Raw genomic sequence first — 57,671 nt, 5'->3', positions numbered from 1 at the left:
CAGGTGCCCATCGGTCCCGGGCCGCGTGTCGCCGACGCCCGTGCCGCCGCCGTGAAGGCACCTCCTCCGGAGGCGGGACTCGCCGCCTCCTGGTCCCGCCCGCGCGTCGGCGTCAACGGCGCCGACCCCGTGCCGACGGTCGCTCCGCCGCCCGCCCCGGACTCCCCGTCCGGCTGGCGGCCCTGGCGCTTCCGTATGTCGAACGACGTATGGGGTACGCCCTCCGTCGCGGGCGACCTCGTCTACGTCACCTCCTTCGAGGTCCACGCCCTGGACGTCGCGACCGGCCGCCGCCGGTTCAAGACGCGGGACGTGGCCTGGTCCATGGCGGTCGCGGACGGCCGCATCCACGCCTCCGACGGCCCCACCCTCTTCGCCCTGAACGCGCGGGAGGGCGCGGACCTGTGGCGTCTGACCACGGACGCCTGGGTGTACTCCCTGAAGGCCGACCGCGGGACCGTCATCACCGGTACGCGCGGGGGCGGCGTCCAGGCCTGGGAGGCCTCGGGCGGCCAGAAACTCTGGGAGATCACCGGCGCCCAGACCGACTTCGAGTCCCCGGAGGCAGGGCCCGCCGTCCACGACGGCACGGTGTACGTCTGGAAGGACGCCCGACTGCGTGCCCTGGAGGCCCGTACGGGTGAGGAGCGGTGGTCGTACCCGATCGGCGACGCGGCGTCGTGCGGGGGCGTACCCGTACGGATCACCTCCGCCCCCGACGGCTACGTCTACATCTCCGCGGGCACCCGCGTCCTCGCCGTCGACGTCGCCGGCGGGCACGTGCGCTGGCACTTCGAGGCCCCCGCGGTCTTCCTCTCCGCGCCGACCTTCGTGCCGGGCCCCGCGGTCACGGGAGGCGGCGTGTACCTCGCCGACTACCTCGGCACGGTGTACGCCCTCGACGCGACGGACGGGCGCGACCGCTGGCGCATCGCGACCGAGGCCCGTTCCTCGATCGATCCCGTCCTGGTCGCGGCCGGCCACGTCCATGTCGGCAGCGGCAAGGGGTTGTACACCCTCGACGCGGTCACCGGCACCCCGAAGTGGCGCTTCCAGGCCGGGGGCGACCTCGTGGGCGCGCCCGCGGTCGCCGAGGGCCGCATCCACTTCGGCTCCACGGACCATCTCCTCTACACCCTGAAGGCGGACGACGGACGGCTTCGGTGGAAGCTGGCGACGGGTGGGGAGATCACCGGTGCGCCGGTGGTCAAGGACGGGGTGGTGTACGCGTGCAGCAAGGACCGGTGCGTGTACGCGTTGGACGCGGAAAAGGGCACGGGCACGGCCCGCACGACGTAGGGACGACCGGCCCTTCCTGTTCTTCGGCTGCGGGCCGGTGGGGGCTTGGCGCGCAGTTCCCCGCGCCCCTGGGGCACGGGGCTGCGCCCCGGTGCCCCATCAGCCTGACGGCCTCGCCCGCGGACGCGTCACCGCAGTCGGAACCCGTTCGGGCGGCGCGCGGAGAACAACTCCGTCTGTCGGGTCGGGGGCAGGTTGCCGAGGGAGATGAGGTGCGGGGCCTGGGCGAAGGCGTGGGCGCGGGCGGCCTCGTGGGCCGTCCACAGGGCGCGGACGGTGCCCTGGACTCCGTCGGAGGGGTAGGAGGCGATCACCGTGGCGCAGCGGACGGCGGCCTCCAACGCGCCTCCGCGCGCGGTGAGTTCGGACACCCATCCGATGTCGTACGCCCGCCGCGCGGACATCCGTTCGGCGTTCCCCATGAGTGCCATCCGCGCCGCCTCCCCGTACGGCATCCGGTGCGCCGCGTACACGGACTCGTACGCGCTGACCATGCCGTACGTCGTGTGCGGGTCGAAGAAGGTGGCGGTCTCGTCGGCGACGACGAACTCCGCCTCCCCGAGGAGGTAGAAGGCCCCTCCGCACGCCATCCCCCGCACGGCCGCGACGACCGGTTTCCACAGGTCGTTGGCCTTCGGGCCGATACGCAGGAGCGGGTCGTCGACCATGAAGGGCGAGGTGGGCTGGGGGGTCTGCGTCGCGCGGTCGAGGCCGGTGGAGAAGGCCCGTTCGCCCGCGCCGGTGAGGACGACGGCCCGTACCGAGTCGTCGAAGCGGAACGCCCGCCAGGCGGCGGAGAGTTCGGACGCCAGGGCCTCGTCGATGGCGTTCAGTTTCTCCGGGCGGTCCAGGGTGAGGACCGCGACGCCGGTGTCCTTGTCGGTCGCGATCCGCAGCGCGCCGCCGTTCACGACCGGCCGTCCACGACCCACTGCGGCAGCCCCTCCCCGCCGAACACCACCCGTACCCGCGCTCCGATCCGGATCCGGTCCGGGGGGAAGGAGCCGAGCGGGGCGCCCGGCGCCGTGACCAGGTTGCCGACCAGGCGGACGTGTGGGGCCTCGGCGAGTTCGACGACGATCGCGTTGTACGGGACCAGGGCCGCGTACGCCGGGAGCAGCGGCGGGTGCGGGACGACGTACGACCAGACGCGGCCCAGTCCGCTCATCCGCCGCCACTCGCTGCCGAAGGACTGGCAGTGGGGACAGCAGGGGCGGGGCGGGAAGCGCAGCTCGCCGCAGTCGGCGCACGCCTGGATCCGTAGCTCGCCTTGGGCGGCGTACCCCCAGAAGGGCGCGCCGTCGTCGTCGAGGACGGGCGTGAGAAGGGGCTCGGTCATCTCGGCTCCTCAGTTCCTCAGCAGGATCGCGGAGGTGGGGACGCCCTCCCCCGCCGTGACCAGGCAGGTGGCGGCGCCGGGGACCTGGGCGGTGCTCGTGCCCCGCAACTGCTTCACGCCCTCGTTGATGAGGTTGAAGCCGTGGACGTACGCCTCGCTGAGTCCGCCCCCGCCGGTGTTGAGGGGAAGCCGGCCCCCGATCTCCAGGGCGCCGCCCTCCGTGTAGGCCGCGCCCTCGCCGCGTCCGCAGAAGCCGTAGCCCTCCAGGGAGAGCGGGATCAGGGGGGTGAAGGCGTCGTAGATCTGGGCCACGTCGACGTCGTCCGGGGTGAAGTCGGCGTGTTTCCACAGGTGCCGGGCGGCGGTCCAGGCCGGGCCGGTGAGCGGGTCGTCGTTCCAGTAGTTGACCATGCCGTGATGCTGAGCGGGCAGGCCCTGGGCTGCGGAGTGGACGTACACGGGGCGCTGCCGGCAGTCCCGGGCGCGCTCCGCGGACACGATCACGCAGGCCAACGCGCCGTCCGTCTCGAGGCAGTTGTCGAAGAGGCAGAGGGGTTCGCTGATCCAGCGGGAGGTCATGTACATCTCGCGGGTCAGCGGGCGCTCGTACATCATCGCGGCGGGGTTCTGGTTGGCGCGGTTGCGGCAGGCGAGGGCGACGTTGAAGAGGTGGTCGCGGGTGGCGCCGTACTCGTGCATGTAGCGACGGGCCAGCATGCCTATCTCGTCGGCCGGTCTGAGCAGCCCGAAGGGGCGGGTCCACTGGGCGGGGGTGGGGAGTTGGACGGCGGTGTTCTTCCACGGCCTGGGCCCGCTGCCCCGCTTCCGCGACCGCCAGGCCACGCCCACCGTCGCCTGGCCGGTGGCGACGGCGGCGGCGAGGTGCGCGACGGTGGCGCAGGAGCCGCCGCCGCCGTAGCCCACCTTGCTGAAGAAGGTGAGATCGCCGAGGCCGACCGCCTTCGCGACCTCCACCTCGTCGGTCTCCTCCATGGTGTAGGAGGCGAGCCCGTCGACTTCGGAGGGCGCGATTCCGGCGTCGTCGAGGGCGGCGAGGATCGCGCGGCAGGCCAAGGTCTTCTCGGACTCGGGGAGTTGCTTGGCGAAGGGGGTCTGACCGATGCCGACGACGGCGGTGGCGTCCTTGATCCCCGGCATGGGTGCACCTCCACGGAAGGATCCGACTGCTGACAGGCCGTCAGGCTACAGCTAATCTGACGGGTAGTCAGCTAGTGGGTTCGCGGCTACGGGAGGCGTGAGATGCGCGGAGACCTGGAACGGGGCAGCATCCCGGGGCTGATGCGGTCGGCGGCGACGCGCTTCGCGGACCGCGAGGCCGTCGTCGAGGGCCGTACGCGGATCTCCTACGCCGAGCTGGGCGCCCGCGTCGAACGTGCGGCGGCCGCCTGCCTCGCGAACGGCGTACGGATCGGCGACCGGGTCGCCATCTGGGCGCCGAACACCCTGGACTGGATCGTCTGTGCCCTCGGCGCGGTGTCGGCGGGCGCGGTGCTCGTCCCGCTCAACACCCGCTTCAAGGGCACCGAGGCGGCGTACGTGCTGTCCCGGAGCCGCGCCCGGCTGCTGTTCGTGACGGGGACGTTCCTGGGGACGTCGTACGTGGCGTCGCTGCGGCGGGCGGCGGGGGAGGGGGCGGAGGCGGGGGAGGGCGCCGGAGACGGCCCCCTCCCCGGACTCCCGCACCTGGAGCAGGTCGTGGTGCTCGCCGACGACGCCCCCGCCGACTTCCGCACCTGGAAGGACTTCCTCGCGGCCGGGGAGGGTGTCGGGGCGGCGGAGGTGCGGGAGCGGGCGGCGGCCGTGCCGGGATCGGCGCCGTCGGACATCGTCTTCACCTCGGGCACGACGGGCCGGCCCAAGGGCGCCGTGATCACGCACGAGCAGAGCCTGCGGGCGTACGAGGTGTGGTGCGAGCTGGCCGGTCTGCGCCGGGAGGACCGCTATCTGATCGTGAACCCCTTCTTCCACACCTTCGGCTACAAGGCCGGGGTGCTCGCCTGCCTGATGCGGGGCGCGACGATGATCCCGCAGCCGGTGTTCGACGTGGACACGGTGCTGGCGAACATCGCGTCCGAGCGGGTCACGGTCCTGCCGGGCCCGCCGACCCTCCACCAGTCCCTCCTGGACCATCCGGCGCGGGCGTCGTACGACCTGTCGACGCTGCGGCTGGTGGTGACCGGAGCCGCCGTGGTCCCGCTGCGCCTGGTGGAACGCCTGCGCACCGAGCTGGGCGTGGAGACGGTCCTGACCGCGTACGGCCTCTCGGAGGCCAGCGGATTCGTGACGATGTGCCGCCGGGGCGACCCGTCGTCGGTGATCGCGTCGACCTCGGGCCGGGCCATCCCGGGCGTGGAGGTACGCGTGGAAGCGCCCACGGGTACCCCGGGTGAGGTGCTGGTCCGCGGCTTCAACGTGATGCGGGGCTACTTCGAGGATGCCGAGGAAACCGCCCGCGTCCTGACCCCCGACGGCTGGCTGCGCACCGGCGACGTGGGCGTCCTGGACCCGGCGGGCAACCTCCGCATCACCGACCGCATCAAGGACATGTTCATCGTCGGCGGCTTCAACGCCTACCCCGCCGAGATAGAACAACTCCTCGGCCTCCACCCGGAGGTGGCGGACGTCGCGGTGATCGGCATCCCGGACGGCCGCCTGGGCGAGGTCGGCAAGGCGTACGTCGTCCGACGCCCGGACTCCGTCCTCACCTCCGACGACCTGACCGCCTGGTCCCGCCGCGAGATGGCGAACTACAAGGTCCCCCGGGCGGTGGAATTCGTACGGCAACTCCCGCGGAACGCGAGCGGGAAGGTGGTGAAGGGGGAGCTGCGGGGACGGTGAGGCTCGCGCCGCCTGCCCAGGCGTGATCCGGCGACGAGGACGGCCGCGCGGGTCATTCCCGGACGAGGGACTGCCGGGCGACGGCGTGGACGGCGTGGATCTCGTCCAGGGCGGCACGCCAGACGGGGGCGTTGCGGTCGATGGTCCGAACCGCGTGCTCGGCAGCGCGCAATCGCGCTGCCAGCGCCGGGTTCCTGGCGATCTCCACTGCGACGGCCCACGTCTCGAGGAACTGGACGATCGGCCCGAGACGGTCCGTGGCCGCGGCGAGCGCGATCGCCTCGTCCTTGTCCCGCTCCATCTCGGCGAGTCGGTGGGGCGCGACCTGTGCCAGAGCGCACCGGAGGGCGGCCGGCGTTCGCCAGGGCCGTGCGATGCCGGGCCCGCCGGGCTGGGCGTGCTGTGCGGTCATCGTGATCCTCCCCCGGTGAATCCGGCCCTGGACACACATCGGCCGCGACGGCTCCCCCTCCGCGCCGCCGCGGCCGATCCCCGTCGTGATTGGTCAGTTGGACGGTTCGGTTGTTGCGTGCTGGTCCAGCGGCTTGATCTCGCCGCCGGTGGCGTGCTGGTCCAGGGCGATGAGCTCTTCGTCGGTGGCGTGCTGGTCCAGCGCGACGAGTTCCTCACCGGTCGCGTGCTGGTCCTGCGGCTTGACGATGGGCTCGCTCTTCTTGTCGCTCATAGCGGTCAACTCCCAGTTCCGTTCCAGGCAAGAGGCTTGGGGGCCCGCCCGGCAGCTCCCCCGATGGACGCCGGACGGGCACCAATGGGCCGTTCAGATTAACCTCACGGCCTCACTGCCGATCCGCCTGCCCCCCGACGCGACGGAACGACAGGAGCGAGCATGTCGGGCGGCGATAAACGTTCGATGAACGCCCCGACGGATGGCTAGGCAGCAGCGGCCGGGTTCAGCAGGCCGCGAACTTCGGCTGCTTCGGGAGAACCCAACTCCTCGTAGATTCCCAGGGCTTCATGCCAGCAGACTTGGGCGCGACCGGTCTGGCCGATGCCGTTGAGGGCGCGACCGAGCACCGTCAGCACGAGCCCACGTCGCCACTCCCCACCGATGCCCCGCAGCACGGTCAGAGCCATCTCCGCGTTGGACGCGGCCTGCGCCGGCCGTCGGGCGGCGAGGTCCACCTCGGCGAGCCGGAAGAGAGTCATCCCCTCCCAGAGTCGCTGGCGACTGTCACGGAAGGTCTCCAGGGCCGCCACGAGGCTCTCGGCCGCCGAGCCAAGGTCCCCGTTGCGGGTGAGCGCCAAGCCCAGCGCGTAGCGCCCGTTCGCGCCCCGGAGGGCGTTCCCCGTGGAGTCGTAGATGTCGATGCCTTGCTGAGCGAGAGTGACGGCGCTGTCGACACGTCCCGTGGCCAGGTGAATGCGGGACAGGTTGCACAGTGCGCTGGCCTCGCCCGGCCGGTTCTTGTTGCTGCGGAAATTCTCGATGGCTGAGGTCAGGTACTGCTCGCCCTCGGCGTGCCGACTCTGGTAGATGGCGATGATGCCGCGGGTGTTGGGGGCCCAGCAGCTGGCAACGGGGTCGTCCGCTTCCTGTGCCATGCGCATGGCTTCGACGGCGGCCGCGTCAGCCTGATCGAAGCGCCCCGCGACCAGGTGGACGTCGGTGAGCGTAGTCAGCGCCCGCCCGGCGGTATGCGCGTCGCCCATGTCACGAGCACGCTCGAGCGCCGCGTTCGCGGCGACCTCGTATTCGCGTGAATTGGCCCCCGACTCGGCAAGATCCTTGGCGGCCCACAGCAGGTCGACAGCCCTGCGAAGTCGGCTGTCCCCCACAGACTGGCGCACGCACGACAGGAGGGCGTTCGCCTCCGCGTACAACCAGTCCTGCGCCGGATGCCGATCCTCGAACACCAGCCCGGGGTACTCCGTGGCCTCCAGATGGTCCACCAACCGGTCCCCGGGTCGTTCGATCGCGTACACCCCGGCCGCCGTCGCCAGATAGAAGTCCAGCAACCGCGACATCGCCGCGTCCCGCTCGCTCGGAGGCTGTTCGTCGCGTTCCGCGCAGGCGCGGGCGTAGAGGCGTACGAGGTCGTGGTAGCGGTAGCGGCCGGGGGCGGCGGATTCCAGGAGGGAGGTGTCGACGAGGGATTCGAGGAGGTCCTCGGTGTCGTCGATCGGGAGGTCGAGAACGGCGGCCGCGGCGGCCAGGGAGATGTCGGGGCCGTCGGCCAGGCCCAGCAGGCGGAAGGCGCGGGCCTGGGCCGGCTCCAGCTGGCCGTAGCCGAGTTCGAAGGTGGCCTTGACCGCGAGGTCGCCGGCCTGGAGCTCGTCGAGGCGGCGGCGCTCGTCGCCGAGCTTCGCCGCCAGGACCGAGACGGTCCAGGTGCGGCGGGCGGCCAGCCGGGAGGCCGCGATGCGGATGGCGAGGGGGAGGAAGCCGCAGGCCGCGACGACGTCGAGGGCCGCCTCGCGCTCCGACGCCACCCGCTCCTCGCCGACGATCTTCGTGAAGAGCTGGAGGGCCTCCTCCGGGGACATCACGTCGAGGTCGACCAGGTGGGCGCCCGCCAGGTCCACCATCCGCACCCGGGACGTGACCAGGGCCGCGCAGCCCTCCGTGCCGGGCAGGAGCGGGCGGACCTGGGCCGCGTCGCGGGCGTTGTCCAGGAGGACCAGGACCCGGCGGCCGTCCAGGACCGAGCGGTAGAGCGCCGAGCGTTCCTCCAGGGAGTCGGGGATGGAGGAGTCCGCCGTGCCCAGGGCACGCAGGAACGCGCCGAGGACCGTCTCCGGCTCAGCCGCCCGCTGGCCCGCGCCCTGAAGGTCGACGTACAGCTGCCCGTCGGGGAACGACGCGCGCGCCTGGTGGGCCACGTGCACGGCGAGGGTCGTCTTGCCGACGCCGCCGATGCCCGCGAGCGCCGAGACGGCCATGACCTGGCCCTCGCCCTCGGCGGAGGAGGCGGAGGCCAGGACGTCGCTCAGTTCCTGGACGAAGGAGGCACGGCCGGTGAAGTCCGTGACCGTGGCCGGGAGCTGGGCCGGGCGGACCGGTGTCGCGGTGGGCTCGGCCGCGGGGGCCGAGGGTTCCGCGAGGCCCGGGTCGGCCTGGAGGATCCGCTGCTGGAGCTCCTTGAGGCCCGGGCGCGGGTCCACGCCGAGTTCGTCGGCGAGGAGGCGGCGCGTGTCGGCGTACACGGCGAGCGCCTCGGCCTGCCGCCCGCTGCGGTACAGGGCGAGCATCAGAAGCTCGCGCAGCCGCTCGCGCAGGGGGTGCGCCGCGGTCAGGGCGGTGAGTTCGGAGACCGCCTCCGCATGGCAGCCCTGTTCCAGGTCCATGTCGAGGCGGGATTCGAGGAGTTGGAGACGCCACTCCTCCAGGCGGGCCCGCTGGTTCTCCGCGTACGGCCCGGGCACGCTCGCCAGCGGCTCCCCGTCCCACAGGCCCAGTGCCCGGTTGAGCAGGTCGCGGGCGGAGCACAGGTCGCCGGAGTGCTTGGCCTTCTCGGCGTCGGCGGCGAGTTCCTGGGCCTCGGCGAGGTCGAGGGAGCCGTCGCTCGCGGCCAGCCGGATCGCGTAGCCGCCGGACTCGCTGATCAGGACGCCGGGGTCCAGGGCCTTGCGGAGCCGAGAGGCGTACGTCCGCACGGCGGCCAGCGCCTGGGGCGGGGACTCCTCGCCCCAGAGGGCGTCGATCAGCTCGCCGGATGTGGCCGTCCGGCCCTCCCGCAGCAGGAGCGCGGCCAGCAGGGCGCGTTGCTGCGGGGACCCCGTGGGCAGGGAATCCTCGCCGCGCCAGGCGCGCACCGGTCCGAGCACGCTGAAGCGCAACGCCGCCGATTCCCCGGCACGTCGCTGCTCCGGCACCCGCGGTACACCGTCCATCGCCGTCCCCCTGCCGAACCGTCAGTTCTACGAGGCCAGTTTGCCTTGTTCATGGCGGATGCGTCAGCCGTGCGAGACAGCGATCACAGGCCCGCACACCGTACAGGCACGGGGAATCACAGGGCTCTCACAACCTCTGCGTACATCTCCGCACAGAGTCGCCCATTCCAGAGGCGTGCGGGGGCGTGCGGCGGCGGAGCGGACGGCCGAGGGGTTGTCGACGGGCTGTCGACGGGTGGCCCACGGGTAGCTGACGGGTCGTCAGATCGGCGCTACCGTGAGCCGTATGGAGACCACGAGGACCACTGAGGCCGCCCAGGCGTCCACGACCCCGTTCCCGAAGATCATCTCCGTGGACGACCACACCGTGGAGCCCCCCGGCGTCTGGCGCGACCGCCTCCCCGCGAAGTACCAGGACACCGGACCCCGCATCGTCCGCGCGCCGCTGAAGGAGATGACCTTCCTCGGCGGCAGGTTCGCCCCGGTGATGGGCGGGCCCGGCGACGACGGACCCGTCGGCGACTGGTGGGTCTACGAGGACCTGCACCGGCCCCTCACCCGCCTCGACACCGCCGTCGGCTACGACAGGGACGAGATACGGCTGGAGATCATCACGTACGAGCAGATGCGCCCCGGCTCGTACGACGTTCCCCAGCGTCTCGCCGACATGGACGTCAACCACGTCCAGTCCGCGCTCTGCTTCCCCACCTTCCCGCGCTTCTGCGGCCAGACCTTCACCGAGGCCAAGGACCGTGAGCTGGGCCTGCTCGGAGTGCGGGCCTACAACGACTGGATGGTGGAGGAGTGGTGCGGCCCGGCGGCCCACGGCCGGCTCGTCCCGCTCACCCTCGTACCCCTCTGGGACCCGGAACTCGCCGCCGCGGAAGTGCGCCGCAACGCCGCCCGTGGCGTCCGCGCGGTCGCCTTCTCCGAGATCCCGCCCCACCTCGGACTCCCCTCCGTCCACACCGACGACTGGGACCCCTTCCTCGCCGCCTGTGACGAGACCGGCACGGTCATCGCCATGCACATCGGCTCCAGCAGCAAGATGCCGTCGACCTCGGCCGACGCACCGCCCGCCGTCGGCTCCACCATCACCTTCGCCAACTGCTGCTTCTCGATGGTCGACTGGCTGATGAGCGGCAAGTTCGAACGCTTCCCGAACCTCAAGGTCATGTACGCGGAGGGCCAGATCGGCTGGATCCCCTACATCCTGGAGCGCGCCGACGTGGTCTGGGAGGAGAACCGCGGCTGGGGCGGCGTCGCCGACAAGGTCCACCGCCCGCCGTCCGAACTCTTCGCCGACCACGTCTACGGCTGCTTCTTCGACGACGCGTTCGGACTGAGGAACCTCGACGCCATCGGGGTCCCGAACGTCCTCTACGAGACCGACTACCCCCACTCCGACTCCACCTGGCCCAAGTCCCGCGAGGTCGGCGAGGCCCAGATGGGGCACCTGGACGCGGACGTGGTGGAACGGATCGTCCGGGGCAACGCCATCGCGCTGCTGGGGCTGACGGAGGACGGGCTGTGGCCCGGACCGGGAGGCCCGCGTTGAACCAGTCCCCCGTGAACCAGTCCCCGTCGAACGAGCCTTCACCGAACCGGTCCCCGTCGAATCCGGCGCCGACGGACCCCTCGCTCCTGCTCTACGGGATGCAACTCCCGATCCAGTCCCAGAGCACCCTCTACGCCGAAGCCTGGGAGGCGGAGGCCGGTCCCGGCGAGCTCGTCGCGGTCGCCCGCGCCGCCGACCGTGCCGGCTTCGCCTACGTGGCGAGCTGCGACCACGTGGCCGTCCCGCGCCGTCTCGCGGACGCCATGAGCACGATCTGGTACGACCCCGTCGCCACCCTCGCCTACCTCGCGGGCGTGACCGAGCGCGTACGGCTGCTCAGTCATGTCGCGGTCGTCGGGCTGCGGCATCCGCTGGTCACGGCCAAGCAGTACGCGACCCTCGACCACCTCTGCGGCGGGCGGCTGATCCTCGGGGTCGGCGCCGGGCATGTGGAGGAGGAGTTCGCGGCGGTGGGCGCCGACTTCGCGCGGCGGGGGGTGGTGCTCGACGAGTCCATCGACGCGCTGCGCGCCGCCCTGGGGGCGGACGAGTTCCCCGTGCACCACGGGAAGCTGTACGACTTCGAAGGACTCGGGCAGCGGCCCCGGCCCGCGCAGGAGCGCGTACCCGTGTGGGTGGGCGGCTCCTCGCCCGCCGCCGTGCGCCGGGCCGCGCTGCGGGGTGACGGCTGGCTGCCGCAGGGCGATCCGCGCGAGCGGCTGCCGGAGCAGATCGCCCGTCTGTACCGGATCAGGGAGGAGGCGGGGATCTCCGCGCCTCTCGTCGTCGGGGCCATCACCGAGCCCCTGTACGTCGGCACGCCGGACTGGCAGGTCGGGCGGCGCACGGTGACCGGGGCCCCGGAGGCGGTCGCCGAGTCGTTGCGGGCGTACCGGGCGATGGGGGTGCACCAGATCCAGGTGCGGTTCCGGGCGCGGGGGCTGAGTGAGCTCGTCGACCAGATCACGGCGTTCGGCGCCGACGTCGCGCCCCACCTCAACTAGACGGCGCCCCATCTCCACCAGATCACGCCTCACCTCAATCAGATCGCGCCTCACCTCAATCAGGGAGTCAGGGCATGGGCAAGCTGGACGGACGCGTCGTCATCGTCACCGGGGCGGCGCGCGGGCAGGGCGAGCAGGAGGCGCGGCTGTTCGCCGCGGAGGGTGCCAGGGTCGTCGTCGCGGACGTGCTCGACGACCGGGGCGAGGACGTGGCCAAGGAGCTGGACGCGCTCTACGTCCACCTCGACGTGGGCCGGGAGGACGACTGGGCGGCCGCCGTCGCCGCCGTGAAGGGCGCGTACGGGCGGATCGACGGGCTGGTCAACAACGCGGGCATCCTGCGCTTCAACGCCCTCGTCGACACCCCGCTGGACGAGTTCCTCCAGGTCGTGCAGGTCAATCAGGTCGGCTGCTTCCTCGGCATCAAGACCGTCGCGGGGGAGATCGCCGCGGCCGGCGGGGGCACGATCGTCAACACCGCCTCGTACACGGCGATGACCGGGATGGCGGCCGTGGGCACGTACACGGCGACCAAGCACGCCATCCTCGGTCTCACCCGGGTCGCCGCGCTGGAGCTGGCGCACCAGCGGATACGGGTCAACGCCATCTGTCCGGGCGCCGTCGACACCCCCATGTCGAACCCGGCCCAGCTCGACCCGAGCGCCGATCCCCAGGAGATGACCAGGGCCCTGGACGAGCTGTACAGCAAGCTCGTGCCGCTCGGGCGGGTGGGCAGGCCCGAGGAGATCGCCCGGCTCGCCCTGTTCCTGACCTCCGAGGACTCCTCGTACATCACCGGGCAGCCGTTCGTGATCGACGGGGGGTGGCTGGCGGGGGTCAGCGTGATCTGACGGCCAGTCAGCTATTGACGGTGCAGGCCCGTGGTGCAACAGTCGGCGGCAAGCCAATCTGACGGATAGTCAGAAACTTACTGGGGACGGTGAACCTCCTTGGAATTCGGGCTCTTTGTACAGGGATACGTGGGCAAGCGCGCCGAGACCGACCCGCTCGCGGAGCACAAGGCGCTGATGGAGGAGACCGAGTACGTCATCCAGGCGGACAAGTCCGGCTTCAAGTACGCCTGGGCGTCCGAGCACCACTTCCTGGAGGAGTACTCGCACCTCTCGGCGAACGACGTCTACCTCGGCTATCTCGCCCACGCCACGGACCGCATCCACCTCGGCTCGGGCATCTTCAACCCGCTCGCCCAGGTCAACCACCCGGTGAAGGTCGCCGAGAAGGTCGCCATGCTCGACCACCTCAGCGAGAACCGCTTCGAGTTCGGCAGCGGGCGCGGCGCGGGCAGCCACGAGATCCTCGGCTTCCTCCCCGGCATCACCGACATGAACTACACCAAGGAGATCTGGGAAGAGACCATCGCCGAGTTCCCGAAGATGTGGCTCCAGGAGGAGTACGCCGGGTTCCAGGGCAAGCACTGGCAGCTCCCGCCCCGCAAGGTGCTCCCCAAGCCGTACGGGAAGGCGCACCCCGCGATGTGGTACGCCGCCGGGTCGCCGCCCTCGTACGCCATGGCCGCCCGCAAGGGCCTGGGCGTGCTCGGCTTCAGCGTGCAGAAGGTCTCCGACATGGAGTGGGTGCTCCAGCAGTACAAGACCGCCATCGTGGACGCCGAGCCCGTCGGGGCCTTCGTCAACGACAACGTGATGGTGACGACCACCGCCATCTGCGCCCCGACGCACGAGGAGGCGATACGGATCGCGGTCGCCGGCGAGCTGCACTACCTGCCCTCCCTCGTCTTCCGCTACCACGACACCTTCCCGCGCCCCGAAGGCTTCCCCGTCTGGCCGGAGACGCTCCCCGAGTACAACGCCGAGTTCGTCGAACTCCTCATCGAGGAGGAGCTGTTGATCTGCGGCGACCCGGACGAGGTGCTCACCCAGTGCAAGCGCTGGGAACAGGCGGGCGCCGACCAGCTCTCCTTCGGGCTGCCGGTCGGGGTCCCGAAGGAGGAGACCCTGCAGACGATCCGGCTGATCGGGGAGCACGTGATCCCGAAGATCGACACGGATCCGGTGCACCGGACGACCCGTTTCCGCCAAGCGGTCTGAGGAGGGTGCGGCCATGCTCGACCACGTCATCAAGGGCGCGACCGTCGTGGACGGCACGGGCGCGCCCGGCTACACCGCGGACGTCGGCATCCGCGACGGCCGTGTCGCCGCGATCGGCACGGTCACGGAGGCGTCCCGCACCAGCGAGGACGCCTCCGGTCTCGTCCTCGCGCCCGGGTTCGTCGACCCGCACACGCACTACGACGCCCAGCTCTTCTGGGACCCGTACGCCACCCCGTCCCTGAACCACGGGGTGACGACGGTCGCGGGCGGCAACTGCGGCTTCACCCTCGCCCCGCTGAACCCGGCGCGGCCCGAGGACGCCGACTACACCCGCCGCATGATGTCCAAGGTCGAGGGGATGTCCTTGGTCGCCCTGGAGGAAGGGGCGCCCTGGAACTGGCACGGCTTCGGCGACTACCTCGACGCCCTGGAGGGGCGGATCGCCGTCAACGCGGGCTTCATGGTGGGGCACTGCGCGCTGCGGCGGTACGTGATGGGCGCGGACGCGGTCGGCGGGCAGCCGACCGGGGAGCAGCTGGAGCAGATGCTCGCCCTCTTCCACGAGGCGATGGACGCCGGCGCCTGGGGCCTGTCCACCACCCAGTCCTCCACCCACTCCGACGGCGACGGGAAACCGGTCGCCTCCCGGCACGCGAAGCCCGCGGAGCTGCTGGCCCTGAGCAGGGCCGTCGGCGAGCACGAGGGCACCCAGATCGAGGCGATCGTCGCCGGCTGCCTCGACCAGTTCAGCGACGACGAGATCGACCTGTTCGTCGACATGAGCGCGGCGGCGGGCCGTCCGCTCAACTGGAACGTGCTGACCATCGACGCCGCCGTCCCCGAGCGCGTACCGAGGCAACTGGTCGCGAGCGAGCGGGCGCGGAAGGTGGGCGGCCGGGTGGTGGCCCTCACCATGCCGATCCTCACCCCCATGAACATGTCCCTGGGCACGTTCTGCGCGCTGAACCTGATCCCCGGGTGGGGCCCGATCCTCGCCCTGCCCGTCCCGGAGCGCATCGCACGGCTCAGGGACTCCTCCGTACGCGCCGAGATGCTGGCCCGCGCGAACAGCAAGGAGGCGGGCGTCTTCCGCCGCCTCGCCGACTTCGGCCGGTACGTCATCGGGGACACCTACAGCCCGGCGAACGACGGCCTCACCGGGCAGGTCGTGAAGGACATCGCGGCCCGGCGCCACCAGGAACCCTTCGAGTGCCTGGTCGAGATCTGCGCGCACGACGACCTGCGGACGGTGCTGTGGCCCATGCCCACCGACAACGACACCGACTCCTGGGCGCTGCGCGCCGAGACCTGGCAGCACCCGGACGTCATGCTCGGCGGCTCGGACGCGGGCGCCCATCTCGACCGCATGTGCGGAGCCCCGTACACGACCCGCTTCCTCGGGGACTGTCTGCGCGGGCGGAAGCTGACCACGCTGGAGGCGGCCGTGAAGATGCTCACGGACGACCCGGCGCGCCTCTTCGGACTGAGGGAACGCGGGCGGATCGCGGAGGGCTTCCATGCGGACCTCGTGCTGTTCGACCCGGAGCGCATCGACGCCGGCAAGGCCACCCTGGTGCACGACCTGCCGGGAGAAAGCCCCCGGCTCGACTCCAGGGCGATCGGCATCACGGCGGTCTGGGTCAACGGGGTCGAGTCGATCCGGGGGGACGTGGTGACGGGCGCCGTACCGGGGAAGGTGCTGCGCTCCGGCCGGGACACGGAGACGGTGAGTACGAGGTGACCGACGTGCGGGGAGCGGGCGAGGAGCAGCGGCTGTTCATCGGCGGCTCGTGGGTGGAGCCCGACGACGGGCACTACGCGGTGATCGACCCGGCGACGGAGGGTGTCGTCGGGAGGGCGCCGGAGGCCTCGCGGAAGCAGGTGCACGCGGCCGCCGCCGCGGCCCGGGAGGCCTTCGGACCGTGGTCGCGGACGCCCCCCGAGGAGCGTGCGGCGCTCCTCGGCAGAGCGGCGGACATCATCCGGCGCAACTTCCTCTCCTACGCCGATCTCGCCCAGGCCGAGAGCGGCGCCACGACCGGGACCGCGCGCGGGATGCAGGTGGGGGTGGGCGCCGCCCGCTTCCGGCGCTACGCGCGCGTGGAGCCCGTCGAGCAGCCGCTGCCGCCGCAGATCAACGAGGCCGGGCCGTTCGGGAAGGCGGCGGTCATGGGCGCCCTCGCCGTCCGCCAGCCGGTCGGCGTCGTCACCTGCGTCACGTCCTACAACAACCCCTGGGCCAATCCGGCAGGCAAGATCGCCCCCGCCCTGGCCATGGGCAACACGGTGGTCGTGAAGCCCGCCCCGCAGGACCCGCTCTCCGTGTACCGGATGGCTCAGGCCCTGGAGGCGGCGGGCGTACCGCCGGGTGTCGTGAACGTGGTGAGCGGCTCGCGTCCCGAGGTCGGCGAGGCGGCCGTGGACTGCGAGGACGTGGACATGGTCAGCTTCACCGGTTCGACGGCGGTGGGGCAGCGGATCGCCGAGGTGTGCGGGCGCGGGATGAAACGCCAGCTGATGGAGCTGGGCGGGAAGGGCGCGGCGGTCGTCTTCGACGACGCGGACGTCGAGGCGGCGGTGCGCGGCATCGGCACGACGTTCTCCTTCTACAGCGGCCAGATCTGCACGGCGCCGACGCGGGTGATCGCACAGCGGGGTGTCCACGACCGCCTGGTCGAGCAACTGGCCGCGTATGCGGGACGGTTGACGGTAGGGGACCCGCGGGAGCCCGGGACGGTCGTCGGTCCTGTCATCTCGGCGTCCCACCGGGACCGGGTCGAGGCCTACGTCGAACTCGGCCGCAAGGAGGGCGCGCGGATCGTCACGGGCGGCACGCGCCCCCCGTGCGACCGCGGCTTCTACGTCGCCCCGACCCTCCTCGCGGACTGCACCCCCGACATGCGGGTGGTCCGCGAGGAGATCTTCGGGCCCGTCGTCGTGGTCGTCCCCTTCGACGACGAGGAGGAGGGCATCGCCCTCGCCAACGACAGCGACTACGGGTTGATCGACTACGTCTGGTCGGGCGACGTCGCCCGCGCCTTCCGCGTCGCCCGCACGCTGCGTGCGGGCGGGGTGGGCGTCAACACGGTCGGCCGCAACATGGAGGCACCGTTCGGCGGCTTCAAGAAGAGCGGGGTGGGGCGGGACGTGGGGTCGTACGCCCTGCACGCGTACAGCGAGGTGCAGGCGATCGTGTGGCCGTCGGGTGACTAGGGCCTGATGCGGCCGGGCAGGCCCTGGGCCTGCCCGGACCGGCAGGGTGCGTCATCCGGGCGGGGGTGTCGAGACCGTCCGGCATGGCGCCGGGGACCGCGGCGCCACGCGGCGGATGCTGATGGCTCCCACCCCGCAGGAGAGGCCCGTGAACGACCTCAGCCCTCAAGCAACCCGAAGGCCCGCATCCACCGGAGCCGGATCCGACTCCGCCGGCCAGGCCGGGGTCATCGGCATCGGACTCGCCGCCGTGCTGACGTTCGCACTCGCGCAGGGTTCCTGGCAGTGGTTCTCCACGTACATCGGGGCGACGCTTCTTGCCGTGATCTTCGCCTTCCAGCGACGGCCGGCATGGACGCCCGGCATCCGATCGGCGTACATGCGCGGGCTCGTGGCGTATTCGCTGGTCGTCGGCCTGTGCGTGGCGATCGCACTGGCCCCCATGATGCAGCGCTGGGCCTGGCTGTTTCCGATGCCGGGCACGCGGAGCGGGTGCGAGGGGACGGGCAGGTACGAGGCCATCCGGTCGAGGGCCGCGCTGGCGAACCTGGCCGACAGCGACGTCGCCGCCCTGGCGTACGCACAAGTGACCCAGAGCGGCAAGGCCGTTGCCGACTGCCTGGCAGCCACGACGACCCTGTGGCTGCCCGTGTACGGAGCTGGGGCCGCCGTGCTGGTGGGCGCGTGCGCGTGGGCCCGCGACCGGGCTCGGGCGACGAAGGGGACCTAGGGACTGTCCGACCTCGGCTCGGTCACCCCGAGGCCGGCTTCCAAGCTCTTCCTCGGCTACGACCGGCCGTGGTGGGCCGTAGACCGCCGGGGGGACCTGTCGGCCGGCCGGGGTCTACAGGTCGAACACGGCCCGGAGGCCGATCTCGACGGTCTCCATGACCCGTTCGTCGACAGGGCCCAGCTCTTTGGTGAAGCGAGGGGCCGACAGGGTCCGGAACTCGCCGAGCACGACGGTGCCCGAGGAGGGGGCGTCGACCGGGATGTCGACGAGGGTCGCTTCGCGCACCTGCTGCGGGTAGACGAGTACGCAAGTGGCCGTCTTGTTCTGCGTGTTGAGGGCGTCGGAGGAGATCACCAGGGCGTGCGCGGGGCCTCCGGCGAACGACAGCTCGTAGACGTGGCCGCGCTTCACCTGCCCGCCACCCGCGCCCAGCGCTCCAGGGTGGCGTCCTCGCTTTCGGCGGGCTCCGCAGCGGTGATCACTATGCCTGCCTCGGCCCGCATCCGCGCGGACTTCTCCAACTCTTCGGCGAGCATTTGTCGGCGCAGTATCCGCGCGGTGTACGCAGAGGCATTCCCCTTGGCCTTCACGAAGGCAGCCACTTCGTCGGGGAGGCTCATCGTCATGTTGACCGTCATGTGGGCATCGTACGGTGCATGTGATGGCGAGTATGGCGAATGGGGAAACACCGGTCCCAATGGGGCGCTCAGGCCTCGTCCCTGAGGCGGGTGCGCTGGATCTGGCGGGCCAGGGTGCGGCGTGCGGAGGGGGATCCGGTGGGGGTGGCCGCCGAGGGGGCGGGAGTGTCGAGGGCGCGGCTGATCTCGTCGTAGGCGTGCCGGTGGCCGTCGGGCAGCGCGGTCCGGTGCAGCCGCAGGTCCGCCTCGACCAGGCGCCGGAGCTCGTCGACGTTCTGGGGCGTGAAGTGTTTCCGGCCCCGGGCGACGGCATTGACGTCACGCGTGCAGTGGGCGGCGTCGTGGAGGGTCTCGGAGATCTCCTCGGCGAGGCCCCAGAGGCGCCCCTCCAGCCAGGGGGTGTCGTGCTGGTCGAGGGAGAGGCGCGGCGGGGGCGACGGGTCGTCCCCCTTGTGCTTGGCGACCTGCTTGGACACCGCGGGCTGACTCATGCCGGTGAGGCGGGCGATCCTGTCCTGGGTCCAGCCGAGGTCGGCGAAGAGCCTGATCATCTCGGCGCGCAGCCGGCGCATCTCCTCGCCCGCGCGGATGACGTCGTTCATGTCGGCGAACATCCGCTCGACCTGCGCCTCGGTCAGGGGCCCGGCCGGGGGCTCGGGGGTGCGACGCGTGTCCTCTTCGACTGCCATAGCTCGGTTATATACCCAGGTCGAGTGTCTCCAGGTAGTCATAACCCGGTTGTATAACCCGGTTATGGCTGTCAGGATCCGCGTCATGCCCACCTTCACCGCACCTGACGGAACCCGCCTCGCCTACCGCCTGATGGGAGGCGGGAGCGGAGACGGCGGCGGCGACCCGGTCCTCTGCGTCCCCGGCGGCCCCACGGACTCCCGCTACCTCGGCGACCTCGGAGGTCTCTCCCTGCACCGTCGGCTGGCCGTCCTGGACCTGCCCGGTACCGGCCGGTCCACGCTCCCGCACGACACCGCCGGCTACCGCTGTGACCGCCTGGTCGACGACGTCGAGGCGCTGCGCGCGCACCTCGGCCTGGCCCGGCCCGACCTGCTCGGCCACTCCGCCGGAGCGAACGTCGCGACGCAGTACGCGGCCCGGTATCCGGAGCGCGTCGGCAGGCTCGCCCTGATCGGCCCCGGCACCCGAGCCGTCGGCATCGAGGTCACGGGGGAGGCGCGGCGCGCACTCGCGCGGCTCAGGGAGGGTGAGCCGTGGTTCCCGGCGGCGTTCGCCGCGCTGGAGGCGATCGGTGCCGGGACGGGCAGTGACTGGGAGGCCATCGCCCCCTTCTTCTGGGGCCGTTGGGACGCCGTGGCGCGGCAGCATCATGAGGCCGCCCGGCCGGACAACGAGGAGGCCGTGGCCTTCTTCGGGGCCGAGGGCGCCTTCGACCCGCCCGCCACCCGCGCGGCGCTCGCCGCCTGCCGAACCCCCGTCCTGCTGCTCACCGGGGAGTTCGACCTGAACAGCCCGCCCGGGGCGACGGTCGAGTTCGCGGGCCTGTTCCCCGACGCGCGGCTCGTCGTGCAGCCGGGCGCCGGTCATTACCCCTGGCTCGATGACGCGGGGCGGTTCGTGGCGACCGTAGCGGCGTTTCTGGGCTGAGCCCGGCTGCCCGTAGCGCTGATACCGCAATGGTGTTAGCGTTGATATCGTCGGGTGGCGAACGCCGCTACCCCGCCCTATCGAGGAGCATCGTCATGACCGAGCACTCCAGCACGTCGGAAACGTCCCGCCGAGTGGCCGTCGTCACCGGCGGATCCCGCGGAATCGGCCGGGAGACCGCCGAACGCCTCGCGGCCGACGGTTACGCCGTCGTCGTGAACTACGCGGGCAACGAGGCCGAGGCCGACAAGGCCGTCGGCGCGATCACCGAGGCGGGCGGAGAGGCGATGGCCGTCCGCGCCGACGTGGCCGACGAGACCGAGGTGGCCGCCCTCTTCGACGCCACCGAATCCACGTACGGCGGGGTGGACGTCGTCGTCCACGCGGCCGGTGTCCTGGCACTCGCGCCCCTGGTCGACCTCGACCTCGACGCGCTGGACCGCATGCACCGCACCAACATCCGCGGCACCTTCGTCGTCGACCAGCAGGCGGCACGACGGCTGCGCGCGGGCGGCGCGCTCATCAACTTCTCCAGCTCCGTGCTCGCGCTCGCGCTCCCCGGGTACAGCGCGTACGCCGCCACCAAGGGGGCCGTCGAGGCCATGACCCTGATCGTCGCGCGCGAGCTGCGCGGCCGGGACATCACCGTCAACGCCGTGGCCCCCGGCCCGACCGCCACCGCCCTCTTCCTGGACGGCAAGGACGAGGAGACCATCGCGCGGATGGCGGCCCAGCCGCCGCTGGAGCGCCTCGGCACCCCCCGGGACATCGCCGAGGTGGTGTCCTTCCTCGCCGGTCCCGCAGGCCGCTGGGTCAACGGCCAGGTGCTGCGGGCCAACGGCGGCATCGCGTAACTCGCCACGACTCAAGGGGAGTTCAGCCATGGATTCGGCCACGGAATCAGTCATGGAATCAGTCGCGCATTCGGCCATGGACGCCGCCGCGCGCAAGACGATCGTCATCACGGGGGCCGGATCCGGCTTCGGCGCGCTGTCCGCCCGTGCCCTCGCTCGCGCCGGGCACACGGTGTACGCCGCGATGCGGGACACCGGCGGGCGCAACGCGGCCCGGGTCGCGGAGGCCGAGGCGTACGCCGCCGAGCACGCGGTGGACCTCCGCACGGTCGAACTCGACGTCCTGTCCCAGGAGTCGGCGGACGCGGCGATCGCCACGGTGCTGGCGGGGACCCGCGGGCTGGACGTGCTCGTCCACAACGCCGGGCACATGGTGACCGGCCCGACGGAGGCCTTCACGCCCGCCGAACTGGCCGCGGTGTACGACACGAACGTGCTGGGCACCCAGCGGGTCAACCGGGCCGCGCTGCCGCATCTGCGGGCCCAGGGCCACGGTCTGCTGCTGTGGGTCGGCTCCACCTCCACGCGCGGCGGCACCCCGCCGTACCTGGCGCCGTACTTCGCCGCCAAGGCCGCGATGGACGCGCTCGCCGTGTCGTACGCCGCCGAACTGGCCCGCTTCGGCATCGAGACGACGATCGTGGTGCCCGGCGCGTTCACCTCGGGCACCAACCACTTCGCGAGCGGCGGCCACCCCTGCGAACAGGCCGTGCTCCCCGCCTACGAGGAGCACTACGCGGGCCTGATGGACCAGGTCGCGGGACGCCTGGCCGCCCTCACCCCGCCCGACGCGGACGTGTCGCTCGTCGCCGACGCGATCGTCGACGTGGTGGACACCCCGTACGGGAAGCGCCCCTTCCGGGTGCACGTCGACCCGGCGGACGACGGATCACAGGAGGTCAGCCTGGTCGCGGACCGTGTCCGCGCCGAGTTCCTGACCCGGATCGGCCTGGCGGACCTGTTGTCCCCCGTAGCGCGGAAGGGGACGGCGTGACCTCGGACGACTCGGATAGCGTCGCTCCCGTGAGCACGTCCGTGAGCAGTACGAAAGCGCGCATCCTCGAAGTGGCGGCCGAGCTGGTGGCGAACTCTCCCGACGGGGACGTCTCCACCCGGGCGGTCTGCGAGGCGGCGGGGGTCGGTGCCCCGGCCCTCTACCGCCACTTCGGGGACAAGGAGGGCCTGCTGTCGGCGGTGGTCGACCACGGATACGAGAAGTACCTGACGGCCAAGCGCAGCCGCAGGCCCGGCACGGACCCCATCCAGGACCTGCGCGACGGCTGGGACACCCACACCGACTTCGCCCTGCGCAACCCCAACCTCTACCGCCTCATGAACTCCCCGGCGATGCGTACGCCACCGGCCGCGGCCCTGGAGTCCCACCGCATCCTCACCGCGGACCTGCGGCGCGCGGCCGAACAGGGCAAGCTGCGCCTGGCCCCCGAACTCGCCGCCCAGATGATCATGTCCGCCAACGTCGGCGTGTCCCTGATGCTGGTCTCCCGCCCGACGACCTTCACGGACGAGACCCTGTCGCGCCGCATCCGGGACGCGGTGCACGCGGTGGTCTTCACCCCGGAGGCGATGGGGCCGCAGACCACGCCCGCCGGCGACGAGGAAGCGCGAGCGGAAGAAGCGGGAACGGAAGAAGCGGGAACGGAAGAAGCGGGAGCGGAAGCGGAAGAAGCCGGGGCGGAAGAAGCCGGAGCGGACGAAGTACTCCCCGCCACCGCCACCCACCTCGCCGCCCTCCTCCGCCGGACCCCGAGGCCGGACTTCACCCCGGGCGAGTCCGCCCTCCTGGGCGAGTGGCTGGACCGCCTCTCCAACACGACACCGGAGTAGCCGTACTCAGGCCACGGCCTCACGGTGACCTGAGTACGACGTCGGATGCCGACCGGTCGACACCCTCCGTAACGTCCGCCACATGGCGAACACCCACACCACCGAGTCCCGGCGCACTCCCCTCGACTGGGCCGGCCTGACCGCCCTCGCGATGCTGGTGCTCGTCACCGGAGGCCTGGTCGCCACCTACGGCCCGCTCCTCGCCATCGCCTGCGACACCTGCCAGGACGGCGTCCGCTCACCCGAGTTCGCGAACGCGCTCATCCTGGTCGCCCGGCTCGGCGTACCGCTCACCACGCTGCTGACGGTCGCCGGGATCTTCCTCCCCCGGGGCGGCGCGAAGGCGGGCGGAATCGGCCTGGCCGTACTGACGGTCCTCATGGTGACGCTGCTGGTCCTCGGCCAGTGAGCCGCTCGCCGGAAGGTGGTCCTCCGCCCACACGAGCAAGGCGGCCAGTGGGATGAGGAAGGCGTTGCCGTGCGGGGAGAGTGCGTAAGGGGTTCGCGAGGACGGGCCGGGCTGGACGTTTCGAGCGACGAGGCCGACCGCGGTCAGTTCCTGGAGGCGCTGGGCGAGCATGCGGTCGCTGATGCCGGGGACGCGCTCGCGAACCTGCGTGAAGTGGGCCGGGCCTTTGGCCAGGGCCACGAGGATCAGGCCGTTCCAGCGTCTGCCCAGCAGGGCGAAGGCCCGAGTGGCCGCCGGAGGGGGCCCGGCCGGCTGCGGGGGTTCGCACTGGAGTGCCGGCTGAGCGTGTCGTGGGGTGGTCATCGTGTGTCCGCTCCGGTCTGGCGCGAGGCGTCACGGTGCAGTGCCTCACGCCGTACGTCGTAGTCGTGGCTGTTTAGGGAGTCGGCCTGGGGGCGCGCGCGGACCGCACCCCCCAGGTGAGGGTGCGGCCCGCGTGGAAGGGGCCGCACCCTCAGTGAGGCCGGCTCAGGTGGACGGCCGCGGCCTCGGTGTGCTGCTGCTCAGCTGTGACCGTCGTTGCGGCGTGCGTGCGCGTGTGCGTGCGCGGGACGCCGGTCCAGCGAAGTGACGCCGGACCCCGGCAGGGCCGGGAGCAACTCCCCGGAAGCCGTCGCACCGGTCTTCGCGTTGCGGGCTCCCCGGGATTCCCGCATGACCCAGTGGCCGAACATGACCGCGGTGATCCCGATGACGCTCCACAGAACGAGGACGGCAAGGTGGCCGCCTCCGCTGTTGCCGTCGAAGTACGCGGTGTCGCGAAGCAGGCTGGCTCCGGCGCCGGGCGGCAGCCACTGGCCGATGTCGTTCACTCCCTTGGGGAGCATGTCCGGAGCGGAGGTGGCGCCGGAGAAGGCGTTCCCGACGAAGACCATGAGCGCGGCGCTGAGGCCGAGGCCCGCCGGCCCGAGGAGTCGGATCACCCCGGCAGCGGTGGCGCTGATGGAGAGCAGGTCGAGCGACAGGATCGCCCACGTGGCCACGTGATTGTGGGGCAGCGCCCCGAGGAAGCCCTGGGCCACGACGTAGATACCGAGGGCTGCGACGGCGCATGCCACGAGAAGTGTCAGCACTCGGTGCCGCGGGCGGGCCAGGCCGCGAGCCATCGTGACAAACGCCCCGATCATGATGCCGCAGATCGTGAGCGGGAAGACCGATGAGCTGAACACCACGCCCCGGGGGTCGTCCGTGGCGACGGGCACCACGTCGACTGCCTTCACGAGGATCTTTGCCGAGGAATCGGCACCGGCGGCTCCCTGCGGGGCGGCCCCCTGCGGGGCTGCTCCCTGCGGGGCGGCTGCCTGCTTGTGGGCCTTCGCCGAGGAATGAGTACCAGCGGCCTTCTGCTGGGCGGCCTTCTGGTCGGCCTTCTGGATGGCCTTCTGCTCGATGGCCTTCTGTTGGATGGCCTTCTGCTGGGCGATCTGCTCGGTGGCCTTGTCGGCCAGCTGCTGCCCGACCTGAGTCAGAAGCTGGGCCACGGAGGGGCTGGCGGCGGAGGCGCTCAGCACGGTGATGCTGTTGCCGGAGATGGCGAAGGCGCCGTAGACATCCCGGTTCTTGATCGCCGCACGTGCGGCCTTCTGGTCGGGATAGAGGTGGAAGTCGAACGCGCCGGGCCTGGCATGAGCCAGTCCCTCCACCGCGTTCTGGCTGGCGGGCCCGGTGCCCACGATCCCGACCGGGACGTCGCGTGGCGCGATCCGCCCCGCCGGCCAGGCGAACGCCATCACCGCCAGGGTGATCACTATGGGCAGCGCCACGGCAGCAATGGCCACTTCCCGCCATGCCGAGCGTCCTGACAACGGGCTCACGGTCAGCCCTCCCTAAAAAAAGAAATGATCGTTCTATTAGGTCCCCAGTCTGGCCTCCTGCGCGAGCAAACGTCAACACGAATGTTCGTTTTTCTTGATAGGATGAGGTCATGCCCAAGGTCACCCAGCAGTACATGGACGCCCGCCGCGAGCAGATCCTGGACGCGGCGCGCCGCTGTTTCCTCCGTGACGGATTCCACTCCGCGTCCATGCAGGACCTGTTCACGGAGGCGGGGCTGTCTGCGGGAGCGGTGTACCGGCACTTCACCAGCAAGGACGAGATGATCCTCGCGATCGCCGAGGAGAACATGCGCGAGGTCCTCGGCGTCACGCTCACCGTCGCCACGAACCGGCAGGACCGATCCATGGGGGCGGTCATGGCGGAACTTCTCGACGTGATTCGGGTCAAGTCCGCCGACGGGAACCTGGCCGGGCTCGCTGTTCTGGTCTGGGGAGAGGCCATGCGCAACCGCTCGGTGGCGCAGAAGCTCGACCAACTCATGGGCCGCATGCGCGCCGACCTGGTCATCATGGTCCGTGACCACCAGGACCACGGCGACTTGCCCACCAGTGTGACCGCCGAGGCGATCGCTTCGGCGATGCTCTCCGTCCTCCCGGGCTACATCCTCCAACTGGCCCTGCTCGACCCGGCTGTTGTGGCCGGGGTGCCTGAAGCGGTGCGGGCGTTGTGGCCGGAGCCGGCCGGCGAGAGCTGAGCGCTCTCCCGGCTTCTCGACCAGCAGCACCAGCCGGCCGACGGCCCCGTCGGGAATCATGGATCCCGCCCGGAACCCGTGCCGCGTGCGGCACGGCAACGGACGGGAAGGCCAGAAGCCCCGGGCTTCAGCAGCCCGAGGAGCACGTCACACCAGCCGACTCATGTCCCCAGGAAAATCGGGTTGGTGAACGCCGCCAACGCCCCCGGTACCGGGCCCACCGCCGTCTCATGGCGCAACTCCGCGCGCACGTAGGCCGCGTACTGCGCCGTCGTGTTCCACTCCACCGTGCCCGAGCCCGAGACCGGCAAGGGGTCGCTCGTGAAGAGGACGCCCTGGTCGGTGACGAGGCGGACCGTGCAGCGGGGGGCGCCGGTGGCCTCCAGGCGGACGGTGACCGGGGTGCCGGGGGCGACCCGCAGGCACTCGCCGATGCCCGCGTGCTCGCCCTTCGCACCGGCCGCCGAGAACGTCAGGGACACCAGCTTCGACTCCGCCACGTAGGAGCGGCCCGCACGCAGGCCCTCCTGGATGGCCTCGCGGGTCAGGTCGTCGGCGAGGACGACCGTCTGCGGGGTGCCGACCGGGTCGGGGTCGCGGTGGGCGTCGCTGTTGCCCATCGCCGGGAGCCAGGAGCGGTCGGCGGCGCCCGAACGGACGGCCGCCACCAGCGTGTTGTCCCAGTCCGCGAGGGTCACCTCGTCGTCGGGGGTGTAGGGGCCGTTCCACACCTCCACCGCGTCCGCCTCCCCGAAGCCGAACTTCCAGCCGCAGCCGACGCAGGTGGCGTGCGGGTGGGCGGGGACGACGAGGCCGCCCGCGCGGCGGATCTGGCGGGCGAAACGGCCGAAACGGTTGTCGCGGGCCCGGTAGCGCCAGTCGACGAACGTGCCGGGGTCCGTACCGAGGGCCACCACGTGACCGTTGCGGGTCGTGACCTCCTCGCCCAGCATGATCAGCAGGTCGTCACCGGCCTGGTCCGCCCAGTGGGCGTGCGAGCTGTGCGTGTTGTGGTCCGAGGTGTTGATGAAGTCCAGGCCCGCGGCGCGCGCCAGCGCGGCGATCTCCGCGGGGGTGCGGCGCCCGTCCGAGTACCAGGAGTGCAGATGGCAGTCGCCGCGGTACCAGGCGCGGCCCCGGCCCTTCGCACGGGACGGCGGGTATGTCGGGGCCGGGGTGGCGGCCTGCTCCCCGTACGTCAGCGTGATCGTGACCTCGTACGGCAGGCCCTGCGGCGCCACCGTGTAGGGGCCGAGCGCGATGTGCCAGGTGCCGGCGTGGATCCGGCCGGGGATGTAGCCCGGCGTCGCGTCGTCCGCGCGGACGAAGAACTCGGTGCGCGCGCCGCCCGACCAGCCGCGGAAGCCCTCGCCGCCCAGTGCCGTGCCGCGCTCGTCGAAGAGGCCGATGTCGAGCGCGTTGCCCGCGGTGCCGGCCGGGACGGACGGCTTCTCGTAGGTGTACGCGACGTGGATCTCCCGCACCCCGCGCGGGACCTCCACCGGGAGGTACACGAAGTCCGGTGAACCGGTGGGCAGGGTGCCGGACACCGTACGGGTCTGGGTACGGTCGGTCGCGTCGGAGCCGCTCGCGAAGGTCACGCTTCCCAACGTAAGGGCGGCCGCCGCCCCCGTCACGAACAGCGCGCGTCTGCCGATGCCGTCGAAGCTTTCGATGCCGTGCTCGTCCTCGCACATGCTGCTGCTCCCAGGGTGTCGTGAGAGTGACATGGGTGGTGCACGTTGGCACGTACAACCCTGGTAGTCGGCTGTGAACTGCGGGGCAAGGGAAGGAAATCGACAGCTTTCGGGGAGGCGGCGCGCCTGCCGGGCCCGACCCGCGCGGGGCGCCAGTGGCACCCTGTAACGATCTGTGGCCCCGGAGGAATACGGCCACGCCCTGTAGCGCCTGATCACCGCGATCGTATGCTCGAACGATGACGACCACCGCGACCTCCGGAACCGGCCCGACCGAGAACTCCATGCGTCGCGCCCTCAAACGCGCCCGTGACGGCGTCGCCCTCGACGTGACCGAGGCCGCCGTGCTGCTCCAGGCACGCGGCGAGGCCCTCGAGGACCTCGCCTCGTCCGCCGCCCGGGTACGGGACACAGGCCTGGAAGCGGCCGGCCGGCCCGGCGTCATCACGTACTCCAAGAGCGTCTTCATCCCGTTGACCCGGCTGTGCCGTGACAAGTGCCACTACTGCACCTTCGTCACCGTGCCGGGCAAACTGCGCCGCGCCGGGCACGGGATGTTCATGTCGCCGGACGAGGTCCTCGACGTCGCCCGGCGCGGCGCGGAACTCGGCTGCAAGGAAGCCCTCATCACGCTCGGCGACAAGCCCGAGGACCGCTGGCCCGAGGCCCGGGAGTGGCTGGACGCGCACGGGTACGACGACACGATCGCGTACGTCCGTGCCATCTCCATCCGGATCCTGGAGGAGACGGGACTGCTGCCCCACCTCAACCCGGGGGTGATGTCCTGGACCGACTTCCAGCGGCTCAAGCCCGTCGCGCCGAGCATGGGCATGATGCTGGAGACGACGGCGACGCGGCTGTGGAGCGAGCCCGGCGGTCCGCACCACGGCTCTCCGGACAAGGAGCCCGCCGTACGGCTCAGGGTCCTGGAGGACGCGGGGCGGTCGTCCGTGCCCTTCACCAGCGGGCTGCTGATCGGGATCGGGGAGACGTACGAGGAGCGCGCCGAGTCGCTGTTCGCGCTGCGGCGCGTGTCCCGGTCGTACCACGGCATCCAGGAACTGATCATCCAGAACTTCCGCGCCAAACCGGACACGGCGATGCGCGGGATGCCGGACGCCGAACTGGACGAACTGGTCGCCACGGTGGCCGTCGCCCGGCACATCATGGGACCGGCCGCCTGCCTCCAGGCCCCGCCGAACCTCGTCGACTCCGAGTACGGGCGGCTGATCGGCGCGGGGATCGACGACTGGGGCGGGGTCTCGCCGCTCACCATCGACCACGTCAACCCCGAGCGGCCCTGGCCGCAGATCGAGCAGCTGGCCGAGCAGTCGCGCGCCGTCGGCTTCGAACTGCGCGAGCGGCTGTGCGTGTACCCCGAGTTCGTGCGGCGCGGGGAGCCCTGGCTCGACCCACGGCTACTGCCGCACGTACGGGCGCTGGCCGACCCGGAGACGGGGCTCGCCCGCGAGGACGCCGTCGTCGAGGGGCACCCCTGGCAGGAGCCGGAGGAGGCCTTCACGGCGTCCGGGCGCACCGATCTGCACCACACCATCGACACCGAGGGGCGCACCGGCGACCGCCGGGACGACTTCGACCTCGTCTACGGCGACTGGGAGGCGCTGCGGGAGGCGGCGGCGCCCGGGATGCTGCCCTCCCGCATCGACACCGACGTCAGGGCGGCCCTCGCGACCGCCGCCGACGACCCGACGAAGCTCACCGACGACGAGGCGCTCGCGCTGCTGCACGCGGACGGTCCGGCGCTCGACGCCCTCTGCCGGATCGCGGACGACGTGCGCAGGTCCGCGGTCGGCGACGACGTCACGTACATCGTCACCCGGAACATCAACTTCACCAACGTCTGCTACACCGGCTGCCGCTTCTGCGCCTTCGCCCAGCGCCGCACGGACGCCGACGCGTACACGCTGTCGCTGGACCAGGTGGCCGACCGCGCCCAGCAGGCCTGGGAGCTCGGGGCCGTCGAGGTCTGCATGCAGGGCGGCATCCACCCGGACCTCCCCGGTACCGCCTATTTCGACATCGCGAAGGCGGTGAAGGAGCGCGTCCCCGGCATGCACGTGCACGCCTTCTCCCCGATGGAGGTCGTCAACGGCGCGACGCGTACGGGGATGTCCATCCGTGAGTGGCTGACCGCCGCCAAGGAGGCGGGCCTCGACACGATCCCCGGCACGGCGGCGGAGATCCTCGACGACGAGGTCCGCTGGGTCCTGACGAAGGGCAAGCTGCCCACGGCGACCTGGATCGACGTCGTCACGACCGCGCACGAGCTCGGCATCCGCTCCTCGTCCACGATGATGTACGGGCATGTGGACCAGCCCCGCCACTGGCTCGGCCACTTCCGCACGCTCTCCCGCATCCAGCAGCAGACCGGCGGCTTCACCGAGTTCGTCACGCTCCCGTTCATCCACACCAACGCGCCGGTGTACCTGGCGGGCATCTCCCGTCCGGGCCCGACCACCCGCGACAACCGCGCGGTGGTGGCCATGGCCCGTCTCCTGCTCCACCCGCACATCCCCAACATCCAGACCAGCTGGGTGAAGCTGGGCACCGAGGGCGCCGCGGAGATGCTCCGCTCCGGCGCCAACGACCTCGGCGGCACGCTGATGGAGGAGACCATCTCCCGGATGGCGGGCTCCTCGTACGGCTCGTACAAGTCCGTCAAGGACCTCATCGCCGTCGCGGAGGCGGCCGGGCGTCCGGCGAGGCCGCGGACGACCCTGTACGGGGAGGTCTCCGAGGAGCGGCAGCGGGCGGCGGAGGTGTCGGACGGGCACCTGCCGGAGCTGCTGCCGGTGCTGGAGTGACGGCCGAAGAGTGCGGTGGCCCCGGGCGCGTCGGAGTACGATGATCCGACCCTCGGTGGAGGGCCCAGAAGCCCGGTGAATCCGAGGAGTTGCGTGTCCGTGCCTGCCCGACGGCTTCCCTCCTGGATCTGGGTCACCGGTCTGACCGCGGCGGCGATCGTGGGCGTCACCGCCCTGGCCGCGCAGGCCGACCAAGGGGCGCACCCGACCGCCGCCCACGCCGCCGGGGCGAAGCCGTCCGCGTCGGCGAGCCCGGGGCCCTCCGCCTCGCCCAAGAAGACCGAGCCGGTCGCCGTGCCCGACGGCTCGGGCACCGGACGGCGGATCGTCTACTCGCTCGCCCAGCGGCGCGTGTGGCTCGTCGACACCGGCGAGGCCGTCCGCCGTACCTTCGCGGTGTGGCCGGGCACGGTGAGCCCGGCGCCGGGCCGGTACGCGGTGTCGACCACCGTCCCCTCCACCACGGGAACGGACGGCACGAAGGTCGAGAACATCGTCTACTTCACCGTCGCGTCCGGGGTGAACATCGCGTTCTCCAACGCCCAGGACGGCTCCTCGCCACAGCCCGCGGCGGGCGTGAAGACCGGCGGGATCCGTATGCACAGCGCGGACGGGGATGCGGTCTGGGCGTTCGGTACCAAGGGGACGAAGGTCTCCGTGGTGAAGTAGCGGCCGGAGAGTGCCGCCCGTCTTCGGCAGAAAACTCGCTACGGCGTTGTCGGTTGCCCCTGTTAGCCTCCAGCGGCCCGTGTGACCCACGGGCTCGGGGATCACAGGGGAGGAACAAATGGCCTACGAGACATGGGTAGTTGGAGGGAGACGGCTGGCGGTGGGGTGCTGCGTCGCGGCCGTCGTGGCGGGCGCGTCCGGCACGGCGCACGCCGCGGGCAACCTGCCGCCGAGGCAGCCGCTCGTGCAGGATCTGCAGACCGGGACCAAGCCGTGCGCGACGGGCGACGACACGGCGTACGTCGCGCAGTCGCCGAAGCTGAGCGCGGTGCTGTCCGACCCTGACGGCACCCAGGTCAGCGGTGAGTTCGAGGTCGGATGGACGGACACCGCGGGCGCCGAGCAGCGCAGGACGTACACGACCACCGCGAAAGCGTCGGGCAGCCCGTTCACTCTGCAACTGCCCTCGGACATCCCGTCGGACACCGTCGTCTCGTGGCGGGTTCGTGCCAACGACGGCAAGGTCACATCTCCTTGGAGCTCCGAGGGCGACAGCGGCTCGCTCTGCGCGTTCGTGTACGACGACGTGAATCCGGAGAAGGCGACGATGGCCTCCCCCGAATACCCGCGGCCGGAGGACGTGTTCTGGGTGGACGGGGTGGGCTTGTACGGCCACTTCACCATGGACTCGCCCTCCGACGACGTGGTGGCCTACACGTACGGTTTCATCGGCGGCCCCTACGGAACAGTCCGGACGGAACAGCCCGGTGGGGCCGTGACCATCCCCTACCTGCCGCTCAGCTCCGGCCCCCAGGTGCTGACGGTCCGCGCCATCGACCGCGCCGGACGCAGTAGCGGCCAGTCGACGTACGACTTCAACGTGAAGGAGGGGCACGCCCCTGTCGCCCAGTGGAAGCTCGCCGACGCGGCCGGCGCCACGAGTGCGGTCGCCGAGACGGGAACCGACGCTCGCGCCGGCTCCGGAGTGACCTTCGCGGGAGCCGCGCCGGAGGGCACCGGCCTCACCACCACGGCCCACCTCGACGGCGGTGACCAGGCGTTCCTGACCTCGGACGCACCGGCCGTGAACACGGGCGGGACCTTCGCGGTCGGCGCCTGGGTGCGCCCCGAGCGCACCGACCGCGACATGGCGGTCGCGAGCCAGGGCGCGAGCGGCTCCACGGGCCTCGCACTCGGGCTGCGCGCCGGGGACGCGGGTCCCGTCTGGTCGTTCACGGTCGGCGGCAAGGAGATCTCGGGCGGCGCACCGGAGACCGGCGAGTGGGCCCATGTCCTGGGCCTGTACGACGCCGAGACCGGTTTGGCGCAGCTCTACGTCAACGGCCATGAGACCGGTACGAAGTCCCGGGCCACGCCCGCGGCGACCACCGACGCCTTCCGTATCGGTCAGGGCCCCGGGGCGTCGGCCTGGCAGGGCGACATCGGCGACGTCCGTGCCTACGACCGGGTCGTGGTACCCGACGAGGCCACCGAACTCGCCCACCGCCGGGCGCGGTTGCTCGGACACTGGTCCCTGGAGACGGCGCCTGACGGTGTCAGCCCCGAACAGGGCGGCGGCGCGCCGCTGAAGCTCGGCCCGGGCGCGACGATCCACCGCGGTCCCGACGGCTCCTGCATCCCGGACATCGACCCGGACTGCCCCGACGTGCCCTACGCCCTCGTCGGTGACGGGCACCTCCAGCTTGACGGTGAGACGGCCTACGCGGCCACGGAGCAGCCGGTCGTGGACACCGGGGACAGCTTCACCATCGGCGCGGTCGTACGGTTGGCGGACTCCGAGCCCGCCCACCCGATGACCGTGCTCTCGCAGGCCGGCGAGCACACCGATGTCTTCAAGGTGCGCTACCAACCGTCGCAGCACGCGTGGCAACTGGTCATGCCGGTCGCGGACGAGGAGGGTGCGGCCGAGACCGTGGTCTCGCAGATCGAGGCGGCGGACGGCGGCGAGGGCCAAGGCCACCGGCTCGCGGTCGTCTATGACGACGCCACCGACACGATCAAGCTCTACCTGGACGGTTACACCAACGGGGCGGCCACCGCTGCCTTCCCGAACGGCCTCCACAGCTCCGGCCCGTTGCAGGTGGGCCGGGGGCACACGGCCGACGGCTGGGGCGAGTACCTGCATGGCGATGTCGACGAGGTGCAGGCGTACGCCGGGGCACTGAGGGACAGGGACATCATTGGGCTCGGCTTGGGAACGGACCCGTGCCTGTGCTGAACCCGGCGGTGCGCCGCGACTGAACCGCCGTCCCCGCCGTCTGCACGACGGCGAGGACGGCCGGGGGCGGCCACACTGGGGGAATGGGCGGACGGGATGGAGGGCACGGACGGATGGGACGCGCACGGCCGTCGATGCAGGAGCTGATCGCTCGGCGCAGACGGGCGGGATTCGTGGGGCGGAGCCACGAACGGGCTGCCTTCCGGCGGAACCTGGAGCTGCGGCCCGAGGACGAACGCCACCGCTTCCTCTTCCATGTGCACGGCAACGCGGGCGTCGGAAAGACCTTCCTGGTGCGGGAGTTCGAGCAGATCGCCCGGGACCGCGGGGCTTTGACGGCGTACGTCGACGAGAGCGTCGGTGGGGTGCCCGAGGCCATGGGCGCGATCAGTCGCCAACTCGGTGTACAGGGGCGGAGGTTCAAGGAGCTGGATCGGCTGCTCGCCCTTCATCGGGAGCGGCGGCACGAAGCCGAGGCGGTCGCCGTGGTCGACGCCGAGCCCGGTGAGCCCTCGGCGGCCGGTCTCGTGGTGGCCCGCGCCGGACTGGTCGGACTTGGCATGGTGCCGGGCGTGGGCGCCTTCGCGGGCGCCCTGGACGCGGGCCAACTCGCCCAGGCCGCCGACAGGTTGCGGGCAAGCCTCAGCGCCCGCTTCCGCAGCCAGGAGGACGTGCAGCTGGTCCTGACGCCCGAACGGGTGCTGACGCCGGTGCTGCTGGGCGAGTTGTCGCAGGCGGCGTCGGCGGCGCCCTGGGTCGTCCTGTTCTTCGACACCTACGAACGCACGGGGCCGTTCCTCGACGGCTGGCTGCACGAGGTGATGACCACCGACCGTTACGGCATGCTGCCCGCCGATGTCGTCATCGTCACCTCCGGCCAGCGCCCCTTCGACACCGCCCGCTGGGGCGGCTTCGCGGACTTCATGACGGACGTGCCGCTCGGACCGTTCACGGAGGCGGAGGCGCGGGGGCTGCTCGCCGGCCAGGGGGTGGTGGCCGAGCCGGTCGTCGACGAGGTGCTGCGGCTCACGGGCGGGCTGCCGGTGCTGGTGTCGACCCTCGCGCAGACCCGGCCCACCGATCCGGACGGCGTGGGAGACCCGAGCACGACGGCAGTGGAACGGTTCCTGAAATGGGAGCCGGATCCGGTGCGGCGCCAGGCCGCCCTGGCGTGCGCGCTGCCACGGCGCCTGGACGCGGACGTGTTCCGGGTGGTCGTGGACTGTGCGGACACCGAACTCGACGCCCTTTACGGCTGGTTGCGGGAACGACCGTTCGTCGACGAACGCGGCGACCGGATGCAGTACCACGACGTCGTACGGGCCCCGATGCTGCGCCTCCAGCGCAAGGGCTCGCCCAGGCGGTGGGCCGAGCGGCACGAGCGACTCGCGGCGGCCTTCGCCGGGTGGCGGGAGGAGACCGAGGCCGGACTGGAGGACGGCTACGGGTGGGCCGACGAGGACTGGCGGGAGCTGCGGCTCGCGGAGTCCTACCACCTGCTGTGCGCCGCACCCCGCTCCGCGCTTCCCGTCGTCCTCACCGACGTCGTGGATGCCTGCGGTCAGGCGGACGACCTGGTGAGGCGCTGGATGCGGCTGCTGGCCGACGCGGGCGAGGACGCGGACGCCCAGGCCGTACGGGCCTGCGGAAGCGACCTGACGCGGGCGCTCGACGAGGGAGGCAAGTCCGAGGTGCTCCGGCTGTTGCTCGGCCGGGCGCGGGGCGACGAGCCCTGGCGGGCGCGGGCGCGCGCGGAGCTGGCCGACTCCCTCGCGCGGGACGGTGCGTACGAGCGCGCCCTGGAGGAGTACGGCCGCGCCCTCGCCCTTGACCCGGACCTGGTGCGGGCCCACCGGGGGCGGGCCCTGACCCGCAGCGGCCTGGGCGACCACGAGGGGGCACTCGCCGACGTCGAGCGCGTGGTCGAGCTGGAGCCGGACAACCCCTACAACGTGGTCCTGCGCGGCGAGTACCACCGCCTCCTGCGCCATGACGACGAGGCGGTCCGGGACCTGAGCGAAGGTATTCGACGCGACCCGGCCAGCGCCTTCGCCTGGGCTTCCCGGGGCGCCACCCACGAGCGCGCCGGAGACCTCGACGCGGCCCTCGCCGACTTCGGCCGCGCGCTCGACCTCAAGCCGGACTACGCCTGGGCGCTGGGCCGCCGGGCCCGGGTCTGGCGCGGACTCGCGGAACACGACCGCCAGTTGGCCGACCTCGACCGGGCCCTCACCCTCTGGCCCGACTGGGGCTGGGGCCACTGCGAACGCGGCGACGCCCTCCGAGTGGCCGGCCGCCACGAGGAGGCCCTCGCCGACTACGACGAGGCCCTCACCATCGACCCCGAGTACGCCTCGGCCCACGCCAGCCGGGGCGCGGCGCTCGCCAACCTGGGCCGCCGCGAGGAGGCACTCGCCGCCCTGGACCGGGCGCTGGAGCTGCGCCCCTCCTACGAGTGGGCCGCCGCCCTGCGCGCCCGCCTCAGTGGCGGACCGAACTGACGAACTCCGTCCAGGAGACCGGGTCCCGTGCATCAAGGACCCGCAGGACAGCGAGGCGGAAACCGGGCGGGGATCACGGATCGTGGCGGCGTACGCGCACCGATGGGGCGTCGACGAGGCACCGGCCCGCGCGAAGAGGGTCTGGGCCGAGTTGGCGCCGGGACGCGGGGAAACGTGATCCGGTGGCTCCCGACGTCAAAGACCAAAGAACCGGGGAAAGAACCGAACCCACCCCCACCGCCCCCGTCGATCACCCGCCGGAGTGAATATGCCCAACTCGACTGGCGCGGAGAGGCACTTGTGGTGCAGCGTCAGCCGCAACAGCCGCACCACCCCCTCCGCCGGTACCGTACGAGGACCGAGCCACCCGCACCGGAGGTCACCGTGAGTGCCCAGAGCTGGGTGAGGTGGGTGACCGAGCCGCGCTCGGACGTGACTCGACGAAGGTCGGCAGGACGTCTGCAAGGTGACCTGGTACGGCTGACCATCGGCCTCCCAGGAGGACCGAGTGGATCCCGGCCCGCATCAAGGCCACATCGCCGTGGGAGCTTTCGCAACCCGACCGGGCGGGTTCACTCGACCCGCACTCCGTATTCCGATCGGGTCCCTGAACGGACTGTTCCCAGTCGATTACAGTGCTGATCGTCGGACGTACGTACGATGTCTGGGGAGGTCTCGGTGGGTGCGACAGCCGGTGCCGTCTGGGGCCGTGCGGAGCAGCAGGACTTCCGTAGCCGGGTACGTGGGACCCTGCTGGGCGCGGCCGTCGGGGACGCCCTCGGGGCGCCGGTCGACGGGCTCACCCTGGAGCGGATCCGGGAGGCCCACGGCGCGGAGGGGCTGGTCGACCTCGCCTTCGGGCACGGCCGGCGCGGCTCCGTCACCCACCTCACCCAGCTGACCCTCTTCTCCCTCGACGGTCTGATACGCGCCCAGGTACGTCGTGACACCGGCGCCTGGCATCCGCCTACCGACCTCCACCGGGCGTACCGGCGCTGGGCGTCCACCCAGAGCGACTGGGGCCCCGACGAGCGCCGCAAGGACGACGGCTGGCTGGCCCGCGAGGAGTGGCTGTACGCCCGCCGCGACCCGGCCCGCGCCTGCCTGATCGGCTTCGGCGACGACATCATGGGCACGCTGGACGCGCCCAAGAGCCCCGGCGAGCTCGGGCCCGAGGCCGCCGCCCGCTCGGCGCCCTTCGGGCTGCTCGTCGGCTGGGAGCCGCAGCTCGTGATGCAGCTCGCCGTCGAGTGCGCCGCGCAGACGCACGGGCACCCCACGGCGTACCTCGCGGCGGGCGCGTACGCCGTCATCGTGCACGCGTTGGCCCGTGGCGAGAGTCTCGACGGGGCCGTCCAGCGGGCGCTCGCGATCCTCGCGGTGCGGCCGGGGCAGCAGCCCGTCGCGGACGCGCTCCAGCATGCGCTGGGGGCTGTGCGGCAGGGGATGCCGACGCCGGGGCGGGTCGAGGAACTCGCCGGGGAGGGTACGGCGGAAGGGCTGCTCGCGGTCGCGGTGTACTGCGCGTTGGTGGGGGACGACATCCGGCACGGTCTGTGCCTCGCGGTGAACCAGGGCGGGCCCTCTGGGGTGGCCGGCGCCCTCACCGGGGGACTGCTCGGGGCCCTGCACGGCGAGACGGCCCTGCCGCCCGCCTGGCTGGCCGAGCTGGAGGGCCGTCCCACGATGCTGGCCCTGGCGGACGACTTCGCGATGGAGATGACCCAGGGCCCGGCCCTGCACGGCCCGGGCGGCTCCGCACCGGGCTGGCTGGCCCGTTACCCCCGGGCGTAATGCGTCAGTTCCCCGAGCCCCTGAGGGGCATGGCCATACGCGTGCGGGGCGAAGCCCCGCCCCAGGGGCGCGGGGAACTGCGCGCCGAGCCCCACCGGCCCGCAGCCGGACGACTCGGGACGGGCGGGAATCCGGGGCCAAGCCCCGTCTGAGGGGCGCGGGGAACTGCGCGACCAGCCCCCACCGCCCCGCAGCCACACGACGGCCCCGGTTGAGGCGACCGGCGACCGGCGGCCGGCAGTCGTCTGACTGCCGGCCGCCGGCCGTTCTCAGACGCCGGACGGGCTGGCGGTGCCGGCCCCGTCCGCGGCTTCCGCCGGGGCGGGAACCGCCGCCGCCCCGGCCCCGCCCTCGTCGTCATCCGTGTTGATCTTCTCGATGATCGCGTCGCGCTCCGGCGTGTCCTCGGGCTTCAGGAAGCCGATGAGGATGTACAGGACGAGGGAGATGACCATCGGGACGGAGACCTGGTACTCCAGCTTCACATCGGTGCGCTGGGAGAAGTCCAGGTTGTAGTTGACGAAGAAGAACGCGAGCAGACCACAGGCCCAACTGGTGAGCGCCGCCGTCGGACCGGACTTACGGAACGGTCGCAGCAGCCCCAGGATGAACGGGATCGCGATCGGCCCCATGAGCCCCGCCACCCATTTGATGACGACCGTGATGATGTCCTTGAACGTGGCGGAGTTGACCTGCGTCGCCACCGCCATCGAGAACCCGAGGAAGGCGACGGTCGTGATCCGCCCCGCGATGAGACCGGTCCGGGTGTCCCAGGCACGCGCGGCCCTGGAGAGAACCGGCGCCACGTCCCGGGTGAACACCGCGGCGATCGCGTTCGCGTCCGACGAGCACATGGCCATCGTGTGCGAGAAGAAGCCGACCACGACCAGACCCAGCAGCCCGTGGGGGAGGAGCTGTTCGGTCATCAGACCGTACGCGTCCGAGCCGTCCGGCTTCTTCGCCGTGACGAGGAGCGGCGACAGCCACATCGGGATGAACAGGATCACCGGCCACACGAACCAGAGCGCGGCGGACAGGAAGGCCGACTTCGTGGCCTGCTTGGCGCTGCCCGTCGCCATGTAGCGCTGGGCCTGGTTCCACATCCCGCCGTTGTACTCGAACAGCTTGATGAACAGGTACGCGATGAAGAACACCGTCATATACGGCCCCGCGAATCCGTTCGCGTGACCGTGCAGCTTCGGCGAATCGAGGGCCTTGGACAGGCCACCCTGGTCGGAGATCTTGTTCAGCACGATGATCAGCATCGAGAGCCCCGCCAGCAACTGGATCACGAACTGACCCAGTTCCGTCAGCGCGTCCGCCCACAGACCGCCGATCGTGCAGTACACGGCCGTGATGCCACCGGTGATGAGGATGCCCTGGGTGATCGTGACCCCGGTGAAGACGCTCAGCAGGGTCGCGATCGCCGCCCACTTCGCACCGACGTCCACGATCTTCAGCAGAATGCCCGACCAGGCGAGCGCCTGCTGCGTCGGCACGTTGTAGCGGTCCTTGAGGTATTCGAGCGGTGAGGCCACGTGCAGCCGGGAGCGGAGCCGGTTGAGCCGGGGCGCGAACAGCTTCGCGCCGAGCAGCACGCCGATGGCGATGGGCAGCGCCCAGGTGACGTACGAGGTGATGCCGTACGTGTACGCGATACCGGCGTACCCGGTGAACATCACCGCGCTGTAGCCCGACATGTGGTGCGAGATGCCGGACAGCCACCAGGGCATCTTGCCGCCCGCGGTGAAGAAGTCGCTGACGTCGTCCACACGCTTGTGGGACCAGACACCGATCGCGGTCATGACGCCGAAGTACGCGACCAGGACGGCCCAGTCGAAGCCGTTCATGTGCCCCCTCCAGGGGTCCGCCTTGTGAACCTGCAGATACCGGACGGCACTTCGCCAGTACGCATGGGGTCCCCCCTGCTCGAGCAAAGCCGAGAGCTTGGGGGAGGGCGGCGCCCCCGTGCGGGAGCGGGGACTTTGGGGATTGAACCGCCGTTCGGAGGGGGCGGTCAAGACCTTTCCCGGTCACAGATATGAACGCAGATCAGAAAGCAGAACGATTTTGCCTCCACTTTACCCGTACGGCTGTTGTCGTGCTCGTGACGTGGACCACACCATGAGCGGGCACTTCGTCAGACCATGCAGGCAGGTTCACACCGACAAGTCGATCAGGCGTACGGGATGCGGGTCCCGCGCGGCTGGGAGGGGACGGCCGACTGGAATCCACCATCGGTTCCGCTAGCGCATGAGTTCGCCGGCGTTCACGAGCAGCGACTGCCCCGTGATCGCCCGCGCCCGGTCGGACGCCAGGAACACCGCGGCGTCCGCCACGTCCCCGTCCGTGGCCAGTTCGGGCAGCGCCATCCGCTCGGTGAGCCGCTGCAGGACGTCCGCCTCCGGTACGCCCTCGGTGTGCGCCGTGAACTGGACGTACGCCTCGACGGGCGGCCCCCACATCCACCCCGGCAGCACGGTGTTCACCCGGACGCGATGCGGACCCAGTTCCCTCGCCAGCGAGTACATCGCGCTCGTCAGCGCGCCCTTGGACGCCGCGTACGCCGCCTGCCGCACCTGGCTCGGCGCGGCCACCGACGACTGCGTCCCGATGATGACGACCGAGCCGCCGCACACCTTCAGCGCGGGCAGGCAGGCCCGGGTCATCCGCAGGGTGCCCAGCAGATTCACGTCGATGACCGACTGCCAGGTGGCGAAATCCGCGTCCTCCAGGCCGCCGAAGTAGCTGTCCCAGGCAGCCACGTGGACCACCGCGTCGATCCGCCCGAACCGCTCCGTCGCGAGCTCCGCGAGCGCCTCGCACTGCTTCTCGTCCGTGATGTCCGTGGCCCGGTACGCCGTGTGCGCGCCGTCCGGGTCGAGCTCGGCCGCGGACGAGGCGAGATTGGCCTCCGTACGCGCCCCCAGCACCGCGTTGCCCCCGTCCCGCACGACGGCCGCCGCGACCTGATGGCCGAGCCCGGCCCCGACCCCCGAGACGACGACCGTCTTCCCCGCGAGCAGTGACATCGAAAGCCTCCCCGGCTCTGGCGCATTGTCTGACGGGGCGTCAGAGTATGGGCGTCCGGCGGAGGAAGGAAGAGCGAGGAAGGGGATCGTCATGTCGGAGGAGACCCGTAGCGACGTGTACGCGGAACTGGCCGCCCTCGGTCCGTACGGCGTCCACCCGGGCCACGCCCTGATCACCATGGTCGAGCCGCACCCGGGCCACGAGTACGCGTACAACCGCTGGTACGAGGACGACCACTACTACGCCGGCGCGATGGCCATGCCCTGGATGTACGCGGGCCGCCGCTGGGTCGCCACCCGCGATCTCCAACTCCTGCGGTACCCCGAGAAGTCGGCGGTCGCCCAGCCGGTCACCGCCGGCTGCTACCTCTCGACGTACTGGGTCACCGAGGGCCGCTACGACGACCACATGAGGTGGACCGTCGGCATCAACAAACGGCTGAATCGCGACGGCCGCGTGTACCAGGACCGGACGCATGTCTTCACGGCCTTCCAGGACCACGCGGCCACGGTGTACCGCGACGGCGCCGCCGGCCCCCGCGACTTCCACGCCCTGGACCACCCCTACGCGGGCCTCGTCCTCCAGGTCGTCGACGCCGACTCCGCCGACCGGCGCGCCGAGCTGCTGGAGTGGCTGCGCGCCCGCCACCTCCCCCGGCGTCTGGCGGGCTCCCCGGCCGCGATGGTGACCGTCTTCCGCCCCACCCCGCTCCCCGGCGACCGCATGACGTACGTGAAGCAGGTCGAGGGCGTCGACACCCGGCTGACCCTCCTGTGGTTCCTGGAGACGGACCCGAGGGAGTGCTGGGAGGACCACTTCGGCGGACTGGAGGAAGCGGTGACGGAAGGGGGGCTGGGGAAGGTGGAGCTGGTGGCCCCGTTCATCCCGACGGTGCCGGGAACAGACCGCTACGTGGACACCTTGCGCTGAACGGGCGGCGCCCTACGGCGAGTGAGCCGAAGAGGCTCGGCACAGGCTTTTGCGCCCCGGAGGCGAACCGAGCCCCAAAAAAAGGGGGATAGCCCCCTCGGCCAGGACGGCGGGCCAGTCGAGAGGGCTATTTCGGTGGTGCGTATGCGGTTGGTCGGTGCAGTTGTGGTGGTGGATGCAAGTGTCGTCGCATCAGGCGAGGTCGAAAGCCCCCCGGCTGACCTCGGCCACGAAGGCGTTCCACGAGTCCGCGGGGAACGCCAGCGTGGGGCCCGCGGAGACCTTGGAGTCCCGTACGGCCATCGCCGCGAGAACCGGGGACTTGACCTCGACACATGCGCCGTTGCCGGTGGAGTAGGAGGACTTGGTCCACGTGTCCGTGGCGCCTTGCTGGATTGCCATGTTCGCTCCGGATAGCCAGTTGTTGAGAGTTGCTGTCACCGCACTGCGGGTTCGCTACGGAACTCGCCGTGCGGTTTGCGCCAACGTTGTTGCTCGATGGCGTGATCGACGCTACTCGCCAACATCGGCGGGCGAAGGGGTCGTTCACTCGACCGGGTGGCATATACCAGTGGAGTCTTCCGTCCGGACGTGGTGAGGGTGTACTCTGCGGCACTTTCCCGCCGGGAGCCCGTTCTCCGGGGTGCGCGTCAGCGCGCGTACTCCTTGGCGATGTCCGCGATGAACTGCCGCGACTGCTCCACGTTCAGAGCCTGTGCCCGCAGATGCTCGTACATCACGCTGTATTTCTGGACGTCGTTCGCCTTCTCCAGATACAGGTCACTGGTGACGCCCTCGATGTAGACCACGCTGGAGTCGGCCGCGTCGGGGAACTCCAGGATCGCGTACTGCCCGTTGAGCCCCGGGTGCGCGCCCATCTCGAAGGGGATCACCTGCACGGTGACGTGCGGCAGCTGGGACTGTTCGACGAGGTGTTCCAGCTGGTCGCGCATGAGGGAGCGGTTCCCGACGACGCGGCGCAGTGCGGCCTCGTCGAGGACGGTCCACAGCCGGAGCGGGATCTCCGGGGCGGAGATACGTTCCTGTCGGCGCAGCCGCACCTGGACGCGCTTGTCGATGTCGGCGGAAGCGGTCTCCGGCAGCGCGCCCGCGATCAATGCCTCGGCGTACGGCCGGGTCTGCAGGAGGCCGGGGACGACCTGAGGATCGTAGACACGAAGTGACGCGGCGTCGGTTTCCAGCCCGATGTAGACGCTGTACGGGATGTCGCCGAAGGAGTGCCACCAGCCCTGCTGGCGCGAGTCCTTGGCCATCTGCATCAGGGAGTCGACGATCCGGTGGTCCTCGACCTCGTAGACCCCGCACAGATCGCGGACGTCACGCTGGCTGATACTGCGCCGTCCGTTCTCCAGCCGGCTGATCTTCGACTGCGAGACCAGCAGCCGCTCGGCGACCTCTTCGGCCGTCATGCCCTTGAGCTCACGGAGCCGGCGCAGCTCCTGGCCCAGCCGGCGCCGCCGGACGGTGGGATTGACATTGGACGCCACGGGACGTGCACCTCCGGCTGCGGGCCTCTACTTTGCGTATCTGCTGTTGAGCAGACTGCCACCAAGGTGCGTTCTACCGCTAGAAAACACCGGATATGCACGGGGTACACGCCAGTTCGGAGATCTGGCGCGGATATCACGCGGATCGCGTACGCGTACGTCGCCTTCACTCGTACTGTCCGCATATGCGCGACACCCGCGAAATGCGGCCGCGGGGGGGGGGGGGGGGGGGGGGGGGGGGGGGGCGGGGGGCGCCCCCCCCCCCCCCCCCCCCCCCCGCGCGAGCCAGCGGCTCCCGGACCGGGCCTTGGGGACTGCGGTGCGGCGCTGAGGTCGTGCTTGCGGTGCGTGGCGGTGCTCTTTGTGGTGCGTGGCGGTGCTGTTGTGCGTGGTGATGCGTACGGTGCCTGGTGGCGCCGTGGGACTGCGGCTCAGTGGACCACGGCGCGCGCCATGGAACCGTGGAGCGGTTGCATCGGAACACCGCGGGCGGGTTCCGGTGCGGACCTGACGCCGGCGGTGGCCGGACGGCCTGCCGGTGCCGGGTTGCGGCGTGGCTGTGCACCCACACCGTTCTGAACGTCCATGACCGCGTGGGCCACGAGGCCGCCCATGGGGTCATGCCTGATCAGGTCCCGTAGCCGGGAGCGGGACGAGCGTCCCTCGTTGCCCGGATACAGGTGCTTGCCGAGTCCGACCGCATGGGCCAGCGCGGCGAGCGCCGCGGTCCGCGGGTCCGGCGGTACGCCGGTGCGGATCGCGCTGTCCAGCCGGGACCTGATCTCCCGGCTGATCTCCGTGTCCGTCGCTTGGTAGCGAGTCGTCGGAAGCACCCCGCACATCTGGCCGGCCACGGCATGGACCATGCCGCACCTCTCCAGATGCGAGAGGTAGGTCTGGCGCAGCCCCAGTCGGGGTCCGCCAATCCAGTTGACCGCGCGTACGGGTGCTCCGCGTCGGCGAAGCAGTTCCAACGCACAGTCCAGTGTTGGATCTCCAGTCGGCCGTGGCTGCACCACGGCGATACGATCCCCGTCTGGGGCTATCCGTCCGGCCAGCGCCAGCTCTACTAGCTGTGCTCCGGCCAGACCGAGGTCGAGCGACTGCGGCTGTGCGGTGGTACCCGTGGTCGGGTCCAACGCCAGCAGCAGAAGCTCTTCCGGAATAGTTCTGCGGCTCCTGCCCATCCATGCCTCCCCGCGTGGATGAATGACAGGGTGACCCCTCTCACATTGGTCTGTCGAGAGTGCCTGACCGGTTCGTGATGGAACCAGCAGGTATGTCGTTCTCGTCTACCGCAGAGGTTAAGCCCGCACACAGGACACTGGTAGATGGTTCGGACAGCGATGTCCGGGCGGCGGGTCAAGGGTTCACGGTTCGTTGGGCGCCCGGTGGGTGGCGCACGGAGGAGGCATCGGTGGCGGGCGAGTCCCCCGACAGGTCGAAGCAGCACGAGTCGTCGGCATCGTCGGCAGAAGCGACGCCGGGGACCCCGGCCGCGGTTCCGGGCTCGAACCGGGCCGCCGCGTCGGCGGCGGCCGACCCCCGTCTGGCGGTGGCCCGCGAACGGGCCGCCACGGTGAGGGTGGATCAGGCGACGGCGGTGTTCTCGACGCGGGCGTTGGCGGAAGGTTCCGCCGGGTCCGGAGGGAAGGGCCCCGTGGAGGACGCGCGACTGCGCGAGGCCGTGGCCGCCTGGGTCGCCGGGGCGGACGAGAAGGCCCCTGAGGGGGAGTCCGAGGTTCCGGAAGCCTCCAAGGGCCCGGAGGGCCCCGACAAGGCCTCCAAGGGCGCGGAGAAGGCCGGTACGGCGGCGGAGGCCGGGACCGGGGCTGACGCTGAAGCCGAGGCTGGGACCGAGGTTGAGACGGGGGCTGGGGCCGAGGTTGCGGCTGCGGCTGGAGTGGGGGGCGAGGCTGACGGGGAGTCGGATTCGGGGTCCGACGCCGGTGCTGACATCGATGCCGCCGCTGATGCCGATGCCGACGCCGACGCCGACGCGGGCTCTGACGCCAAGTCCGAGTCCGAGTCCGAGTCCGAGGGTGAAGTTGAGGCCGAGGGCGCGGCGGCGGATGACGCCGATGCCGATGCCGACGCCGAGCCGACGACGGACGCGAAGTCCACGGCGGACGCCGAGTCCGAGACGGCGTCCGAGCCCGAGACTGAGACCGAGGACGTGAAGCCGGCGGAGGCGAAGGACTCTCCGGAGGACGCGTCCGAGACGTCTGGGTCTTCGGAGAAGACTTCCGGGGACTCCGAGACTTCCGGGGACGCCGAGATCTCCGAGACCTCCGAGGACTCTGAGGACTCCGAAGGTCCCGAAGATTCCGCGAGCCCCGAGGCCCCTTCGGACGTCGAGGGCTCCAAGGAATCCAAGGAATCCAAGAACGCCGCGGCTCAGAAGGACTCCAAGGACACGCCGCCCGCCGACGGTTCGGCGTCCGCCGATGACTCGCCGTCCGCGAAGGACGCCCCGGACACCGACGACGCGCCCGAGCCCCCCGTCGACCAGCCCACCGCCATCTTCAAGGCGCCGAAGCGCCCGGTGGTGGACCAGCCCACCACCATGCTCAAGCTGGGCGGTGCCAAGCCGGCCACCGACAAGCCCGCGGACCAGTCGAAGGCCGACCAGCCCAAGGCCGACCAGCCCAAGGCCGGCGAGCCCAAGGCCGACCAGCCGAAGCCCGAGTCCCCGTCCGAGCGCACCAGCAAATTCGTAGCCCTCAAGTCCCTCGACGAACCCGGGGCGAGGCCGAGGCCGAAGACCACCGCGACCCCCTCCGCTTCCTCCGCTCCCACCTCGCCCTCGAGGACGGCTCCCGCCGACGCCACCGCCGCCCTCCCGCAGGTCGGCCCCGAGCGCACCACGCAGCAGCCGCTGCCGCCGAAGCCGCCGCTGGACCTGCTGGCCGAGCTGACGAACACGCCGCCGCCCGCGCAGACCCCGGTACGGACGCTCGCGCGCCGGGTGAAGATCTGGACGCCGCTGGTCCTGCTGCTCGCGGTCGTCTTTGCGGTCGCACAGTCACTCCGGCCGCTGCCGACCCCCACGCTCGACCTCACCGCCGAGTCCAGCTACACCTTCGGCGGCGGCGACGCCTCCATCCCGTGGCCGTCCTCCGGTCAGGGCGCGCTCGACGTCCAGGGCATCGGTTCGTTCGGCACGTCCGGCGCGCAGAAGGCGGCGCCGATCGCGAGCGTCGCCAAGGTGATGACGGCGTACCTGATCCTGCGCGGCCACCCGATCAAGTCCGGCGACGGCGCGACGATCAAGGTGGACCAGAAGGCCCAGGACCAGTCGGACGCCGGCGACGAGTCGACGGTCGACGTGCACGCGGGCGACACCATCACGCAGAAGGAGGCCCTGGAGGGCGTCCTGATCGCGTCGGCGAACAACGTGGCCCGGCTGCTGGCCCGCTGGGACGCCGGTTCCGAGACGGCCTTCGTCGCCAAGATGAACGCCGCCGCCAAGGACCTCGGGATGACGAACACGACGTACACCGACCCGTCCGGCCTCCAGAAGACGACCGTCAGCACGGCCGCGGACCAGGTGAAGCTGGCGAAGGCCGCGATGAAGGACGCCTCCTTCCGCGAGGTCGCCCGGATGATGGAGTACACCGACTACAAGGGCACCAAGCACAGCAACTGGAACCACCTCGTCGGCTCGAACAACGTCATCGGCATCAAGACCGGCACCACCACCGCGGCCGGCGGCAACCTCGTCTTCGCGGCGACCAAGGAGATCGGCGGCGAGGTGCGGACCATCGTCGGCGCGGTGATCAGCCAGGGCCCCGGCGGCAACGACAACACCATCCTCGGCGGCGCCCTGGCCGCGGGCGACAAGCTGATCCGCGCCGCGCAGGCCTCGCTCAAGTCCGCGACGATCCTGAAGAAGGGCGATGTCGTCGGTTACGTCGACGACGGGCTCGGCGGCCGTACGCCGGTCGTGATCACCAAGGACGTCACGGCGGTCGGCTGGGCCGGACTCAAGGTCAAGCTGTCCTTCGTCTCCTCGGAGCTGCCGCACTCCGCGAAGGCCGGCACCAAGGTGGGCTCGCTCACCGTGGGTGACGGCGGCAGCAGCAGTGCCGTGCAGGTTCCTGTCGAGCTCCAGAAGGATCTCGCCGAGCCGGGCTTCGGCGCCAAGCTGACCCGCGTGAGCTGAGCGGCCGTACACGGCGAGCCGAGCGGACGTACGCAGGAGGGTGCGGGCGTACGGGTACGGGTACGGGCGTACGAGTGGGGCGCGCTTCCGGCAGGGGACGTATCCCCCGTACGCCGGAAGCGCCCCGAACGCCATGTGAACGCGCCGTGAGCCCGCCGTGAGCGCGGCACGAACGCACCGCACCCCGTCGGGGCGCCCCACCCGGGAGCTCCCCGGCGGGGTGCGTGCTAGCGTCGCGAGATCGGGGCAGGTCGCGGGCCGCGGGTCCCGGGCCGAACACGAGAAAACGGGACACGGGAGCCTTGCAGTGGCGACAGCGGAGCCGACACACGCCGACGACGCCGATCCTGGACCAGGTCCTGGACCGGATCGCGGACCGGGCTCGCGAATACGGCTGCCCGCACACGCCCCCGACGGCCTCACGGACGACGAGCCGCGGGAGCCGGTGACGCGGGAGCCCGTGACACCTGAGTCCAAGACGTCGGAGTCCAAGACGTCGGAGTCCGAGACACAGGGCCGACGTACCCGCCTCAAGGCCTTCGCCCTGCGCCACCCCGTCGCCTTCGTCACCATCGTGGCCGGCCTCCTGCACGTCGTCTGGTTCTTCACCTTCGCGAACAGTGGCGGAGACCTCGCGGCGCAGGACGCGTGGGCGGAGTTCGTCGGACGGCACCCGGACTCGGCGTACAACCTCGCCTGGTACGGCGGTATGCACCCGGTGTCGTACAGCGTGGTGTCGCCGTATCTGATGTCGGTCCTCGGCGTCCGTACGACGATGATGATCGCCGGGACGATCTCGGCGGGCCTGCTGACGATGATCCTCATCCGCAGCCGGGCGATACGGCAGCCGCTGGCGCCGGCCTTCGCGGGTGTCTTCGCGCTCATCTGCAACGCGATTTCGGGGCGCGTCACGTACGGCCTCGGCATGGTCTTCGGGCTCGCCGCGGCGGCCGTGGTCTTCTGCTGGCCGTACCGCTGGCGCTACAAGCGTTGGGCGAAGGCCCTGTGCGCGGCGCCGCTCGCCGCGCTGGCGACCGCCGCCTCGCCGGTGGCCGGACTGTTCGTGGGCCTGGTCGCGGTCGCCCTTTTCCTTCAGAAACGCCGTCCCGGCGCGTACGCGCTCGGCGTCGCGCCGGCCGTCGTCGTCGCGCTCTCGGCCTGGCTGTTCCCCTTCTCCGGCACCCAGCCGATGTCCTTCGGCTCGGCCTCGCTGCCGCTGATCTCCGCCGGGCTGGTCTTCGCGCTCGTTCCCAAGGAGTGGAAGACGGTCCGGATCACGGCGGCGGTGTACGGACTCGCCGTGCTCCTCGTGTGGCTGATCAGCTCGCAGATCGGCTCGAACATCACCCGCCTCGCGATGCTCCTCGAGGGCGTCGTGCTGCTCGCCGCGCTCCCCTTCACCGTGCCGAAGTCACGCAAGTGGTACGTGACCGTCCTCGCCTTCACCGGATTCGTCGGGTGGATCGGCTTCAAGTCGGTCGACGACATCATCCATACGACACCGGCGGCGTCCTGGGCCCGCGAGCTCGCTCCGCTGGTGAACCAGCTCCAGGTCGTCGGTGCCGAGAAGGGCCGCGTGGAGGTGGTCCCCGCCCGCTCCCACCGCGAGGCGTCCGCGCTCGCGCCGTACGTGAACCTCGCCCGCGGCTGGAACCGCCAGGCCGACATGGAGCGCAACCCGCTCTTCTACGACGACACCCTCAACTCCGCGAACTACCACGAGTGGCTGCAGCGCTGGGCCGTCCACTACGTGGTGCTGCCCAAGGGCGAACCGGACGGGGACGGCGGCGAACGCGAGCGCAAGCTGGTCCAGCGCGGCATGCCCTACCTCCGCCAGATCTGGGGCGACGCGAACTGGCAGCTCTTCTCGGTCACGGATCCCACGCCGCTGGCCGATCCGCCGGCCGTCGTCGACCGGGCGGAGCAGGGCGAACTGACCATCGAGGTGAAGAAGGCGGGCCGGGTTCTCATCCGCATCCCGTACTCCCCGTGGCTCGGGCTCGTCGACGCCAAGGGCAAGAGCGTGAAGGCCCCGCAGGAGACGCAGAAGTCCAAGCACCGTGCGGAGGGCACGCCGAAGACGTACGACAACCTCAACGGCTGCCTCATGGAAACCGCGGAGAACGCCTCCGGCGACAAGTGGACCGAACTCCTGGCCCCCGCCCCCGGCACCTACCGCCTCGCGGCCCCCTACCAACTCCCCCGGGGAACCCCGTGCCCCGAGGAACTGCGCTGACCTGACGACTGCGCCGGTCGGCCCGGTGGGGGCTGGGGCGCAGCCCCGCCCCCCAGGGGCGCGGGGAACTGCGCGCCAAGCCCCCGTTCACCCGCAGCCGACAAGCCCACCCGGGGGTCTGGGGGCGGAGCCCCCAGGGAGGGGACGGGTAGGGGCGGCGGGGGCGAGGAAAGCCCTTGGTCCCGCCCCGGCGCCCGCGTCTGACCTCACTTCACTTCACTTCACTTCACCGGAAACGCCACGTCACACACCGCGTCCTCCGGCCCCGCCGCATCCCAGTCCGTGAAGTACACCTCCCGGCAGGGACCGTCGTACGACAACCCCCGCTCCCCGATCCACGCCTCGACGGCCTCGAACGCGGCGATGATCTGCGGATGAGCCACCTGAGCCTTGGTGATCCGCGCGTACGCGAGCCGTCGCGCCGGCTCCACCCGCACCCCGATCCCCGACGCCCGCCCCCGCTTCTCGGCCCACGCCCGCGCAGCGTCCTCGTCGGCGACCGGCACACACGACTCGGCGGGCCCGTCACTCTCCATGGTGACCTCGGCGTAATAGACGACGAAGGGCGAGCCGGTCGTCCCGCCGCACTCCCGCGCCCCGTCCTCCAGCCGCGTCAGCGAGGCCGGAATCCAGACCGGCAGCTCATCCGCCAGCGTGTGCCGCTTCTCCGTCAGCACCACCCGCTCCGGCACATCCACCGTCTCGACCACGAACTTCCCGTACATGTCGGTACTCCTCCCGGACAGCTTTCCACGGAGGTACTCGGCGAGCGTCCGCTGCGAAGCGAACCGGGCCTCGGCATCCGCCCAGTACGTGGCGAGGAGCACGGCGCCCTGCGCCGCCCCGGCCTCCACCACCTCGGCGATCCGCGCGAGCGGCATGTCGAGCTGCCGCAGCAGCGCGACCAGCCGGGCGCGCTCGACCTGGTCGGCGCGGTAGTAGCGGTATCCGCTGACCTCGTCGACATGGGCCGGAGCGAGCAGTCCGAGCCGGTCGTACAGCCGAAGCGCCTTCGGCGAGAGCCGCGCGCGGGCGGCGAACGCGCCGATCGTGAGCAGTTCCTGTCGCACGAGCCCATCCTCCGTCACCGGGCGCCTTCCGCCCGGTGACAAAGGACGCTGCTCCCTGTCCCAGGGGCAAGGTCAACCAACGGCTTTCACCAGGTCGGCCAACGGCTTTCAAGGGCGGAACCCGGAGTTACGCGAGCGCCTTCTCCACCGCCGCCACGACCTCCGCCGACTCCGGCTCGGTCTGCGGCGAGAACCGCGCCACCACGTCTCCGCCCGGCCCGATCAGGAACTTCTCGAAGTTCCAGCGGATGTCACCGGTGTGGCCCTCGCCGTCGGCGGTGTTCACCAGCCGCTGGTAGAGCTCGTGCCGCGCGTCCCCGTTGACCTCGACCTTCTCGGTCATCGGGAAGGTGACGCCGTAGGTCGCGGAGCAGAACTCGGCGATCTCCTCGGAGGTGCCGGGCTCCTGCCCCATGAACTGGTTGCAGGGCACACCGAGCACGGTGAAGCCCTGTCCCGCGTACTGCTCGTGCAGCCGCTCCAGCCCCGCGTACTGCGGGGTCAGCCCGCACTTGGAGGCCACGTTCACGATGAGCACGGTCTTGCCGCGGTACTGCCCGAGGTCCGCGGTGCCGCCCTGGAGGGAGTCGATCTGGACGTCGAGCACGGAACTGCTTGAACTGTCAGTAGTCATAAACGGATGCTAACTCCGCCTGATGTCGCCCCCGCCGCCGCCCGGCCACGTCCCCGTCCGCTCGGTAAGGTCGCGAGCGTGACCACAGCGAACACGATCAAGGGCATCTACGAGGTACTCGACGACCGCTTCGTCACCGGCCGCTGCACGAACGGCGACGGCAGGTTCGAGGTCCTCCACGGCGGCTCCCGCTGGGCCGAGGGCCCGCTGTACGTGCCCGCCTGGCGCCAGCTCATCTGGAGCGACATCCCCAACGACCGCATCCTGCGCTGGGACGAGCCCACCGGCACGGTCGGCGTCCTGCGCACCCCCGCGGGCAACAGCAACGGCAACACCCTGGACCGCGAAGGCCGCCTGATCAGCTGCGAGCAGGGCAACCGCCGGGTGACCCGGACGGAGCACGACGGATCGGTCACCGTCCTCGCCGACCGCTATGACGGCAAGCGGCTCAACAGCCCGAACGACGCGGTCGTACGGTCGGACGGTTCGGTCTGGTTCTCCGACCCGGACTTCGGGATCCTGAGCGACTACGAGGGCCACCGGGCCGAGTCGGAGATCGGCGCGTGCCACGTCTACCGCCTCGACCCGGGGACCGGCGAGGTACGGCTCGCCGCGGACGGCTTCGACGGGCCGAACGGCGTCGTCTTCTCGCCCGACGAACGGCAGCTGTACGTCTCCGACTCCCGTGCCGCGCGCATCCGCGTCTTCGATGTCCGCGACGACGGCACCCTCACGGACGGGAAAACGTTCGCGGAAGCAAAGAATGGTGTCCACTTCGACAACATCCGCTTCGACGACGAGGGCAGGCTGTGGGCGGCCGCCCTGGACGACGGGGTGCACTGCTACGACCCCGACGGCACCCTCATCGGCCGGCTCCTGGTCCCCGAGAGGGTCTCCAACCTCACCTTCGGCGGCCCCAGGAACAACCGCCTCTTCATCACGGCGTCCACGTCCTTGTACTCGCTGATGATGTCGGTGACCGGCGCCCCGCGCATCCAGCGGCACCGGTAGACCGGCACACCGGTGACCCGGGACACCCGCTCCTCCCGGCCTACTCCCGCTGGGCCTTCACGAGTACCCCCCCGGCGGCCGTACGGGAGTACAGCACCGACCGCCCGGCCCGCCCCCTCCGTACCAGCCGGGCGTCCAGCAGCACCTTAAGGTGGCGTCCGACCGAGCCGAGACCCTGCCCGGTCAGGGCCACCAACTGGGTCGTGCTCATGGGGGAGTCGAGGAGGACGAGGACCCCGGCGCGGGCGGATCCGAGCAGCGCGCCCAGGCTCTCCGGCACGGCCTCGGGGCCGGTGTCGGCGAGCACGCCCGAGCAGGGGTAGACGACGGCGTACCGGTCCGGCTCCTCCCACGCCACCCAGCCGTGCCGCTGCGGTGTGATCGGTACGAACACCAGCTCGGCGCCGGAGATCTCGCGTGGCGGGTACTCGTGGAGATTGATCTGCAGCCGGTTGTCGCCGAGCCAGCGCGTGCCCGGCCGCAGCGTGTCGAGGGCCGCCGCCCAGCCTCCCTGGCTCACCTGCGCGGTCCGGGCGACGACATCGGCCTCCAGGACGCGCCGTCGCCGGTCCCAGTAGGGGCGTACGGCCTCGGTCCAGACGTGGGTGAGCAGGTCGGCGGCGCGCTCCGGGAGGTCGTCGCGGTGCAGGGCGGCGGGCAGCGGCCTTGCGAGGGAGACGGTGAGATGGGCCCGCGCGTCCACGGCCGACGCCTCCCGCACCCGGGCGACCTCCTCCTCGAAGTCGGCCTCGCCGCGCGGCGTCGGCGTCAGGAAGTCGGCGATCCAGTGCCGCCCGAGCCCGGACCGTATGAGCAGCGCGGTGACGGGGTCACCCGCCAGCCGCCTCTTGTACGCGGGCAGATGGGCGTCGAGCCAGGCCCGCTCTCCGGGGTGCGCGGCCGTCCCCGCGTGCAACAGCTTGACGGCGGCGAAGGTCTCGGCGAGCGGGGAGAGTACGAAACGGGTGCGGGCGAGGGTGTCGGCGTTGATCTGCCACCAGCCCATCCGTATCTCCCGCCGCTTGTCTCCCGCCGGCCATGGCCCTGCGTGGTTTCGCTTCTCCGCGAAACAATAACGACCACGCCGGGCGCCATCCGAGACTCCGCGCATGCGCAGCTACTCCGACCTGTTCCGCACCCGGGAGTTCACCCCTCTCTTCCTGTCCTCCGCGCTCAACTCGGCGGCCTCGACGATCGCCGGCCTTGCCGTCGGGACGCTGGTGTACAGGGCGACGGACTCGCCGCTGCTGTCGGCGGTGAGCATGTTCGGGCCGCAGCTCGCCCAGGTGATCGGCGCGACCACCCTGCTGTCGGCGGCGGACCGGCTGGCGCCGCGCGCCACGATGACGGGCATCGCCCTGTCGTTCGCCGTCGGTACGGCGGTGATGGCGACGCCGGGCCTTCCGGTCTGGGGGCTGTTCCTCGTGATCTCCGTCCTCGGTCTTGTCTCGTCCCTCGGCGGCGGCGTCCGCTGGGGTCTGCTGAACGAGATCCTGTCCAAGGACGGCTATCTGCTGGGCCGTTCGGTCTTCAACATGGCGAACGGCCTCACGCAGATCACGGGTTACGCGACGGGTGGCGTCCTGGTGGCGGTGCTCTCGCCGAGGATCACGCTGGCGGGCGCGGCGGCCCTGTATCTCGCGGCGGCCCTGATCACCCGCTTCGGCATGACCCGCCGGGCGCCGAGGGCCACCGGCCGCCCCTCGATCGCGCAGACCTGGCGTACCAACGCGCTGCTGTGGTCCTCGCGCCCGCGCCGGACGACGTACCTGCTCCTGTGGATCCCGAACGGTCTGATCGTCGGCTGCGAGTCCCTGTACGTGTCCTACGCGCCGGACCGGGCGGGTCTGCTCTTCGCCTTCGCGGCGTTCGGCATGTTCGTGGGCGACGTGACGACGGGCCGTTTCCTCCCGCCCGCGGTCCGCGGTCGCCTGGGCATCCCGTTCCTGCTGCTCCTGGCGACGCCCTATCTGCTGTTCGCGCTGCGGCCGGGGGTGGCGGTGGCGGCGGGTGCGGTCGCCCTCGCCTCGGTCGGCTTCGGGGCGAGTCTGATCCAGCAGGAACGTCTGATGGCCCTGACCCCGGACGAGCTGAGCGGGCACGCCCTGGGGCTGCACTCCTCCGGCATGCTCACGATGCAGGGGGTGAGCGCGGCGCTGGCGGGGTCGGTCGCGCAACTCACCTCGCCCGGAACGGCGATGACGGTGATGGCGATCACATCGGTCGCCGCGACGCTCCTGATTTCGGGCCCCCGCCAACACCCGGAAGTGTCCACACCACAACAGAAGCAACCAGAAGTGAACGCCCTCTGAACGCCGAAAAGTTGTACGGCCGGAGCCACAACTCCCCTGCGGAGAACGCCGTCGAACGGGATGACCACACGCGCACAGACTCACGCGCGGACCTCATCGGCCCCCAGGGCCCCGTTGGGCCCATCGGGCCCCGTGGAGGAGAACCAACCATGTTCCGTCGCCGCATCACCGCTCTGCCGAAGGCGCTGGCGCTCGCCACCGCCGCCGTGGCCGTCACCCTCGCCGCCCCCGCGGCGCACGCCGCGCCCGCCAGGAGTGCGACCGCGGTCGTCGTCGGCCAGAAGCTGTTCTACACGGCGGCCGCCGGTCAGACGAACCACCTGTCCATCTCCTGGGCGCTCGGCGCGTTCGACCCGGATTCCCAGCTGAGCGACTTCATCTACACCTTCGACGACACCGTCAAGATCTCCCTCGGTGCGGGCTGCGTCCGCCCGGCCGGCGGCGACGACACCAAGGCCGTCTGTACGGTGACCGAGCCCAACACCTCGGCGTCCGACCTCGACTCCCTGATCGTCGACCTCGGCGACGGCAACGACACCGCGACGACCAGCAACACCAGCGGCGGGTACACGAGGATCTACGGCGGGCCGGGCAACGACACCCTGACCGGCCACGGCGTCGACGTCCTCTACGGCCAGGGCGGCAACGACCGTCTCTCCGGCGGCGGCGGGGTCTACGACGAGGGCGCGAACGGCGGCGCGGGCAACGACACCCTCGTCAACTGCAGCGCCGAGTGCCACGGTGGTGCGGGCAACGACAGCCTGTCGGGCACGAGCGGCGACAACGCGCTGTTCGGCGACGACGGCAACGACAAGCTGTACGGCAACGCGGGCCGCGACCTGCTCCAGGGCGGCCGTGGCAACGACACCCTGTACGGCGGCGCGGGCGACGACAAGCTGTACGGCAACAGCGGCAACGACGTTCTGCACGGAGGCGCCGGCAAGGACTTCCTGTCCGGCGGCCCGGGCCGCAACAAGACGTACCAGAACTGACCCGTTCGCGGGGTGGTCGGGCGGGCGTGAGGAACGCCGGCCCGACCGGCTCTCGGTCTCCCTGGGGCCGAGAGCCTGATCGTCCCCCTGAGGTTCAGGCCTTGCCTGTCCCGGACCCCTCGACGGCGCGCAGGGCCTCGATGACGCTGGTCACATGGGCACGGGCGGCCGCCTCGGCGCGCTGCGGATCACGCGCGGCGATGGCCTCGACGAGGGCGAGGTGTTCGCCCAGGGAGACCTGGGGGCGCCCCGACTGCAGGGCCAGCCGGAACTGGTGGCGGACGATCTGCGCGTTCAGGCGGGTGAGGAGTTCGGCGGCGGTGTCCTGGCCGGAGATGTCCCGGACGAAGTCGTGCAGTTGGCGGTTGAGCTCGGAGTACTTCAGGGGCTCGGCGGCCAGGACGGCGGCGCGCAACTGCTCGCCGAGTGCGAGGAGTTGTGTGATCTGTGCATCGGTGACCCGTTCGGCGGCCTTGGCCGCGCACAGCCCCTCGAGCACCATGCGGCACTCGTAGATCTCCACCGCCTCGCTCACGGACACGGTCCGGACCCGGGCCCCGCGATTGCGGATCCGCTCCACGAGGCCGTCGGCGGCGAGATCGACCAGCGCGGCCCGCACGCTGGCCCGCGTGACGTCGAACTGCTCGGCCAGCTCGGCCTCGACCAGGCGCTGCCCTGGCACCATGTCACCGGCGAGGATGGCCCCGCGCAGCGCGACGAGGGCCTGCTCCTTGGCCGCGGCGCCGCTGCCTTTGGCACTGCCGGTAGCTGGGGACACGTACGTACTCCTTCGGTCTCGAACTCCTGGAGCGCCTCGGGCTTCCTCGGGCTTCCTTGAGCTCTCCGCTCTCCTGGGAGATGGTTACCGACCGTAGGATGGGTACACAAAATCGTCAACAATCTGGGCCCCGACCGTGGGGATCCGGGCCCGGTGGCTGCTGGCATTCTGGGGGTGTGGTCGTGGAGCGGATGCGGATCCGCCGGGGAGGGGAGCGCGCCATGGACGGGGCGGAACGGGAACGGGTCGGTACGGGGCCGATCGGTCCCGAGCAGATGATCGCGGAGGCGCGGAAGGCGTTCTTCGTGATGTTCGGGTTTCTCGCGCTGGTCTGGCTGGCGCAGCTCGCGAACTTCGCCGACCACTACGCACTCTCGCGGGACTACGGAGTGGTGTCCGGCGACATCGGCACGCTGCCCAACATCCTCACCGCACCCTTCCTGCACTGGAACTGGGCGCACATCGAGAGCAACTCGGGACCGCTGTTCGTCTTCGGATTCCTCGCCGCCTACCGAGGGGTGGTCCGTTTCCTCGGGCTGAGCCTGCTCATCGTGGTGACCAGCGGCCTCACGGTCTGGTTCCTCGAGCAGGGCAACGTCGACACGGTCGGCGCCAGCGGCCTGATCTTCGGGTATTTCGGCTATGTCGTGGTGCGCGGGCTCTTCGACCGGCATCTGATCGACACGCTGATCGGTGTCGTCATGGCGGCCTCCTTCGCCTACATGCTCACCGTGGCGGTGCCCGGGACGCCGGGGGTGAGCTGGCTGGGACACCTCGGCGGCCTGATCGGCGGCCTGGTCGGGGCCTGGCTCTTCCGGGACCGACGCCCCCGGCCCGCCAAGGACACCCACTCCGGCGGCGGCACCGGCCCGACCACCCGCGGCGCCCTTCAGCCCCGCGCCGACAACCCGCGCGCCGACCTCCACAAGGAACTCGGCGACCTGGGCCTGCTCTAGAAGGCCCGCTCCAGCACCCACCGTCCGCCGGTTCCCTCCCGACCCCCGACCCCCGACCCCCGACCCCCGACCCCCGACTCCCGGCCCGCGGAGCCCGCCCTCGTTCGCGGTGCGCGCGGGCGTCGTTTCGAGCGCGGTCTGGAGCGGAACGAAGCCGTGGAGATCGTCTACGTATGCGTGGACGACGGTCTCCCCGGCGGTTTCCCGATCGGCCACGTCATCCGGACCGGCGCGTCCGGCGCGGGGTCCTGGTCCGCGTACGCCCGGGTTCGACCCGGCCGCGTCGTCGCCAACGACCAGGCCGCCACGAGTCTGTTGACCGTCGGGGAAGTCCACCGGGACCACGCCACGCATCTCGCCGCGCTCGACGAGCCCGAAGGCGTCACTCATCTCGGCAACGGCACGGTCCGCTTCACCAGCCCCGCCGTCGCCTGTC

General features: G+C 71.3%; 48 protein-coding genes and 1 pseudogene (2 of these 49 running past the window's edge). 28 read left to right on the top strand and 21 right to left on the bottom strand.

Annotated elements, in window-relative coordinates:
- Positions 1-1,299, top strand: partial view of a PQQ-binding-like beta-propeller repeat protein gene (locus tag ACIRA5_RS10085; RefSeq protein WP_403689251.1) — the 3' portion only. It extends 1,029 nt beyond the left edge of the window; only the last 1,299 of its 2,328 coding nucleotides appear in the window; its start codon lies off the left edge, out of view; it ends in the stop codon at positions 1,297-1,299.
- Between the two features lie 128 nt (positions 1,300-1,427).
- Here ACIRA5_RS10085 and ACIRA5_RS10080 read toward each other — a convergent pair whose 3' ends face one another.
- Genes ACIRA5_RS10080 through ACIRA5_RS10070 form a run of 3 tightly spaced genes read right to left on the bottom strand, consistent with a single transcriptional unit; the run spans position 1,428 to position 3,796 of the window.
- Positions 1,428-2,231, bottom strand: coding sequence for an enoyl-CoA hydratase/isomerase family protein (locus tag ACIRA5_RS10080; protein ID WP_403689250.1), 804 nt, complete (start codon positions 2,229-2,231; stop codon positions 1,428-1,430).
- Positions 2,207-2,638, bottom strand: coding sequence for a Zn-ribbon domain-containing OB-fold protein (locus tag ACIRA5_RS10075; protein WP_403689248.1), 432 nt, complete (start codon positions 2,636-2,638; stop codon positions 2,207-2,209). Before ACIRA5_RS10075 ends, ACIRA5_RS10080 begins: the two co-directional genes overlap by 25 nt.
- A gap of 9 nt (positions 2,639-2,647) precedes the next feature.
- Entirely contained in the window at positions 2,648-3,796 is a 1,149-nt protein-coding gene (locus tag ACIRA5_RS10070; protein ID WP_054234401.1) for a lipid-transfer protein, read from the bottom strand.
- A 102-nt stretch (positions 3,797-3,898) separates the two neighbouring features.
- Between ACIRA5_RS10070 and ACIRA5_RS10065 the strand changes: the two genes are divergently transcribed.
- Positions 3,899-5,497: a FadD3 family acyl-CoA ligase gene (locus tag ACIRA5_RS10065; protein WP_403689245.1), complete on the top strand. Its 1,599-nt coding sequence runs from the start codon at positions 3,899-3,901 to the stop codon at positions 5,495-5,497.
- A gap of 52 nt (positions 5,498-5,549) precedes the next feature.
- On the opposite strand, the gene ACIRA5_RS10060 is transcribed toward ACIRA5_RS10065, so the two are convergent.
- From ACIRA5_RS10060 to ACIRA5_RS10050, 3 genes are all read right to left on the bottom strand, one after another.
- Positions 5,550-5,909: a hypothetical protein gene (locus tag ACIRA5_RS10060; protein ID WP_403689242.1), complete on the bottom strand. Its 360-nt coding sequence runs from the start codon at positions 5,907-5,909 to the stop codon at positions 5,550-5,552.
- A gap of 93 nt (positions 5,910-6,002) precedes the next feature.
- Positions 6,003-6,182: a hypothetical protein gene (locus tag ACIRA5_RS10055; protein WP_403689241.1), complete on the bottom strand. Its 180-nt coding sequence runs from the start codon at positions 6,180-6,182 to the stop codon at positions 6,003-6,005.
- 206 nt (positions 6,183-6,388) lie between these two features.
- Entirely contained in the window at positions 6,389-9,349 is a 2,961-nt protein-coding gene (locus ACIRA5_RS10050; RefSeq protein ID WP_403689240.1) for an AfsR/SARP family transcriptional regulator, read from the bottom strand.
- Between the two features lie 286 nt (positions 9,350-9,635).
- Here ACIRA5_RS10050 and ACIRA5_RS10045 point away from each other — a divergent pair, with 286 nt between their 5' ends.
- The 7 genes from ACIRA5_RS10045 (at position 9,636) to ACIRA5_RS10015 (ending at position 17,926) form a co-directional block, all read left to right on the top strand.
- On the top strand, positions 9,636-10,907 hold the full coding sequence (locus ACIRA5_RS10045; protein WP_403689238.1) for an amidohydrolase family protein: 1,272 nt from the start codon (positions 9,636-9,638) through the stop codon (positions 10,905-10,907).
- A 98-nt stretch (positions 10,908-11,005) separates the two neighbouring features.
- Positions 11,006-11,911, top strand: coding sequence for a TIGR03619 family F420-dependent LLM class oxidoreductase (locus tag ACIRA5_RS10040; protein WP_403689751.1), 906 nt, complete (start codon positions 11,006-11,008; stop codon positions 11,909-11,911).
- A 74-nt stretch (positions 11,912-11,985) separates the two neighbouring features.
- Positions 11,986-12,762, top strand: coding sequence for an SDR family NAD(P)-dependent oxidoreductase (locus tag ACIRA5_RS10035; RefSeq protein WP_403689235.1), 777 nt, complete (start codon positions 11,986-11,988; stop codon positions 12,760-12,762).
- A gap of 99 nt (positions 12,763-12,861) precedes the next feature.
- Positions 12,862-13,980: an LLM class flavin-dependent oxidoreductase gene (locus ACIRA5_RS10030; protein WP_099941962.1), complete on the top strand. Its 1,119-nt coding sequence runs from the start codon at positions 12,862-12,864 to the stop codon at positions 13,978-13,980.
- A gap of 13 nt (positions 13,981-13,993) precedes the next feature.
- On the top strand, positions 13,994-15,724 hold the full coding sequence (locus tag ACIRA5_RS10025) for an amidohydrolase family protein (protein ID WP_403689232.1): 1,731 nt from the start codon (positions 13,994-13,996) through the stop codon (positions 15,722-15,724).
- Positions 15,721-17,196: an aldehyde dehydrogenase family protein gene (locus ACIRA5_RS10020; protein ID WP_403689230.1), complete on the top strand. Its 1,476-nt coding sequence runs from the start codon at positions 15,721-15,723 to the stop codon at positions 17,194-17,196. The genes ACIRA5_RS10025 and ACIRA5_RS10020 overlap by 4 nt, the downstream gene beginning before the upstream one ends.
- Before the next feature lie 148 nt (positions 17,197-17,344).
- A complete protein-coding gene (locus ACIRA5_RS10015) occupies positions 17,345-17,926 on the top strand; it encodes a hypothetical protein (protein WP_403689228.1) in 582 nt (193 codons plus the stop codon).
- A 114-nt stretch (positions 17,927-18,040) separates the two neighbouring features.
- Here the strand turns inward: ACIRA5_RS10015 and ACIRA5_RS10010 are convergent, their stop codons facing one another.
- The 3 genes from ACIRA5_RS10010 to ACIRA5_RS10000 form a co-directional block, all read right to left on the bottom strand.
- Positions 18,041-18,340 carry a type II toxin-antitoxin system PemK/MazF family toxin gene (locus ACIRA5_RS10010; RefSeq protein ID WP_403689226.1) on the bottom strand — a complete coding sequence of 100 codons (300 nt, stop codon included), beginning with the start codon at positions 18,338-18,340 and terminating at the stop codon, positions 18,041-18,043.
- A complete protein-coding gene (locus ACIRA5_RS10005) occupies positions 18,337-18,567 on the bottom strand; it encodes a hypothetical protein (protein ID WP_099922080.1) in 231 nt (76 codons plus the stop codon). Before ACIRA5_RS10005 ends, ACIRA5_RS10010 begins: the two co-directional genes overlap by 4 nt.
- A gap of 68 nt (positions 18,568-18,635) precedes the next feature.
- Entirely contained in the window at positions 18,636-19,256 is a 621-nt protein-coding gene (locus tag ACIRA5_RS10000) for a helix-turn-helix domain-containing protein (RefSeq protein WP_403689223.1), read from the bottom strand.
- An 85-nt stretch (positions 19,257-19,341) separates the two neighbouring features.
- Here ACIRA5_RS10000 and ACIRA5_RS09995 point away from each other — a divergent pair, with 85 nt between their 5' ends.
- The 5 genes from ACIRA5_RS09995 (at position 19,342) to ACIRA5_RS09975 (ending at position 23,295) form a co-directional block, all read left to right on the top strand.
- On the top strand, positions 19,342-20,187 hold the full coding sequence (locus tag ACIRA5_RS09995; RefSeq protein ID WP_403689221.1) for an alpha/beta fold hydrolase: 846 nt from the start codon (positions 19,342-19,344) through the stop codon (positions 20,185-20,187).
- Positions 20,188-20,282: 95 nt separating this feature from the next.
- On the top strand, positions 20,283-21,041 hold the full coding sequence (locus ACIRA5_RS09990) for an SDR family oxidoreductase (protein WP_403689218.1): 759 nt from the start codon (positions 20,283-20,285) through the stop codon (positions 21,039-21,041).
- Positions 21,042-21,093: 52 nt separating this feature from the next.
- On the top strand, positions 21,094-22,035 hold the full coding sequence (locus ACIRA5_RS09985; protein WP_403689215.1) for an SDR family NAD(P)-dependent oxidoreductase: 942 nt from the start codon (positions 21,094-21,096) through the stop codon (positions 22,033-22,035).
- Between the two features lie 29 nt (positions 22,036-22,064).
- Positions 22,065-22,886 (top strand): TetR/AcrR family transcriptional regulator, encoded by an 822-nt coding sequence (locus tag ACIRA5_RS09980; RefSeq protein ID WP_403689212.1) that lies wholly within the window; start codon positions 22,065-22,067, stop codon positions 22,884-22,886.
- An 82-nt stretch (positions 22,887-22,968) separates the two neighbouring features.
- Entirely contained in the window at positions 22,969-23,295 is a 327-nt protein-coding gene (locus tag ACIRA5_RS09975; protein WP_403689773.1) for a hypothetical protein, read from the top strand.
- 18 nt (positions 23,296-23,313) lie between these two features.
- Here ACIRA5_RS09975 and ACIRA5_RS09970 read toward each other — a convergent pair.
- Positions 23,314-23,658: pseudogene (locus ACIRA5_RS09970) on the bottom strand (winged helix-turn-helix transcriptional regulator); the annotation flags it as partial.
- A 200-nt stretch (positions 23,659-23,858) separates the two neighbouring features.
- The gene (locus ACIRA5_RS09965; protein WP_403689210.1) at positions 23,859-25,169 is read right to left on the bottom strand and encodes an ABC transporter permease; all 1,311 of its coding nucleotides are present in this window, start codon (positions 25,167-25,169) and stop codon (positions 23,859-23,861) included.
- 110 nt (positions 25,170-25,279) lie between these two features.
- Between ACIRA5_RS09965 and ACIRA5_RS09960 the strand changes: the two genes are divergently transcribed.
- Entirely contained in the window at positions 25,280-25,885 is a 606-nt protein-coding gene (locus ACIRA5_RS09960) for a TetR/AcrR family transcriptional regulator (RefSeq protein ID WP_403689207.1), read from the top strand.
- A 161-nt stretch (positions 25,886-26,046) separates the two neighbouring features.
- On the opposite strand, the gene ACIRA5_RS09955 is transcribed toward ACIRA5_RS09960, so the two are convergent.
- A complete protein-coding gene (locus ACIRA5_RS09955) occupies positions 26,047-27,582 on the bottom strand; it encodes a CehA/McbA family metallohydrolase (RefSeq protein ID WP_403689205.1) in 1,536 nt (511 codons plus the stop codon).
- A gap of 239 nt (positions 27,583-27,821) precedes the next feature.
- Here ACIRA5_RS09955 and ACIRA5_RS09950 point away from each other — a divergent pair, with 239 nt between their 5' ends.
- The 5 genes from ACIRA5_RS09950 to ACIRA5_RS09930 all read left to right on the top strand — a co-directional run bounded on the left by ACIRA5_RS09950 (position 27,822) and on the right by ACIRA5_RS09930 (position 37,610).
- Positions 27,822-30,407: a bifunctional FO biosynthesis protein CofGH gene (locus ACIRA5_RS09950; protein ID WP_403689204.1), complete on the top strand. Its 2,586-nt coding sequence runs from the start codon at positions 27,822-27,824 to the stop codon at positions 30,405-30,407.
- 93 nt (positions 30,408-30,500) lie between these two features.
- Positions 30,501-31,076, top strand: coding sequence for a hypothetical protein (locus tag ACIRA5_RS09945; RefSeq protein WP_403689202.1), 576 nt, complete (start codon positions 30,501-30,503; stop codon positions 31,074-31,076).
- A gap of 118 nt (positions 31,077-31,194) precedes the next feature.
- Positions 31,195-33,315 (top strand): LamG-like jellyroll fold domain-containing protein, encoded by a 2,121-nt coding sequence (locus tag ACIRA5_RS09940; RefSeq protein ID WP_403689201.1) that lies wholly within the window; start codon positions 31,195-31,197, stop codon positions 33,313-33,315.
- A 113-nt stretch (positions 33,316-33,428) separates the two neighbouring features.
- Positions 33,429-35,816, top strand: a complete 2,388-nt coding sequence (locus tag ACIRA5_RS09935) for a tetratricopeptide repeat protein (protein WP_403689198.1) — start codon at positions 33,429-33,431, stop codon at positions 35,814-35,816.
- A gap of 678 nt (positions 35,817-36,494) precedes the next feature.
- Positions 36,495-37,610 (top strand): ADP-ribosylglycohydrolase family protein, encoded by a 1,116-nt coding sequence (locus tag ACIRA5_RS09930; RefSeq protein ID WP_403689196.1) that lies wholly within the window; start codon positions 36,495-36,497, stop codon positions 37,608-37,610.
- A 269-nt stretch (positions 37,611-37,879) separates the two neighbouring features.
- Here ACIRA5_RS09930 and ACIRA5_RS09925 read toward each other — a convergent pair whose 3' ends face one another.
- Complete coding sequence (locus tag ACIRA5_RS09925) at positions 37,880-39,460, bottom strand: sodium:solute symporter family protein (RefSeq protein WP_403689193.1); 1,581 nt, start codon at positions 39,458-39,460, stop codon at positions 37,880-37,882.
- A 396-nt stretch (positions 39,461-39,856) separates the two neighbouring features.
- Complete coding sequence (locus ACIRA5_RS09920) at positions 39,857-40,642, bottom strand: SDR family oxidoreductase (RefSeq protein WP_190170723.1); 786 nt, start codon at positions 40,640-40,642, stop codon at positions 39,857-39,859.
- A 91-nt stretch (positions 40,643-40,733) separates the two neighbouring features.
- Between ACIRA5_RS09920 and ACIRA5_RS09915 the strand changes: the two genes are divergently transcribed.
- Positions 40,734-41,573: a hypothetical protein gene (locus ACIRA5_RS09915; RefSeq protein WP_403689192.1), complete on the top strand. Its 840-nt coding sequence runs from the start codon at positions 40,734-40,736 to the stop codon at positions 41,571-41,573.
- Positions 41,574-41,765: 192 nt separating this feature from the next.
- On the opposite strand, the gene ACIRA5_RS09910 is transcribed toward ACIRA5_RS09915, so the two are convergent.
- The 3 genes from ACIRA5_RS09910 to ACIRA5_RS09900 form a co-directional block, all read right to left on the bottom strand.
- Complete coding sequence (locus ACIRA5_RS09910) at positions 41,766-41,975, bottom strand: DUF397 domain-containing protein (RefSeq protein WP_352044204.1); 210 nt, start codon at positions 41,973-41,975, stop codon at positions 41,766-41,768.
- Between the two features lie 248 nt (positions 41,976-42,223).
- Positions 42,224-43,081 (bottom strand): helix-turn-helix domain-containing protein, encoded by an 858-nt coding sequence (locus ACIRA5_RS09905; protein WP_403689190.1) that lies wholly within the window; start codon positions 43,079-43,081, stop codon positions 42,224-42,226.
- 431 nt (positions 43,082-43,512) lie between these two features.
- Positions 43,513-44,268: a GPP34 family phosphoprotein gene (locus tag ACIRA5_RS09900; protein ID WP_403689188.1), complete on the bottom strand. Its 756-nt coding sequence runs from the start codon at positions 44,266-44,268 to the stop codon at positions 43,513-43,515.
- A gap of 230 nt (positions 44,269-44,498) precedes the next feature.
- On the opposite strand from ACIRA5_RS09900, the gene ACIRA5_RS09895 reads away from it, so the two are divergent.
- On the top strand, positions 44,499-47,246 hold the full coding sequence (locus ACIRA5_RS09895) for a D-alanyl-D-alanine carboxypeptidase (RefSeq protein ID WP_403689186.1): 2,748 nt from the start codon (positions 44,499-44,501) through the stop codon (positions 47,244-47,246).
- Positions 47,247-47,553: 307 nt separating this feature from the next.
- Complete coding sequence (locus ACIRA5_RS09890; protein WP_403689184.1) at positions 47,554-49,482, top strand: MFS transporter; 1,929 nt, start codon at positions 47,554-47,556, stop codon at positions 49,480-49,482.
- A 221-nt stretch (positions 49,483-49,703) separates the two neighbouring features.
- Here ACIRA5_RS09890 and ACIRA5_RS09885 read toward each other — a convergent pair whose 3' ends face one another.
- Together ACIRA5_RS09885 and ACIRA5_RS09880 are read right to left on the bottom strand one after the other, a co-directional pair.
- Positions 49,704-50,552 (bottom strand): MerR family transcriptional regulator, encoded by an 849-nt coding sequence (locus tag ACIRA5_RS09885; protein WP_403689183.1) that lies wholly within the window; start codon positions 50,550-50,552, stop codon positions 49,704-49,706.
- A gap of 127 nt (positions 50,553-50,679) precedes the next feature.
- Complete coding sequence (locus tag ACIRA5_RS09880; protein WP_403689181.1) at positions 50,680-51,186, bottom strand: glutathione peroxidase; 507 nt, start codon at positions 51,184-51,186, stop codon at positions 50,680-50,682.
- Positions 51,187-51,264: 78 nt separating this feature from the next.
- Between ACIRA5_RS09880 and ACIRA5_RS09875 the strand changes: the two genes are divergently transcribed.
- Entirely contained in the window at positions 51,265-52,197 is a 933-nt protein-coding gene (locus ACIRA5_RS09875; protein WP_403689179.1) for an SMP-30/gluconolactonase/LRE family protein, read from the top strand.
- A 40-nt stretch (positions 52,198-52,237) separates the two neighbouring features.
- Here the strand turns inward: ACIRA5_RS09875 and ACIRA5_RS09870 are convergent, their stop codons facing one another.
- Positions 52,238-53,203 carry an ArsR family transcriptional regulator gene (locus ACIRA5_RS09870; RefSeq protein ID WP_403689176.1) on the bottom strand — a complete coding sequence of 322 codons (966 nt, stop codon included), beginning with the start codon at positions 53,201-53,203 and terminating at the stop codon, positions 52,238-52,240.
- 103 nt (positions 53,204-53,306) lie between these two features.
- Between ACIRA5_RS09870 and ACIRA5_RS09865 the strand changes: the two genes are divergently transcribed.
- Both ACIRA5_RS09865 and ACIRA5_RS09860 read left to right on the top strand, forming a co-directional pair.
- Positions 53,307-54,509, top strand: a complete 1,203-nt coding sequence (locus ACIRA5_RS09865; protein WP_403689175.1) for an MFS transporter — start codon at positions 53,307-53,309, stop codon at positions 54,507-54,509.
- Between the two features lie 149 nt (positions 54,510-54,658).
- A complete protein-coding gene (locus ACIRA5_RS09860) occupies positions 54,659-55,501 on the top strand; it encodes a calcium-binding protein (protein WP_403689174.1) in 843 nt (280 codons plus the stop codon).
- A 94-nt stretch (positions 55,502-55,595) separates the two neighbouring features.
- Here the strand turns inward: ACIRA5_RS09860 and ACIRA5_RS09855 are convergent, their stop codons facing one another.
- Positions 55,596-56,279, bottom strand: a complete 684-nt coding sequence (locus tag ACIRA5_RS09855) for a GntR family transcriptional regulator (protein WP_403689171.1) — start codon at positions 56,277-56,279, stop codon at positions 55,596-55,598.
- A gap of 221 nt (positions 56,280-56,500) precedes the next feature.
- Between ACIRA5_RS09855 and ACIRA5_RS09850 the strand changes: the two genes are divergently transcribed.
- Both ACIRA5_RS09850 and ACIRA5_RS09845 read left to right on the top strand, forming a co-directional pair.
- Positions 56,501-57,235, top strand: coding sequence for a rhomboid family intramembrane serine protease (locus ACIRA5_RS09850; protein WP_403689168.1), 735 nt, complete (start codon positions 56,501-56,503; stop codon positions 57,233-57,235).
- A 156-nt stretch (positions 57,236-57,391) separates the two neighbouring features.
- Positions 57,392-57,671, top strand: the 5' portion of a protein-coding gene (locus ACIRA5_RS09845; RefSeq protein WP_403689166.1) for a hypothetical protein. The gene runs 146 nt beyond the window's last position; only the first 280 of its 426 coding nucleotides appear in the window; it begins with the start codon at positions 57,392-57,394; its stop codon lies off the right edge, out of view.

Source organism: Streptomyces sp. NPDC096311 (assembly GCF_044763085.1).
In the GTDB taxonomy this organism is placed as follows: domain Bacteria; phylum Actinomycetota; class Actinomycetes; order Streptomycetales; family Streptomycetaceae; genus Streptomyces.
The sequence above is the reverse complement of the archived record's forward strand: the minus strand, read 5'-3'. Positions and strand labels throughout refer to the sequence as shown.

Coding starts and splice junctions, on each gene's coding strand:
- ACIRA5_RS10075 (WP_403689248.1), bottom strand. CDS start 2,638: ATGACCGAGCCCCTTCTCACGCCCGTCCTCGACGACGACGGCGCGCCC.
- ACIRA5_RS10070 (WP_054234401.1), bottom strand. CDS start 3,796: ATGCCGGGGATCAAGGACGCCACCGCCGTCGTCGGCATCGGTCAGACC.
- ACIRA5_RS10065 (WP_403689245.1), top strand. CDS start 3,899: ATGCGCGGAGACCTGGAACGGGGCAGCATCCCGGGGCTGATGCGGTCG.
- ACIRA5_RS10060 (WP_403689242.1), bottom strand. CDS start 5,909: ATGACCGCACAGCACGCCCAGCCCGGCGGGCCCGGCATCGCACGGCCC.
- ACIRA5_RS10055 (WP_403689241.1), bottom strand. CDS start 6,182: ATGAGCGACAAGAAGAGCGAGCCCATCGTCAAGCCGCAGGACCAGCAC.
- ACIRA5_RS10050 (WP_403689240.1), bottom strand. CDS start 9,349: ATGGACGGTGTACCGCGGGTGCCGGAGCAGCGACGTGCCGGGGAATCG.
- ACIRA5_RS10045 (WP_403689238.1), top strand. CDS start 9,636: ATGGAGACCACGAGGACCACTGAGGCCGCCCAGGCGTCCACGACCCCG.
- ACIRA5_RS10040 (WP_403689751.1), top strand. CDS start 11,006: ATGCAACTCCCGATCCAGTCCCAGAGCACCCTCTACGCCGAAGCCTGG.
- ACIRA5_RS10035 (WP_403689235.1), top strand. CDS start 11,986: ATGGGCAAGCTGGACGGACGCGTCGTCATCGTCACCGGGGCGGCGCGC.
- ACIRA5_RS10025 (WP_403689232.1), top strand. CDS start 13,994: ATGCTCGACCACGTCATCAAGGGCGCGACCGTCGTGGACGGCACGGGC.
- ACIRA5_RS10005 (WP_099922080.1), bottom strand. CDS start 18,567: ATGACGGTCAACATGACGATGAGCCTCCCCGACGAAGTGGCTGCCTTC.
- ACIRA5_RS10000 (WP_403689223.1), bottom strand. CDS start 19,256: ATGGCAGTCGAAGAGGACACGCGTCGCACCCCCGAGCCCCCGGCCGGG.
- ACIRA5_RS09995 (WP_403689221.1), top strand. CDS start 19,342: ATGCCCACCTTCACCGCACCTGACGGAACCCGCCTCGCCTACCGCCTG.
- ACIRA5_RS09990 (WP_403689218.1), top strand. CDS start 20,283: ATGACCGAGCACTCCAGCACGTCGGAAACGTCCCGCCGAGTGGCCGTC.
- ACIRA5_RS09985 (WP_403689215.1), top strand. CDS start 21,094: ATGGAATCAGTCGCGCATTCGGCCATGGACGCCGCCGCGCGCAAGACG.
- ACIRA5_RS09975 (WP_403689773.1), top strand. CDS start 22,969: ATGGCGAACACCCACACCACCGAGTCCCGGCGCACTCCCCTCGACTGG.
- ACIRA5_RS09960 (WP_403689207.1), top strand. CDS start 25,280: ATGCCCAAGGTCACCCAGCAGTACATGGACGCCCGCCGCGAGCAGATC.
- ACIRA5_RS09955 (WP_403689205.1), bottom strand. CDS start 27,582: ATGTGCGAGGACGAGCACGGCATCGAAAGCTTCGACGGCATCGGCAGA.
- ACIRA5_RS09950 (WP_403689204.1), top strand. CDS start 27,822: ATGACGACCACCGCGACCTCCGGAACCGGCCCGACCGAGAACTCCATG.
- ACIRA5_RS09940 (WP_403689201.1), top strand. CDS start 31,195: ATGGCCTACGAGACATGGGTAGTTGGAGGGAGACGGCTGGCGGTGGGG.
- ACIRA5_RS09935 (WP_403689198.1), top strand. CDS start 33,429: ATGGGACGCGCACGGCCGTCGATGCAGGAGCTGATCGCTCGGCGCAGA.
- ACIRA5_RS09925 (WP_403689193.1), bottom strand. CDS start 39,460: ATGAACGGCTTCGACTGGGCCGTCCTGGTCGCGTACTTCGGCGTCATG.
- ACIRA5_RS09920 (WP_190170723.1), bottom strand. CDS start 40,642: ATGTCACTGCTCGCGGGGAAGACGGTCGTCGTCTCGGGGGTCGGGGCC.
- ACIRA5_RS09915 (WP_403689192.1), top strand. CDS start 40,734: ATGTCGGAGGAGACCCGTAGCGACGTGTACGCGGAACTGGCCGCCCTC.
- ACIRA5_RS09910 (WP_352044204.1), bottom strand. CDS start 41,975: ATGGCAATCCAGCAAGGCGCCACGGACACGTGGACCAAGTCCTCCTAC.
- ACIRA5_RS09900 (WP_403689188.1), bottom strand. CDS start 44,268: ATGGGCAGGAGCCGCAGAACTATTCCGGAAGAGCTTCTGCTGCTGGCG.
- ACIRA5_RS09880 (WP_403689181.1), bottom strand. CDS start 51,186: ATGACTACTGACAGTTCAAGCAGTTCCGTGCTCGACGTCCAGATCGAC.
- ACIRA5_RS09870 (WP_403689176.1), bottom strand. CDS start 53,203: ATGGGCTGGTGGCAGATCAACGCCGACACCCTCGCCCGCACCCGTTTC.
- ACIRA5_RS09865 (WP_403689175.1), top strand. CDS start 53,307: ATGCGCAGCTACTCCGACCTGTTCCGCACCCGGGAGTTCACCCCTCTC.
- ACIRA5_RS09860 (WP_403689174.1), top strand. CDS start 54,659: ATGTTCCGTCGCCGCATCACCGCTCTGCCGAAGGCGCTGGCGCTCGCC.
- ACIRA5_RS09850 (WP_403689168.1), top strand. CDS start 56,501: ATGGACGGGGCGGAACGGGAACGGGTCGGTACGGGGCCGATCGGTCCC.